At 39.1% G+C, this 56,226-nt stretch carries 56 protein-coding genes, 6 pseudogenes and 1 other annotated feature; of the genes and pseudogenes, 46 read left to right on the top strand and 16 right to left on the bottom strand.

Translation table 11 applies throughout. The annotated features are described in order from the left end of the window. Positions 1–488: 488 nt before the first annotated feature. From RNZ41_RS11400 to RNZ41_RS11485, 17 genes are all read left to right on the top strand, one after another. Positions 489–761, top strand: a complete 273-nt coding sequence (locus RNZ41_RS11400) for a hypothetical protein (RefSeq protein ID WP_065262499.1) — start codon at positions 489–491, stop codon at positions 759–761. 61 nt (positions 762–822) lie between these two features. After that, positions 823–1,413, top strand: a complete 591-nt coding sequence (locus RNZ41_RS11405) for a c-type cytochrome (RefSeq protein ID WP_314027896.1) — start codon at positions 823–825, stop codon at positions 1,411–1,413. Positions 1,414–1,578: 165 nt separating this feature from the next. Beyond that, entirely contained in the window at positions 1,579–2,217 is a 639-nt protein-coding gene (locus RNZ41_RS11410; RefSeq protein WP_314027897.1) for a DUF411 domain-containing protein, read from the top strand. A gap of 93 nt (positions 2,218–2,310) precedes the next feature. Next, positions 2,311–4,017, top strand: a complete 1,707-nt coding sequence (locus RNZ41_RS11415) for a copper resistance system multicopper oxidase (RefSeq protein WP_314027898.1) — start codon at positions 2,311–2,313, stop codon at positions 4,015–4,017. 31 nt (positions 4,018–4,048) lie between these two features. After that, on the top strand, positions 4,049–5,248 hold the full coding sequence (locus RNZ41_RS11420; RefSeq protein ID WP_314027900.1) for a copper resistance protein B: 1,200 nt from the start codon (positions 4,049–4,051) through the stop codon (positions 5,246–5,248). Between the two features lie 27 nt (positions 5,249–5,275). Beyond that, complete coding sequence (locus tag RNZ41_RS11425; protein WP_036599458.1) at positions 5,276–5,770, top strand: DUF305 domain-containing protein; 495 nt, start codon at positions 5,276–5,278, stop codon at positions 5,768–5,770. A gap of 303 nt (positions 5,771–6,073) precedes the next feature. Further along, a complete protein-coding gene (locus tag RNZ41_RS11430) occupies positions 6,074–8,464 on the top strand; it encodes a copper-transporting P-type ATPase (RefSeq protein ID WP_314027920.1) in 2,391 nt (796 codons plus the stop codon). Between the two features lie 80 nt (positions 8,465–8,544). After that, entirely contained in the window at positions 8,545–8,829 is a 285-nt protein-coding gene (gene tatA, locus RNZ41_RS11435) for a Sec-independent protein translocase subunit TatA (protein ID WP_011959992.1), read from the top strand. A 55-nt stretch (positions 8,830–8,884) separates the two neighbouring features. Further along, positions 8,885–9,271 (top strand): Sec-independent protein translocase protein TatB, encoded by a 387-nt coding sequence (gene tatB / locus RNZ41_RS11440; protein ID WP_036599454.1) that lies wholly within the window; start codon positions 8,885–8,887, stop codon positions 9,269–9,271. Further along, the gene (tatC, locus tag RNZ41_RS11445) at positions 9,268–10,137 is read left to right on the top strand and encodes a twin-arginine translocase subunit TatC (RefSeq protein WP_011959994.1); all 870 of its coding nucleotides are present in this window, start codon (positions 9,268–9,270) and stop codon (positions 10,135–10,137) included. Before tatB ends, tatC begins: the two co-directional genes overlap by 4 nt. 97 nt (positions 10,138–10,234) lie before the next feature. Continuing rightward, a complete protein-coding gene (locus RNZ41_RS11450; protein ID WP_100271371.1) occupies positions 10,235–11,524 on the top strand; it encodes an ATP-grasp domain-containing protein in 1,290 nt (429 codons plus the stop codon). A gap of 849 nt (positions 11,525–12,373) precedes the next feature. Then, positions 12,374–13,204, top strand: a complete 831-nt coding sequence (locus RNZ41_RS11460) for a cation efflux transmembrane domain-containing protein (RefSeq protein WP_314027882.1) — start codon at positions 12,374–12,376, stop codon at positions 13,202–13,204. Between the two features lie 314 nt (positions 13,205–13,518). Next, positions 13,519–13,653: a hypothetical protein gene (locus tag RNZ41_RS11465; RefSeq protein WP_257619763.1), complete on the top strand. Its 135-nt coding sequence runs from the start codon at positions 13,519–13,521 to the stop codon at positions 13,651–13,653. Positions 13,654–13,656: 3 nt separating this feature from the next. Continuing rightward, positions 13,657–13,998 (top strand): helix-turn-helix domain-containing protein, encoded by a 342-nt coding sequence (locus tag RNZ41_RS11470; protein WP_314027904.1) that lies wholly within the window; start codon positions 13,657–13,659, stop codon positions 13,996–13,998. 722 nt (positions 13,999–14,720) lie between these two features. Continuing rightward, the gene (locus tag RNZ41_RS11475; RefSeq protein WP_060994617.1) at positions 14,721–15,722 is read left to right on the top strand and encodes a TerC family protein; all 1,002 of its coding nucleotides are present in this window, start codon (positions 14,721–14,723) and stop codon (positions 15,720–15,722) included. Positions 15,723–15,803: 81 nt separating this feature from the next. Beyond that, the gene (locus RNZ41_RS11480) at positions 15,804–16,283 is read left to right on the top strand and encodes a YqhA family protein (RefSeq protein WP_095356921.1); all 480 of its coding nucleotides are present in this window, start codon (positions 15,804–15,806) and stop codon (positions 16,281–16,283) included. 362 nt (positions 16,284–16,645) lie between these two features. After that, on the top strand, positions 16,646–18,199 hold the full coding sequence (locus RNZ41_RS11485) for a TerC family protein (protein ID WP_060994619.1): 1,554 nt from the start codon (positions 16,646–16,648) through the stop codon (positions 18,197–18,199). A gap of 320 nt (positions 18,200–18,519) precedes the next feature. On the opposite strand, the gene RNZ41_RS11490 is transcribed toward RNZ41_RS11485, so the two are convergent. After that, positions 18,520–19,272, bottom strand: a complete 753-nt coding sequence (locus RNZ41_RS11490) for an IS5 family transposase (RefSeq protein WP_065253672.1) — start codon at positions 19,270–19,272, stop codon at positions 18,520–18,522. A gap of 270 nt (positions 19,273–19,542) precedes the next feature. Here RNZ41_RS11490 and RNZ41_RS11495 point away from each other — a divergent pair, with 270 nt between their 5' ends. From RNZ41_RS11495 to RNZ41_RS11550, 12 genes and pseudogenes are all read left to right on the top strand, one after another. Continuing rightward, the gene (locus RNZ41_RS11495; RefSeq protein WP_314027910.1) at positions 19,543–21,336 is read left to right on the top strand and encodes a KAP family P-loop NTPase fold protein; all 1,794 of its coding nucleotides are present in this window, start codon (positions 19,543–19,545) and stop codon (positions 21,334–21,336) included. A gap of 20 nt (positions 21,337–21,356) precedes the next feature. Then, entirely contained in the window at positions 21,357–22,109 is a 753-nt protein-coding gene (locus RNZ41_RS11500; RefSeq protein ID WP_314027912.1) for a hypothetical protein, read from the top strand. Then, positions 22,102–23,427 carry a Qat anti-phage system QueC-like protein QatC gene (qatC, locus tag RNZ41_RS11505; protein ID WP_314027914.1) on the top strand — a complete coding sequence of 442 codons (1,326 nt, stop codon included), beginning with the start codon at positions 22,102–22,104 and terminating at the stop codon, positions 23,425–23,427. Before RNZ41_RS11500 ends, qatC begins: the two co-directional genes overlap by 8 nt. Beyond that, the gene (gene qatD / locus RNZ41_RS11510; protein WP_314027915.1) at positions 23,427–24,170 is read left to right on the top strand and encodes a Qat anti-phage system TatD family nuclease QatD; all 744 of its coding nucleotides are present in this window, start codon (positions 23,427–23,429) and stop codon (positions 24,168–24,170) included. The genes qatC and qatD overlap by 1 nt, the downstream gene beginning before the upstream one ends. Positions 24,171–24,417: 247 nt before the next feature. After that, positions 24,418–24,759, top strand: a complete 342-nt coding sequence (locus RNZ41_RS11515; protein ID WP_060996132.1) for a helix-turn-helix domain-containing protein — start codon at positions 24,418–24,420, stop codon at positions 24,757–24,759. A gap of 818 nt (positions 24,760–25,577) precedes the next feature. Beyond that, positions 25,578–26,702 carry an AOC03_06830 family ribosome hibernation factor gene (locus RNZ41_RS11520; protein WP_219332326.1) on the top strand — a complete coding sequence of 375 codons (1,125 nt, stop codon included), beginning with the start codon at positions 25,578–25,580 and terminating at the stop codon, positions 26,700–26,702. A gap of 65 nt (positions 26,703–26,767) precedes the next feature. Next, the gene (locus RNZ41_RS11525) at positions 26,768–28,510 is read left to right on the top strand and encodes an alpha/beta-hydrolase family protein (protein ID WP_060994965.1); all 1,743 of its coding nucleotides are present in this window, start codon (positions 26,768–26,770) and stop codon (positions 28,508–28,510) included. A gap of 23 nt (positions 28,511–28,533) precedes the next feature. Beyond that, entirely contained in the window at positions 28,534–29,721 is a 1,188-nt protein-coding gene (nhaA, locus tag RNZ41_RS11530) for a Na+/H+ antiporter NhaA (RefSeq protein WP_036604826.1), read from the top strand. Positions 29,722–29,809: 88 nt separating this feature from the next. Then, positions 29,810–29,908: pseudogene (locus RNZ41_RS11535) on the top strand (calcium/sodium antiporter); the annotation flags it as partial. 29 nt (positions 29,909–29,937) lie between these two features. Further along, complete coding sequence (locus RNZ41_RS11540) at positions 29,938–30,450, top strand: recombinase family protein (protein ID WP_314027924.1); 513 nt, start codon at positions 29,938–29,940, stop codon at positions 30,448–30,450. A gap of 172 nt (positions 30,451–30,622) precedes the next feature. Then, positions 30,623–30,874: a type II toxin-antitoxin system RelE/ParE family toxin gene (locus RNZ41_RS11545; RefSeq protein WP_227715641.1), complete on the top strand. Its 252-nt coding sequence runs from the start codon at positions 30,623–30,625 to the stop codon at positions 30,872–30,874. Beyond that, on the top strand, positions 30,871–31,203 hold the full coding sequence (locus RNZ41_RS11550) for a type II toxin-antitoxin system MqsA family antitoxin (protein WP_096489728.1): 333 nt from the start codon (positions 30,871–30,873) through the stop codon (positions 31,201–31,203). Before RNZ41_RS11545 ends, RNZ41_RS11550 begins: the two co-directional genes overlap by 4 nt. A 294-nt stretch (positions 31,204–31,497) precedes the next feature. Here the strand turns inward: RNZ41_RS11550 and RNZ41_RS11855 are convergent. Continuing rightward, positions 31,498–31,665: pseudogene (locus RNZ41_RS11855) on the bottom strand (IS701 family transposase); the annotation flags it as partial. A gap of 240 nt (positions 31,666–31,905) precedes the next feature. On the opposite strand from RNZ41_RS11855, the gene RNZ41_RS11555 reads away from it, so the two are divergent. Beyond that, positions 31,906–32,502, top strand: coding sequence for a DUF411 domain-containing protein (locus RNZ41_RS11555; protein WP_007116040.1), 597 nt, complete (start codon positions 31,906–31,908; stop codon positions 32,500–32,502). A gap of 202 nt (positions 32,503–32,704) precedes the next feature. Here the strand turns inward: RNZ41_RS11555 and RNZ41_RS11840 are convergent. Both RNZ41_RS11840 and RNZ41_RS11860 read right to left on the bottom strand, forming a co-directional pair. Beyond that, a pseudogene (locus RNZ41_RS11840) lies at positions 32,705–32,833 on the bottom strand (IS1 family transposase); the annotation flags it as partial. Beyond that, positions 32,826–32,942, bottom strand: coding sequence for a transposase-like zinc-binding domain-containing protein (locus RNZ41_RS11860; RefSeq protein ID WP_418001145.1), 117 nt, complete (start codon positions 32,940–32,942; stop codon positions 32,826–32,828). The gene RNZ41_RS11860 and the pseudogene RNZ41_RS11840, both read right to left, overlap by 8 nt. Positions 32,943–33,017: 75 nt before the next feature. On the opposite strand from RNZ41_RS11860, the gene RNZ41_RS11565 reads away from it, so the two are divergent. Next, positions 33,018–33,848 carry a cation efflux transmembrane domain-containing protein gene (locus tag RNZ41_RS11565; protein WP_314027882.1) on the top strand — a complete coding sequence of 277 codons (831 nt, stop codon included), beginning with the start codon at positions 33,018–33,020 and terminating at the stop codon, positions 33,846–33,848. An 89-nt stretch (positions 33,849–33,937) separates the two neighbouring features. Next, positions 33,938–35,246, top strand: a pseudogene (locus RNZ41_RS11570) (IS3 family transposase). Further along, positions 34,213–34,329, top strand: a sequence feature (AL1L pseudoknot). It overlaps the preceding pseudogene by 117 nt. Before the next feature lie 292 nt (positions 35,247–35,538). Here the strand turns inward: RNZ41_RS11570 and RNZ41_RS11575 are convergent. Next, positions 35,539–35,856 (bottom strand): hypothetical protein, encoded by a 318-nt coding sequence (locus tag RNZ41_RS11575; protein WP_060994299.1) that lies wholly within the window; start codon positions 35,854–35,856, stop codon positions 35,539–35,541. A 198-nt stretch (positions 35,857–36,054) separates the two neighbouring features. Here RNZ41_RS11575 and RNZ41_RS11580 point away from each other — a divergent pair, with 198 nt between their 5' ends. After that, positions 36,055–36,279 carry a helix-turn-helix domain-containing protein gene (locus tag RNZ41_RS11580; protein WP_036596869.1) on the top strand — a complete coding sequence of 75 codons (225 nt, stop codon included), beginning with the start codon at positions 36,055–36,057 and terminating at the stop codon, positions 36,277–36,279. Between the two features lie 281 nt (positions 36,280–36,560). On the opposite strand, the gene RNZ41_RS11585 is transcribed toward RNZ41_RS11580, so the two are convergent. Then, positions 36,561–36,830: a helix-turn-helix domain-containing protein gene (locus RNZ41_RS11585; RefSeq protein ID WP_036596867.1), complete on the bottom strand. Its 270-nt coding sequence runs from the start codon at positions 36,828–36,830 to the stop codon at positions 36,561–36,563. A gap of 156 nt (positions 36,831–36,986) precedes the next feature. Between RNZ41_RS11585 and RNZ41_RS11590 the strand changes: the two genes are divergently transcribed. From RNZ41_RS11590 to RNZ41_RS11605, 4 genes are all read left to right on the top strand, one after another. Further along, positions 36,987–37,697 carry a hypothetical protein gene (locus tag RNZ41_RS11590; RefSeq protein ID WP_060996147.1) on the top strand — a complete coding sequence of 237 codons (711 nt, stop codon included), beginning with the start codon at positions 36,987–36,989 and terminating at the stop codon, positions 37,695–37,697. A gap of 45 nt (positions 37,698–37,742) precedes the next feature. Further along, positions 37,743–38,279: a hypothetical protein gene (locus RNZ41_RS11595; protein WP_060996146.1), complete on the top strand. Its 537-nt coding sequence runs from the start codon at positions 37,743–37,745 to the stop codon at positions 38,277–38,279. 108 nt (positions 38,280–38,387) lie between these two features. Then, positions 38,388–38,906, top strand: a complete 519-nt coding sequence (locus RNZ41_RS11600) for a hypothetical protein (RefSeq protein WP_060996145.1) — start codon at positions 38,388–38,390, stop codon at positions 38,904–38,906. A gap of 63 nt (positions 38,907–38,969) precedes the next feature. Next, entirely contained in the window at positions 38,970–39,365 is a 396-nt protein-coding gene (locus RNZ41_RS11605; protein ID WP_060996144.1) for a hypothetical protein, read from the top strand. 549 nt (positions 39,366–39,914) lie between these two features. Here RNZ41_RS11605 and RNZ41_RS11610 read toward each other — a convergent pair. Together RNZ41_RS11610 and RNZ41_RS11615 are read right to left on the bottom strand one after the other, a co-directional pair. Next, positions 39,915–41,996: a hypothetical protein gene (locus tag RNZ41_RS11610; protein WP_065253213.1), complete on the bottom strand. Its 2,082-nt coding sequence runs from the start codon at positions 41,994–41,996 to the stop codon at positions 39,915–39,917. Continuing rightward, positions 41,990–42,640 (bottom strand): plasmid mobilization protein, encoded by a 651-nt coding sequence (locus RNZ41_RS11615; RefSeq protein ID WP_065253214.1) that lies wholly within the window; start codon positions 42,638–42,640, stop codon positions 41,990–41,992. The genes RNZ41_RS11610 and RNZ41_RS11615 overlap by 7 nt, the downstream gene beginning before the upstream one ends. Positions 42,641–42,994: 354 nt before the next feature. Between RNZ41_RS11615 and RNZ41_RS11620 the strand changes: the two genes are divergently transcribed. After that, positions 42,995–43,582 carry a hypothetical protein gene (locus tag RNZ41_RS11620; RefSeq protein WP_060996141.1) on the top strand — a complete coding sequence of 196 codons (588 nt, stop codon included), beginning with the start codon at positions 42,995–42,997 and terminating at the stop codon, positions 43,580–43,582. 727 nt (positions 43,583–44,309) lie between these two features. On the opposite strand, the gene RNZ41_RS11625 is transcribed toward RNZ41_RS11620, so the two are convergent. Both RNZ41_RS11625 and RNZ41_RS11630 read right to left on the bottom strand, forming a co-directional pair. Beyond that, positions 44,310–44,675, bottom strand: coding sequence for a hypothetical protein (locus tag RNZ41_RS11625; RefSeq protein ID WP_060996140.1), 366 nt, complete (start codon positions 44,673–44,675; stop codon positions 44,310–44,312). Between the two features lie 10 nt (positions 44,676–44,685). Next, a complete protein-coding gene (locus tag RNZ41_RS11630) occupies positions 44,686–44,985 on the bottom strand; it encodes a hypothetical protein (RefSeq protein WP_060996139.1) in 300 nt (99 codons plus the stop codon). A 165-nt stretch (positions 44,986–45,150) separates the two neighbouring features. On the opposite strand from RNZ41_RS11630, the gene RNZ41_RS11635 reads away from it, so the two are divergent. Beyond that, on the top strand, positions 45,151–45,390 hold the full coding sequence (locus tag RNZ41_RS11635) for a helix-turn-helix domain-containing protein (RefSeq protein ID WP_060996138.1): 240 nt from the start codon (positions 45,151–45,153) through the stop codon (positions 45,388–45,390). Between the two features lie 45 nt (positions 45,391–45,435). Here the strand turns inward: RNZ41_RS11635 and RNZ41_RS11640 are convergent, their stop codons facing one another. The 3 genes and pseudogenes from RNZ41_RS11640 to RNZ41_RS11845 all read right to left on the bottom strand — a co-directional run bounded on the left by RNZ41_RS11640 (position 45,436) and on the right by RNZ41_RS11845 (position 46,936). Then, on the bottom strand, positions 45,436–46,041 hold the full coding sequence (locus RNZ41_RS11640; RefSeq protein ID WP_096489783.1) for a 3'-5' exonuclease: 606 nt from the start codon (positions 46,039–46,041) through the stop codon (positions 45,436–45,438). Positions 46,042–46,086: 45 nt separating this feature from the next. Beyond that, positions 46,087–46,762 (bottom strand): annotated as a pseudogene (locus tag RNZ41_RS11645) (SOS response-associated peptidase family protein). Between the two features lie 51 nt (positions 46,763–46,813). Next, the gene (locus RNZ41_RS11845; protein ID WP_406878244.1) at positions 46,814–46,936 is read right to left on the bottom strand and encodes a DUF4113 domain-containing protein; all 123 of its coding nucleotides are present in this window, start codon (positions 46,934–46,936) and stop codon (positions 46,814–46,816) included. 235 nt (positions 46,937–47,171) lie between these two features. Here RNZ41_RS11845 and RNZ41_RS11650 point away from each other — a divergent pair, with 235 nt between their 5' ends. The 7 genes and pseudogenes from RNZ41_RS11650 (at position 47,172) to RNZ41_RS11680 (ending at position 52,611) form a co-directional block, all read left to right on the top strand. Next, complete coding sequence (locus tag RNZ41_RS11650) at positions 47,172–48,182, top strand: replication initiation protein (RefSeq protein ID WP_060996129.1); 1,011 nt, start codon at positions 47,172–47,174, stop codon at positions 48,180–48,182. A gap of 219 nt (positions 48,183–48,401) precedes the next feature. Continuing rightward, positions 48,402–49,049, top strand: coding sequence for an AAA family ATPase (locus RNZ41_RS11655; RefSeq protein WP_060995182.1), 648 nt, complete (start codon positions 48,402–48,404; stop codon positions 49,047–49,049). Continuing rightward, positions 49,049–49,342 (top strand): hypothetical protein, encoded by a 294-nt coding sequence (locus RNZ41_RS11660; protein WP_060995181.1) that lies wholly within the window; start codon positions 49,049–49,051, stop codon positions 49,340–49,342. Before RNZ41_RS11655 ends, RNZ41_RS11660 begins: the two co-directional genes overlap by 1 nt. A gap of 135 nt (positions 49,343–49,477) precedes the next feature. Further along, positions 49,478–51,031, top strand: a complete 1,554-nt coding sequence (locus RNZ41_RS11665) for an ATP-binding protein (protein ID WP_060995180.1) — start codon at positions 49,478–49,480, stop codon at positions 51,029–51,031. 294 nt (positions 51,032–51,325) lie between these two features. Continuing rightward, the gene (locus RNZ41_RS11670) at positions 51,326–51,931 is read left to right on the top strand and encodes a recombinase family protein (protein ID WP_314027888.1); all 606 of its coding nucleotides are present in this window, start codon (positions 51,326–51,328) and stop codon (positions 51,929–51,931) included. 106 nt (positions 51,932–52,037) lie between these two features. Next, positions 52,038–52,334, top strand: a pseudogene (locus RNZ41_RS11675) (BrnT family toxin). Then, the gene (locus RNZ41_RS11680) at positions 52,306–52,611 is read left to right on the top strand and encodes a BrnA antitoxin family protein (protein WP_314027890.1); all 306 of its coding nucleotides are present in this window, start codon (positions 52,306–52,308) and stop codon (positions 52,609–52,611) included. Before RNZ41_RS11675 ends, RNZ41_RS11680 begins: the two are co-directional and overlap by 29 nt. 325 nt (positions 52,612–52,936) lie before the next feature. Here RNZ41_RS11680 and lgt read toward each other — a convergent pair whose 3' ends face one another. The 3 genes from lgt to RNZ41_RS11695 form a co-directional block, all read right to left on the bottom strand. Next, a complete protein-coding gene (lgt, locus tag RNZ41_RS11685) occupies positions 52,937–53,821 on the bottom strand; it encodes a prolipoprotein diacylglyceryl transferase (protein ID WP_099808678.1) in 885 nt (294 codons plus the stop codon). 183 nt (positions 53,822–54,004) lie between these two features. Beyond that, positions 54,005–55,477 (bottom strand): ATP-binding protein, encoded by a 1,473-nt coding sequence (locus RNZ41_RS11690; RefSeq protein ID WP_099808679.1) that lies wholly within the window; start codon positions 55,475–55,477, stop codon positions 54,005–54,007. Between the two features lies 1 nt (position 55,478). Next, positions 55,479–56,213, bottom strand: coding sequence for a heavy metal response regulator transcription factor (locus RNZ41_RS11695; protein ID WP_099808680.1), 735 nt, complete (start codon positions 56,211–56,213; stop codon positions 55,479–55,481). Positions 56,214–56,226 lie beyond the last annotated feature (13 nt).

The following is a 56,226-nucleotide window of genomic DNA, read 5'->3' on the forward strand; positions in this document are numbered from 1 at the left end:
TATATCATTATAGTTGTCAACAGCGTATCACTAACATTGTTAGCTTATCAGCCATATATTTATCAGAAACCCTTGTTATAACAGTGTTCTTTGGATAGAGACAGATGCTGGTATTTGGTTTTAATGACAAGAAGATGACAATATTATGCTGTTCCTAACGAACATGTAATATCCGTGCCATCTAGCTGTCAGCCACCATTTAGTATTCTAAATCAACACCGCATAGAGGTTTGTCTCTGATACAGACCATCTCTACGAGCAACATTTGCAGTCTGAAAAGTATTTTTTGAAAAAATATGGTAGAGATCGTGATACAAATGCTGAAGCCATATTAAATGAATATATCGCGCATTAAAATCTAAAGCGGTAAGAATGACAGCATTGTAATCTTAACGTCATCTACCAGTCAGAATGATTAATGTATCATTTAGGCTAGTTTAACAGCTATTGAACTCAATAGCCTTTAATCCAAACAATAGGAATTAATCATGTCACAATTTAAATTACTGTCTAAATCAATCGCAATGACGGCCATCGCTCTTGTCGTATCGACCTCAGCTATGGCGCATGACCCAAAATTGCATGCTGAAAAAGATCAAATGAACTGTGAAAAGATGAAAAAGCATATGGATATGATGGGAAAAATGGATCATAGCAAGATGGATATGAAAGATCCTGCTATGAAAGCGATGATGGCTAATATGGGTAAAATGAAGCAAATGTACCAAAAACACTGCGTTACTAACGACAGTAAATCTTAAAAATTTTAGCTCTGTTCAATAGCAGTCAACACTTAACGGAAATAAATTTTTAGGAAAACATATGAAATTTTTATTGGGTGCGCTCTTTACTGTATTTGTGGCAATCGTTAGCGTGTTTGCGATTGTTACCAGTGGCGTTGTCTATGTGGGAGCTGACCAAGAGCATAGCCCAATGATGTTTAGCTTTTTGGAAACCGCTCGCAATCGTTCCATAGCAAATGCCAGTAAAGATATTGTGGTACCAGATTTAGAGAAGGTCGATATCAGCTCTGGGGGCGCGGACTATAAAGATATGTGTGCAGGCTGTCACTTATCTCCGGGAGTGGACAAAACTGACTTTAGCGAAAACTTATATCCAAAGCCACCTAACTTCACTAAGGCTGAGATCGTCAAACGTTATCAAACAGCGGACGGTGCAAAGCAAAGCTTTTGGGCAATCAAACACGGAATTATGGCTTCGGGAATGCCTGCATGGGGCGCCTCTCATGATGACGCTAGAATGTGGGCAATGGTTGCTTTTATCAGATCGTTACCTAAATTAGATGAAGCTCAGTACACGATGCTAACCACTAGGATAGATGACGATATGATGGACATGTCATTTGATGGTGAGATGAATATGTCGGATGATGGATCTGGAATGCAGCATTAATACTTTCTAGATATGAAAGCCTGCTAACTCACGGTTGTCGCTATCACCAATGTAGTACTGAACAGTGCTGCATTTAATGTTTTTAGTTAAGTACATAAGAATTCAAATATAGGGTGTAAGTTTTTAGAATAGCGAGCATAACAATAGACGTTTAGGAGTAATTTAATGAAACATTACACACATGTGTTTTCTAATGGACATAACTGGTTATCCGGTCGTGTCCTTTTATTGGTGGTGACATCGTCACTCTCGTTAACGCTAGCCGCTTGCAGCCAATCTAATATCAGTGGCTCTGATTCTCAACCAGTAAAGGTTGAACAGTCTGCTGCCCAGAATGCACAAGTACAGAATGAAAGTTCTGCTCCTGCAAATGCTCCCGTTAACAGCTCGTCATCATTACTCAAAAACGTCTCAGCCACGGTTTATAAAGATGCCAACTGCGGCTGCTGCAAAGAGTGGGTAGGCTATGCAGAAGGTAATGGATTAAACGCAACCACGCACGATGTTGCAGATCTATCCTTATTTAAGGAGCGTTATGGCGTACCACAGCACATGCGTTCTTGTCATACCACCGTTACCACCGACGGTTTTGTCTTTGAAGGGCATGTCCCTGCTAAACACATGGCTGAATTCTTAGCAAATCCTCCTGCACAAGCTATTGGACTTGCTGTACCGAGTATGCCGGTTGGTAGCCCCGGTATGGAGTATGAAGGTAAATTCATGCCTTATAAGGTAATGCAGCTTAATAAAGACGGCACCACAGAAGTCTATGCTGCTATTGAGTCTCCTCAGCAGCAGCTGTAGTGTTGGCTTAGATGTGAATAGATTCTGTTAAATATCGAAATATTATAACTATAAGCTTAACCACCATCTCTCAAATTAAATAAGGTCATCATTATGAATAAACAGAACATACTGAACCGCCGACGTTTTTTAACCGGATCCTCTGCTGTCCTTGGTGCCTCCTTGATGCCGACTATTGCTAGTAGCGCACTGGGACAATCGAGTCGCTCAGGCAGTCAGGGCGCTACGATTAATAGTGATCAAAACGTTCATAAAGTACCTGTATTGACAGGGAAAGAGTTTGATTTATACGTCAGTAAACAGTCCGTTATTGTGAACGGCAAAAAGAGCATGGCGACGCTCATCAATGATTCACTACCAGCACCGACGCTAAAAATGCGTGAAGGCGATACGGTGGTGATACGTGTTCATAATCAGATGGATGAATCAACCTCTATCCATTGGCATGGACTACTAGTACCGTTTGAGATGGATGGGGTGCCGGGCATTAGCTTTGATGGCATTCCTGCGAACAGCACCTTTACTTATAAATTCAAATTAAAACAATCAGGCACTTATTGGTATCACTCACACAGTGGGTTTCAAGAACAAACCGGTATGCTGGGTGCCATTGTGATTGAACCTAAAGGGCGTGAGCGTCATCCTATCGACGAAGACCATGTGATCGTGCTTAGTGATTGGACCAGCCGCAACCCGCATAATCTCTTGAAGCTGCTCAAACAGCGCGCCGACTTTGATAACTATCATCTACCAGACTTCAAAAAACTGCTTGCTGATATTGCCGAAACGGATATGAAAACCGCGTTTGATGAGCGCAAAATGTGGAATCAGATGCGCATGATGCCCACTGATTTTACGGACTTGTCGGGTGAAAACACATTTACCTACCTTATCAATGGCAAAACGACCGCAGCTAATTGGGCGCAAATCGTCAAAGCAGGACAGCGCGTTAAATTACGCTTTATCAATGCCTCAGCACAAACTATCTTTGATGTGCGCATACCCGGTCTCAAAATGACTGTGGTGGCAACCGATGGCATTGATGTCGCCCCAGTTGCGATTGATGACTTTCGCATTGGCGTGGCTGAAACCTATGATGTCATTGTCACCCCGACCAAAGATGCGCATACCATATTTGCCCAAAACATAGACCGTTCGGGCTATGTCGCAGCAACGCTTGCCACCAAAGAAGGTGCTCGTGCGGCAACGCCTGCTATGGACAAAATTGAATGGCTCACCATGGCAGATATGATGGGTGCTATGGGTGCTAATGGTTATAAAGCTAAGCACGCTAAAACAGAATATGACTTTAAGTCTGATATGCGTGTGGACAGTCCACGTGTGAACCTTGACGATCCAGGTATCAACCTGCGCAATATTAATAGAGAGGTATTGAATTATAGTCAGCTACGCTCTGTCGATGAGGCAATATTTGCGGAGCAGCGCAAGCCTACCCGAGAGATCGAGCTACATTTAACCGGTAACATGGAGCGCTATATTTGGGCGTTTGATGGGGTTAAGTTCAGTGAGGCCACGCCGGTCAATATTAAGCCGAATGAGCGCGTGCGTATTACCTTAGTCAATGACACGATGATGAATCATCCGATGCATTTACATGGGATGTGGAGCGATTTGCGCATGCCTAACGGCGAGTTTCAGGTGCGCAAGCATACTATTATGGTGCAACCGGCACAAAAAATTAGCTTTGATGTCACAGGAGAAGCTGGTCGATGGGCATGGCATTGTCATCTGCTCTATCACATGGAAGCCGGTATGTTTAGAGAAGTGGCGGTCGTTTAAGCAAATCTTTGATGGTTAAGTGAGAGATGAGATGAAAATACATAAAGTAGGTTTACGGTTCGCCGGGGTATCATCATTGGTATTATTAGCATCATCATTTGCTAATGCTGCTGACCCGTCCACGGTTAAAAAAGACATAACTATGTCGGGCATGGACCACAGCAAAATGGACATGTCGGATATGGATCATAGCAAAATGGATATGTCAGGCATGAACCATGGCTGTATGGATATGTCAGGCATGGACCATAGCAAAATGGATATGTCAGGCATGGACCATGGCTGTATGGATATGTCAGGCATGGATCATAGCAAAATGGATATGTCAGGCATGGACCATAGCAAAATGGATATGTCAGGCATGGACCATGGCAAAATGGACATGTCAGGCATGGACCATAGCAAAATGGATATGTCAGGCATGGACCATAGCAAAATGGATATGTCAGGCATGGACCATAGCAGTATGGATATGTCAGGTATGGACCATGGCAGTATGGATATGTCAGGTATGCAAGGTGGTAAAGCTCCAGCTGATGCTCGCAGTCCTGACTATTCAAACGGCGTTCCCTATGGGCGTTATGGTAAGCCTATGATGATGGGTGATATGCCATTATGGGGTGTTTCTGTAGAACAGTTGGGCTATCAGTTTGATGACGATCAGATTAACTATGAGGTGGATGCTTGGTATGGAAAAGATGAGCGACGCCTAGCTGTACGCAGCGAAGGTAGTGTTCAGACTAAGGACGATAAAAAAATTGATAGTCTGACCTCACTGGCTTATTGGAAGCCGCTAAGTATTTTTTGGAATGGTGAAGCAGGTGTCGCTTATGATACCAAAAACGATAAGGCTGCCCTTATGGCGGGTATCGTAGGTACTGCACCATACTTTGTTGAAACAGATGCAAGAGCCTATCTCTATACTGATGGTCAAGTACGTCTTGACTTAGGTACGGCATATGAGTGGCGTTTGACTCAGCGTTGGGTTGTCAGACCAGAAGTAGGGCTGACAGCCTTTAGTAAAGACGATACTGATAACGGTATTGCTAAAGGGTTCAATGATTTTGACGCTGAAGTTAGATTAATGTACGAGACTTTAAATCGTCAACTGGCACCTTACGTCGGTGTGAGCTATGAGACGGCTCTTGGCAGTGCGCGTGGCCAGCGGCGTCAAGAAAATGAATCGGTTGATAGCAGTAGTTTGACTGCCGGTGTTACATTCTGGTTCTAACATTGTCAAAATTATAGGAGATATATTATGAATACTTCTGATCAAAACAGCATGAATCATCAAAGCCATCAACAGGGCATGAATCCTTATGTGAAGTTCACTTTGATGATTCTTACGTCTACGATTGTAATGTTTATCATGATGTATTTTAATACCTATCAGCTGGATCATGTTTATTTTAGTGAGACCCGAGCCTATATGGCATTATATATGGGCGCAGTCATGGCGATTATCATGCTCGCCTTTATGAGCAATATGTATAAAAAGACTAAGATTAATTTACTGGTTTATGGAATAAGTGTAGTAATGTTTGCTGTAGGTATTTGGGGTGTGCGTTCCCAAGCAACGGTTGATCAAGTCGATTGGATGCAAGCCATGATACCTCATCACTCGATTGCTATTTTGACGAGCTCAAGAGCAGATATTGAAGACCCTAGAGTACAACAGCTCGCTGACGATATTATTAAAGCGCAAAAGCGTGAAATCGCTGAGATGCAAGCGCTTATTGAAGAGCTCGAATAGACGGCTATATATAGAGGTATGGCAAGCTAAGAAATTGATTATGAAAAAATGGTGATACCTGGTATCGGCGCTATAGTCTTCGCTGGTACCTTTACCTTAAAAGGACAGATTGCACAGATAATTAATGTGATTTTTTACCTACCCCTTCAACTGCAGTAACTGCTCTTTGTTTTACTGTTCTTATTTCAAAACCTCTTATTCCTATATCGAAATGTTCAATATCTGTCGATTGCTATTTTTGAGTGAGAGTGCTTTAAGAGTTGTACTTATTATCAATATTTATTGTCTTCAAGGAGTGGTTTTATGAAACATATTGCCGATGAAAAATCTATCAAAGGTGGTCAGTACGATAAAGTACCGGAAAATTATAGCGGTACGGTCTATATTTGTCCTATGCATCCAGAAGTAAGAGATGTTGAAAAAAGTGACTGCCCAATATGTGGCATGTTTCTTAAACCTGAAGACGAAGTTGCTAAAGATGATAGTCACGCTAGCTGTCATGGAAAGGATACTGATAGTAGCGGAGTAAAATCTGTTAAAGGCGGTAAATACGATAAAGTACCTGCTGATTACGATGGCACGGTATATACCTGTCCTATGCATCCTGAAGTGAGAGACGTTAGAAATAGCGGTTGTCCGATATGTGGTATGGCGCTTGAGCCCGAAACGCTTACTATCGGTGAAGAGGACACCTCAGAGCTTGACGACATGACTCGTCGTTTTTGGATATGTACCGTGTTGACTGTACCGCTATTAATATATGTTATGAGCGGTATGTTTGGAGTTGACTTTAGTCAGTATGGCATACCTTCACAGGTTTTACAATGGGCTGAGTTGGTGCTTGCGACACCTGTAGTGCTTTGGGGGGCCGCCCCGTTTTTCGTTCGTGGCTGGCAGTCTATAAAAAGCCGCAATCTAAATATGTTTACCTTGATTGCGATAGGCGTAGGCGCTGCTTATATTTTTAGTATTGTCGCGACCTTTTTTCCCAATATTTTCCCAGACAGTTTTAGAGACGCTAGTGGTCAAGTCGGAGTCTACTATGAAGCAGCAGCTGTCATTGTAACCTTAGTATTGTTGGGTCAAGTATTAGAGCTCAAAGCCAGAAGCCAAACTTCAGGTGCGATTCGAGCATTGCTTGAGCTAGCACCACCAACCGCAAGACGTGTTGACGAAAATGGAGAAGAGATCGAAGTCTCGCTTGATGAGGTTGTCAGTGGCGATAAGTTACGGGTTAGACCAGGTGAGAAGTTGCCCGTAGACGGTACAGTGATCGATGGTAATAGTAATGTTGATGAATCAATGGTAACGGGTGAACCAATCCCTGTATCAAAAGTAGCAGGAGATACAGTGACTGGTGGTACGGTAAATGGCACCGGAACGCTATTAGTCGAAGCGGTCAATGTTGGAGCAGATTCAGTATTATCTAAAATTGTACAAATGGTTGCTGAAGCCCAGCGTAGCCGCGCACCTATACAGAAATTGGTAGATAAGGTAGCTGGGTGGTTCGTACCGATCGTGCTTATTTGCTCCGTCATTACCTTTATTGTCTGGGCGATATTCGGCCCTGAGCCCGCTATGGCCTATGCTTTGGTTAACGCGATTGCGGTACTGATTATTGCTTGTCCTTGTGCCCTTGGTCTAGCGACGCCGATGTCCATTATGGTTGGTACCGGCAAAGGCGCGCAAAACGGCGTCCTCATCAAAAATGCTGAAGCGTTAGAGAGTATGGAAAAAGTCGATACCATTGTCGTCGACAAGACCGGAACACTGACCGCTGGTAAGCCCGAGCTTACCGCAATTGATGCGCAGGTAGGTCAAGATGAAGACGAGTTCCTCGCATTGGTAGCCTCAGTAGAAAGCGCTAGCGAGCATCCTTTAGCAGAAGCTATCGTTAGAGCAGCTCAAGAAAGATCACTCATTATTCCTAAAGCTACTGACTTTAATTCGACTACTGGCGAAGGCGTACAAGCCGTGGTCGATGGTAAGAAAGTCGCTATTGGTAACTCTAAGCTTATGGAAAGCCTAAATAGTTTTGATAATGAGCTGTCCACTAAAGCTGATGTCCGTAGAAAAGACGGTGAAACGGTAATGTTTGTGGCTATAGACGGTAAAGCTGCTGGTATTATTTCAGTTGCTGACCCTATTAAACCAAGCACTAAAGAGGCTATTTCACTGCTTCATGACGCAGGTTTAAAAGTTGTGATGCTAACCGGTGACAACGAAAAAACCGCGCAGGCAGTCGCCAATAAACTAGGTATTGATGAAGTTCATGCGGATGTCTCACCAGAGGATAAAAACCGTATCGTCAAAGAAATGCAAGACAGCGGTAAATTGGTCGCTATGGCGGGTGATGGTATCAACGACGCACCAGCGCTAGCGCAAGCTAATGTTGGTATCGCTATGGGAACCGGTACCGATGTGGCGATGGAGAGTGCGGGCATTACCCTGCTAAAAGGTGATTTAATGGGCATTGCCAAAGCTTATAAGCTTAGCCACGCCACCATGCGCAATATCAGACAGAATCTGTTTTTTGCCTTTATCTACAATGCACTTGGTGTTCCTATTGCCGCAGGTGTGCTCTATCCCATATTTGGGATTCTGCTCAGTCCGATGATAGCAGCGGCAGCGATGAGCTTGTCGTCATTCTCGGTGATTGCTAACGCGCTGCGATTGCGCCGTTTGAAACTATAATTCTGGTACGGTAAAAAGTGTTCTAAAGCACACTGACACATACTGGTCTAAACAAGATCACAAAATATAAGGATACCGTTATGGGCAGCTTTTCTATTACACATTGGCTGATTTTATTGGTCGTAGTGGTGGTCGTATTTGGTACTGCCAAGCTTAAAAATGCAGGTAAAGATTTAGGCGGTGCGGTGAAGGGTTTTAAAGAAGCGGTCAAAGATGAAGAACCCGAGAATGCTCGCAAAAATCATGTGCTTAGCCATGAAAATAGTACGCCAGCTGCAAGTAATGATTTAAATACGCGTGTAGGTAATCAGGCTGATGATATGGAAATCAGCCCTATTTCCACTGATGACCAGCCTAAAGTATGAAGCGCGCCGCTTATAAATAGCGGCACTAAGTAGTCTATTAATATATGTGACTGTTATGTTTGATATTGGGTTTTCCGAATTACTCTTGTTTGGCGTCATTGCTTTAATCGTATTGGGCCCAGAAAAACTGCCGCAAGCCGCACGTACCGCTGGGCAATGGTATGCCAAACTGCGCCGTACAGTATCCACCCTACAATCTGAAATAGAAGCTGAGCTTGATCTAGCTGAAACACGTCAACAAATGCAAAATGAACTTGCGAAAATCCGTCAGACCGAGTCGGATATGAAGCGCGAATTAGCAGAAATGCGTGGCAGTATGCAAAAGTTTGAGCAGTCACAGAACCAAAGCCTAGACGCTTCACATCAGTCAATCACCCCTTATGATAAAGACCATCAACAGAATACTACCTCCTCGTTCATTAAACAGGAGGCGGATCAGTGAGCCTATTTAAACGGCAAAAAAGTCGACAAGAAAAAATAACAGATATAGAGTTTGAGGCGCCAACAGATACAACACAGAATAGTGAGTCTGGAGATACGTTAGGTACGCTTGGCGATATGCCTATTACCGGACATTTAATCGAGCTGCGTACGCACTTAATAAGAATATGCGTGGTCGTCTTAATTATATTCTTAGTATTGGTGGGATTTTCACGCGAGCTTTATAATCTTTTATCAGACCCATTAGTGGCGCAGTTACCCATCAATTCGACCATGATTGCCACTGATATAACGTCAAACTTTATGGCACCCATTCGCTTAACGATATTCGTCGCCGCATTTTTAGCAATGCCTTATATCCTGTATCAAATTTGGTCATTTGTAGCTTCCGGCTTATATAAAAAAGAGAAGAAAATTGCCATTCCTGTACTGCTATCTTCGATATTTCTATTTTATGCGGGTGTTGCTTTTTCCTACTTTGTCGTACTCAAAGGGGTATTGAAATTTTTTATTATGTTCGCTCCGCAGAACGTTATACCAATGACCGATATTGACAGTTATCTGAGCTTTGCCCTCAAGCTATTTATGGTGTTTGGACTGACTTTTGAGATTCCAGTGGTTACCTTATTGCTGATAATGGCCGGAATCGTTTCTACTCAAATTTTAGAAGATAAGCGTCGTTATATCATAGTCGGCTGTTTTGGGATCGCCGCGGTAGTGACACCGCCTGATGGTGTATCAATGCTGTTGTTGGCGATTCCTATGTGGCTATTATTTGAGCTGGGTTTACTCTTAGCAAAGATATTAATTAAAAATGAACGAAATAATGATTTAGTCTCAGGGAATGAAACATTAGAAAGTAGCTAGCACTACTTAAACACGCCAAGAACCTTTTTTACTTTTTACTTTTTACTTTTTACTAGAGTATGTCAGCGTGAGTACTCTACTTAGCGACGGACTCTAAATGGAACACCCAACTAATAACAACGAAAAAAATGACGGTCTTGCAAATCGACTTAACCAAGAGTGCTACTGCATTACCCTTGATCGTAAAGCGCTTAATACAAGCCTTCAAGATCAATTGGTAGAAACTAGAAACAATCCAATAGGAGCGAACGAGCTTAATAAGCTTTTTTCAGCAACACCCGTGTTCGTTCCCAAAACAGAGATAGAGGCGATGGAGCGAATCGTCAGGGCTATCGAGTCAGCTGCCGAACTGCCATTGTATCAAGAGCAAGTGCTGTCGTGGGCACCAGAAATAGCTGCTTTCGACCCAGGCCCAATAGGGGCCCTCATGGGTTATGACTTTCACTTGGGTAGCGATGGACCTCAGCTCATCGAGGTCAATACTAATGCCGGTGGCGCATTTCTGAATGTGTTGCTCGCTCGCGCACAAAAACGCTGTTGCAACCCCTCAGAGCAAAGCGCTGCAACCAATCAAATGCTAGATAGGTTCGAGGAAGCAGTGTTTGACATGTTCAAACAGGAATGGCAGCGACAGTCCGCTGTTGTTATGCCCAATCGGATAGCCATTGTGGACAATGACCCCGAGAGTCAGTTCATGTTCTTAGAGTTTGAGTTAGCCTGTCAACTGCTCCAAGCTAGAGGTATTGATACTGTGATACTTGATCCCTCTGAACTCGAGTATATCGACGGTACGTTAACAGCCCATGGCCAGAAAATCGATATGATTTACAATCGGCTTGTCGACTTTGCATTTGAGGACCCTGACCATGTATTGCTTAAGCAGGCTTATTTAGAGGGTGCTGTGGTAGTGACACCCAATCCCCGCGTACATGCTATGTTGGCCAATAAGCAAAACCTGACATTGCTATCAGACTCCCAAATATTGCGCTCTTGGGGTCTGGATGAGGCTGCAGTGGAGTGCCTCGAAAGGTCTGTACCGAGGACTAAGATTGTATCAAGAGACGATGCAGCAGAGTTGTGGCTTACTCGGCGGCAACTGTTTTTTAAGCCAGTTGCTGGTCATGGAAGCAAAGGCGTTTATCGCGGTAGCAAACTGACTCGACGCGTCTTCGAAAACATTCTGGATGAAGATTATATCGCACAGACCTTTGTCCCTGCAGGAGAGAGATCACTCAAAATTGATGACATCGTAACAACAAGAAAGGTAGATATACGTCTTTATACGTATGGCGGAAAACTGTTACTACCTGCTGCGCGTGTGTATCAAGGTCAGGTGACTAACTTCCGTACGCCAGGCGGTGGATTCGCGCCTGTCTTTCAGGTGTGATCGTCTAGGTCTTATTTAGATGGCATTAGGCTGTTATAAGTCCGGTTAACTAATTCAATATTCTTCTTACCTAACAAAAGATGGTTGTATATTTATGATTGTCTATTACTTTCGGCACGCTTTTCAAAACACTTCGAAAACAATTGGAGCTAGAGATAGCAGTAAATGGGGTCAGCACAGAATTCGGAGAAAATAGTACGCTAAGGAATTTTGTTTATTAATAAATTTATTAAAATCAAAGACTTATTTTTTACCCTTTGCCTTTTTAATAGAGATGAATAATATGCAATTTAATTAAGAGTATTTTCATAAATTTATTAAACAACAAACACATAAAATTCAATAAATGTACCTAGCGTACAATATGAACCGAATTCCGTGCTGACCCCTTTTACCGTCAGGCTGCCTGACATAATCTACCAAGTGTTTTTCTCCGTTCTTGACAGCAGAGGTCAGTTTTTCCAATGATGAGTTTTACCTATCACAGTAATTTAAATACTAAACAAATGTACTTACCACCCTATATGGTCCGTTTTCTGTGCTGACCCCAAAGAAAGCTAAATCAAAGGCTTTAAAGTGATTTTCCAGTTTTTTAGGAAAGTTACAACTTCGCCTAAATGCTCGCCTTACTCGATGTCTGATAGTGCAATTATTACCTTCAATGCCTTTTGCAGTCTTTGATTTATAGTTTCGCTTACCATAGCTTTTGAAACCATTTTTCTTTATATTGTCACTTAGACAGGCTGGGCATTTGATGTATAATGTCATTTGCATTTCACTATTTATCAATTTCTCAGCCTGTTTTTTCCAGCCTACTTTTTGAACCACCACCCGGATATAAATGTAGCTATGAATAAAACAACTTTTAAAATATCAAAGATGGACTGCCCTTCGGAGGAAAACCTAATCCGAATGAAATTAGAGGGCCACTCGAATATTGAACATCTTGAGTTCGACATTCCTAACCGTCAATTAACTGTGTTTCATCATGACAATATAGAAGGGATAGAGACTGCTATTCATGACCTAAAATTAGGAGACACCTTACTCTCGACCGAAACCATTGACCCCTCTGATCCCAACAATAATTTTAAAGTTGATGCTGACTCTAGTCACAAAAAAGATGCTGAGCAAAGAAAGCTACTATGGATAGTGCTGGTCATTAACTTTGCTTTCTTTATTATTGAAATGAGCACGGGACTGATTTCTCGTTCGATGGGGTTGGTCGCCGACAGCTTAGATATGTTAGCAGATAGCTTCGTGTATGGAATTAGCTTATTTGCGGTCGGTGGAACGGTCATTAAGAAAAAACGGATTGCTAGAATTGCCGGATATTTTCAAATTACGCTGGCGATTCTTGGTTTTTTAGAAGTACTAAGACGTTTCTTTGGCAATGAGCAGTTACCTGACTTTTCTACCATGATAGTCATATCGATTCTTGCGCTAATTGCAAACTCGATTTGCCTCTATTTACTACAAAAATCGAAAAGCAAAGAAGAAGCCCATATGCAAGCCAGTATGATTTTCACTTCAAACGATGTGATTATCAATTTAGGGGTAATTGTTGCAGGGATTTTGGTTAATTGGTTACACTCTAGTACGCCTGATTTGATTATTGGTAGCATCGTATTTGCTTTAGTTATTCAGGGCGCCTTTAGAATATTGAAGTTGAGTAAGTAGCCAAGCCTAATAACTGAAGCAAATAGCTCAAGTAAGTAGCTTAATTAAACCGCTAAGTGTAAAGTAACTGGGTTTGAAGCAAATAAACATCATAAGGATATGAGACCTCAAGCAATGATTGAACAAACTTTAAATCTAGTCACCACCAAAGACCATCAGCAAGTTGCCGTTTGGCGAATAATAGATGATGAAGTCTTTGATAAGAATCTGGTGGTGGTCAACTAATTTAGGACACTAATAAAATTCAAACCTACATGGGGTCAGCACAGAATTTGGAGAAAATAGCACGCTGAGGAAATTTGTTTGGTCTTTTTATGATTGAAAATACCGGCGTTCGTCTCATTTACTTTAATGTATTAGAAGATGGGCTGATTGTGATGTCTTACTTCTACGCAAAAAATGAACAAGAAAATATATCGCCAAGTGAGCTTCAAAAGCTAAAAAGATAACCGATGAAAACAAATTTTCCTAAAGACTTCGATATTGAAGCAGCTGTTCAAGCGATTATTGATGATGAACCTGATTTAGTTGCAGAGCGAGACAATTTGATTGAAGCATTGAACCAAACCAAAGCAGGCATCTTTGCACGTACGACAGACATATCAGATACGGCTCAAGTCCGTCATCAAGCAGGTTTGTCACAAAGTCAATTTGCCAAAATCCTAGGCATTTCGGTCAATACGTTAAAATCTTGGGAGCAAGGTCAACGCAAACCGAGTGGTTCAGCACAAGTCTTACTCAAATTATTAGGCAAAAAGCCTGAGTTAATTGATGAGATTGCTCATTTGGCGTAGTACTTGAAGCCTTTTAGTAACTACCCTTCGTTGATTTTAATTAAAATTTTCTAATAGGGCCTATCTATATATTTATTGGATGGTGATTTGTAGACAAGTTAATTGATAAAAATAGGGGCGATTTGCCCCTGTTTTTTCGCCTAAATAAAATTGTCTAAAAAACCCTCGTTTTTTGGACAAATTGAATCGTATCAACTTGGGGTCAGCACGTAATTCGGTTCATATTGTACGCTAGGTACATTTATTGAATTTTATGTGTTTGTTGTTTAATAAATTTATGAAAATACTCTTAATTAAATTGCATATTATTCATCTCTATTAAAAAGGCAAAGGGTAAAAAAATAAGTCTTTGATTTTAATAAACTTATTAATAAACAAAATTCCTTAGCGTACTATTTTCTCCGAATTCTGTGCTGACCCCTTCTATAATTATTTATATGCAACATATTGACTAATGATGTTGCTTAAAGTATGCTAGCGTTACTCAAGGGGAGTAACTTCTCACTTTATTAAGTTTGTGGCTTATCGTCATTACATAAGGCATTGTTCAATTATTAGCCCTTATCGGTAAGTCAGCTATTGTCACAATAGTTAGCCAGACCTTGACTCGTTGTTAATCATTTGTGGTTAGCATGGGTCAAGGTTTTTCTGTTTTAGGCTAACCTTCTTCCATTGCTTCCACGACACTATCAATTTTTTGATGAGACGTTTAAGGAGCGATAATGTTACTTGCGAGTTTACCTGCCAACACCGAAGCGATAGCTATCGGCAGTCCGATGTTATACGCCGTGTTTTTTGCCATTGTGGCAACATTACTGTTAGTCGATTTTTTTACTTTTAAGACCCCGCCGCCAGGCGAATCCGTATCCATGAAACAGGCAGGGATTTGGAGTGCGATTTGGGTTGGTGTCTCTGTGCTGTTTGCAGGTGGCTTATGGTGGTATCTAAACGGGTCGTTTGGCTCGGCAATCGCCAATCAAAAAGTCGGTGAATTCTTCACGGGTTATTTACTCGAAAAGTCACTCGCCATTGATAACGTGTTTGTGTGGCTCATGATTTTTGCGGCGTTTGCGGTGTCGCCTGCGATGCAGCGTAAAATTCTACTGTATGGCGTGATTGGTGCCATTGTCATGCGTACCGTGATGATTTTTGCGGGTGCGTGGCTGGTAAGTGAGTTTAGCTGGATTTTATATATATTTGGTGCCTTTTTGCTGTACACGGGTATCAAGATGTGGCAAAACCATGATGAACAAGAAGACCCAAAACAGTCAGGCTTGTATAAGTTTTTACAAAAACATTTGCGAATCAGTGATGATAGCCATGATGCATCGGGTCAAGAGCGATTTGTACTGGTTAAAAACGGCGTTAAGTATTTCACCCCATTAGCGGTGGTGCTGATTTTGGTGGAATTGTCGGATGTGATTTTTGCGGTGGATTCGATTCCCGCGATTTTTGCGGTAACCACCGACCCGTTTATTGTATTGACAGCAAATTTACTGGCGATTTTGGGTTTACGTGCGATGTTCTTCTTGTTGTCAGGCTTGGCGGATAAGTTCCATTTACTGCCGTATGCATTAAGCGTGATTTTGGTGTTTATCGGTGCCAAGATGCTACTGCTTGAGGTGTTTCACGTGCCGATGGCTATTTCACTCGGCTTTATCGCTACGGTATTAACGATAACGGCGATTTTGTCAGTGAAATTTCCGAATTTGGGTAAAGCATAGACCCGACGGTAATTACCGATTGCTAATGATCATGTTTAACTGTGATAAAATAAGCCTTTTTTACAAAGGCTTATTTTTTTTATGATGGAAAAGCTGTTTAAAAATAGCCGTTATTTGGTGTTTCTCACGATTATTGTGAGCCTACTCTCTTCAGTAACGCTGTATGTTGCTTCATTAAATATTATTTTTCATGTGCTATCCGACTTTATTACCAATCCCGCGGTTAAACCCCTTGATGGGCAGATTTTGGCGGTTAATCTGCTAAAGACGTTGGATATTTTATTGATTGCATTAAGTTTTCAGATGATTGCGATTGCCTATTACCGTTTATTTATCTCCAACAAACCTGCCCAAGAATCTCGTTTTTTAACTGTACTTGGCATTCATGATTTTCATGACTTAAAAATTAATTTGATGCAAGTATCGATGATCATTTTGGTGATTTTATTTTTGGAGCAAGCCGTTGAAAGTGGCGCTAATTTTAATACTTTTCTTTATGGAGCTGCCATTGCGATGGTGGTTGGGGCGATTGTGTTAGCGATTAAAAGTTTACGACATTAATAGTCGAATTGTTTAGTTACAAATTGCTTTAATTAATTTAAGCAATTATTTGGTTTTTAGTGTTGCTTAAAATATACTCATGATCATCAAGGGGAGTAACTTCCTGCTTTTTTAAGCTTGTGATTTATCGTCAATCCATGTGGATGTTACCATCCCATCGGTAAATCAGCTATGACCATTTAACCTTATTTAAAGGTTTCCCATAGTTAGCCAGACCTTGACTTGTCTTTTGCTAAGGTAAGAGGAGGTCAGGAAAACCGCTAACAACGCCCTATTTTATCCAACTTTCCCACCCAATCTGCCCTAGTTATTGACTCAACAATTTTAATGACTGATTAATTACTTAAAAGGGTATAGTTTTCATGATAGAACTATTGGCTGATCCATCGGTTTGGCTGGGTTTCTTCACACTTGTCATTCTAGAAATCGTTCTGGGTATCGACAATCTTGTTTTTATCGCCATTCTTGCCAACAAATTACCACCTCACCTGCGGGATAAAGCCCGTAACTTAGGCTTGACGTTAGCCTTAGTCATGCGACTCGGATTGTTGTTCGTGATGTCTTGGTTAATCACCTTGACCAATCCCATTGCGTTATTCGGTTCGCTCGATATCTCTGTTCGAGATTTAATTTTGATTGTCGGTGGTGTGTTCTTGTTGTTTAAAGCCACGGCAGAACTACATGAACGTATCGAAGGCAAACCTGAACACACCGGCGGTAAGCAAATTTACGCCAGTTTTACCGCTGTCGTCATACAGATTGTGATTTTAGATGCGGTATTCTCGTTTGATGCGGTGATTACGGCGGTCGGTATGGTAAAACAGCTTGAAGTGATGATGGCTGCCGTAATCGTTGCTATGGCGGTGATGCTATTTGCTTCAAAGCCGTTGACGAACTTTGTCGGTCGTCACCCAACTGTCGTGATTTTGTGTTTAAGCTTCCTGCTCATGATTGGCTTTAGCTTAATTGTTGAAGGTTTTGGTTTTCATTTACCCAAAGGCTATTTGTATGCGGCAATTGGTTTCTCAATCTTAATTGAAGCCTTTAACCAGTTTGCCCAACGTAACCGCACCAAATATGAAAATCGTGTACCACTACGTGAGCGTACCGCCGACAGTATTTTACGACTAATGGGTGGTAAAGCAGAGCCAAACAGTGAACTCGTTAGCGAAGATAGGCCATCTGATACGGAAGTCGCCTTTGTCCAAGAAGAACGCTATATGATTAGCGGCGTGTTAGCCCTAGGTGAGCGAGATATCGAAACAGTGATGACACCGAGCAATGACATTTCATGGGTCGATATCAATGGGTCGTTGGCTGATATCAAGACACAGGTGTTAAGTACCCCGCATAGCTTATTACCGATTTGCGATGGCTCAGTCGATAAAATCTTGGGTGTGGTGCGTTCTAAGAGTATTTTATCAACGCTTGAAACGATGACAGACGCTGATAAACAAGCCTTGTATGATTTGGCAAAACAGCACCAGCCCGTGTATGTGTCAGACACGATTGATAATTTGCATTTGATTAAGCTACTTAAAAATGCCAAAGGTAATTTAGCCATCGTGATTGATGAGTTTGGTCAAGTGTCAGGTTTGGTCACGCCGCTGGATTTGTTTGAAGCGATTGCTGGTGAGTTCCCTGACGAAGACGAATCACCAGAAATTACCCAGCATGATAATCATTGGTTGGTCGATGGTACCGCAAGCTTAGACCAGTTGCGCTTAGAACTCGATAACTCCGATTTGTTTGCGGATGCAGAGCAGTTGACGATTGGGGGTTATATGGGTGCGAATTTGCCCAATTTACCAAATATCAATGACAGTATTGTGGAAAATGGTTATCGCTTTACTGTTATCGAGATCTTCTCAAATCGGGTGATGTTGGTGAGAATTGAGCGAATGACTGATCAATAATTGTGTTGTGGTGTTAAAAAATAAGCCCCGAAATAGGGGCTTATTTTTTGATTTAATAAATATTTAGCCAAACTTTGATAATGAATTAGTCAAAAAGGACTGTGCCCAATAAAAATAATTATTTTTCACCATTTTATAAATCAAAACCCATATCTATTAGATATGCTACAGTCAATTCTCAATTAAGTAAAACACTTGTTATTGTTGAAAAGGGAACCCGTTAAGGAATTCAGCAGTTTTGTCGTATTTGGCGTTCAATAATAACCGCTATTATTTACTTTAATAAAAACATATCAATAATATTAGGTTCTGTTGAACATTCAAAGCTTCAGCCAATGATAAGCAAAGGCTAGAGCGACCAAATTCTCATAATTACGTTTAAGCTTCTCATACCTTGTCGCAATACCCCGATAATGCTTGATACGACAGAAAGCATTTTCAACCAAATGACGAGACTTGTATAAATGCCAATCCATATGTACATTTGATAGTTTAGTGTTACGCTTTCTTGGAATATTAGCTATGGTTTGACTCTCTTCAACTTTCTCACGAAAGCACTGAGAGTCATAGCCTTTATCAGCACCAAGTATCACAACATCACTTAAATCTAAAGTATCAATCAAGTCAGGTGCTGCTTTAACATCGTGGGTTACGCCATCGGTAATGATGAAACGAATGGGATTGCCGTGTGCATCAACCGCTAAATGAATCTTACTGCTGTTGCCTGCGACACTTTTATCAATGCCTTGCCCTCTCATGTCACCACTACTACTGTGCTGATGAGCTTTAATATAAGTTGCATCGATAAACAGCCATTCCATGTCTGGAAAGTTAATCATCTTTTCAAACAATTTGATGAGCTTATTACTTTGTGACCATCGGTTAAAGGCTTTAAATATCGTGTTGGTCTTTCCAAAATATCTGGGTAAGTCCCGCCACGGTATGCCTGTTCGCATTTTATATAAGATCCCTTCTACGGTCTTTCTTAAATTGGCATAGTCATAGATGCCAATTTCTTGTAGAATGGGTTTTAGCTTCTTCCAGTGTTGATTATTTAGCATAAGACGAGGCATAGCGAACAGTCTTCTTTTTGGGTCAGAGCTTAAAGTTTACTGCTTCGCTATTTTTTTATCAAAATTTCCTCATTATGTCCTTTTGTATATTAAATGTTCAACACAACCTAATATAATTTTCTTTAAATAATTTTTAAAAAACTTAATTAAAATACTTTAGCCTGATATCAAATAACATAAGTTGTCGTAATTTTTTTAAATCTGCTTTTTTATTAAATTTTATCTTAGTATACTCAAACAAAAGATAATAGGATAAACATAGGTCGAAAAATGTGGTCAGATACTGATTCTAAAAAGGATTTTTTAAATTATTCGGAAGCTTCCGAGATAGTAGTTAATGTGTTAAAAACCCCCTCGATGTTACCTATTTCAATAGGCGTGTTTGGCTCATGGGGAACAGGTAAGTCAACCATATTGAATTTAATTGAAGATACAATCCAGGCAGAAACTAATAATGATTTTATTATTATCAAATTTGATGCCTGGTTATACCAAGGTTTTGATGATGCTCGTGCTTCCTTACTTGAAGTAATAACACTAGAAATCGCAAAATTAGTTCAAGATAATGAAAGTCTTTTTAAGAAAACAAAAAAAATTAGTAAGAGAATTAATAAGTTAAGGTTATTTGGATTATTCACCGAAGGGGCTGCATTAGCCGCAGGTGTTCCTATGTTTGGTATGGCTTCCAAAGCAATTGAAGCCGTTGGCAATGGGTTCAACGGGCAAGCAAACGAAGAAGATGCTGAGGCAGTAAATAAATTTATCGAGAGTGGACAAGAAGGAACTAAAGATTTTCTTAATGAAGAAGCTCTATCTGCACCAAAGGAAATCGCTGCACTAAAAACAGAACTTGAGGAGCTTTTAACAGAGTTCAATAAAAAAATCATCGTATTTGTTGACAATTTAGATCGTTGTTTGCCGAAACAAACCATACAAACTCTAGAATCTTTACGCTTATTCTTATTTATGAAAAATACAGCATTCGTTATCGCTGCTGATGAAGACATGGTAAGACATGCTGTTAAAGAACATTTTAATGGCATTGATGAAAAACACGTTACCGATTACTTGGATAAACTGATTCAGTTCCCTGTCAAAGTCCCTAAAATTAGCACTAGGGAAGTAAGAGCTTACTTATTTCTATTGTATGCTTCAATTCACCCCACTTATGGTCAGCAACAAGAAAAACTGGAAAATCTTAGAGAGGGATTGGAGAAAAATTTATGCCTTTCTTGGAAAGAAGATCCAATCACTGTGAACGATGCACTAGAGCTTTTAGATAGTGATGCTCCAACTGTACAGAATCTTTTAACTGACTTTGGCGTAGCTGACCGTATCGCTCCTTTGTTAGCTTCTTCAAAAAATGTTGAAGGTAATCCACGTATTGTTAAACGAATGCTCAACGTCATTAGTATGCGAAATATGGTTGCTAGTGCACGTCAAATGCCCATAGATTTAAAACTCATTGCGAAAATGGCATTATTTGAGCGATGCTGTGACTCTAAAGCAGTTTCAACCTTATACAATGAGATAAATGCGACGGCCGATGGTAAACCAGAAATTTTTGAAAAACTTGAATTATCAAAAGAAGATTTTGAGCAGTTTGAGAAATTATTACCAAGTGAGTGGGAGAAATATAAATGGTTTATTTTTGACTGGATAAATTTAGAACCAACATTGTCTAATAGAGATTTACGCCCATTAGTTTATTTAAGTAAGGAAACTGTACCGCTAAGGGTTATTTCTAAAGGGCTTTCAGAACCTGCAAGTCAAGCATTTAATTTGCTATTGCGTACAAATAAGGTCTCCTCACGAGCCGCTTTACAAGCCATTAGTATCATTCCTGACGGTGAAGAGATGAAAGTAATGGGATTAATATTAGATGAGCTGCGTAAAAATTCTAATTGGGCCGATAAACCAAATGGTTATGCAGGTGCGTTTTTATTAGCTAAAGAAAGAGAAGAAACCAGACCTCAATTTAAAGCATTTTTCTCGGAAGTAATGCCTACATCAAAACCTTGGTTCAAAACATCAGTGAAAGATGAAGAATGGTTCAACAACTAATTTTAGGGAGTGACAAATTTATGGGAACATCAACTTCCAGTAAAGGAACAAATGGGCAATCACCGTTAGTTCCTTCTTGGGCTAATGAAGATAACCAACCAATACCCAATATTGATAGAAATTTAAAGAGATTTAGAGGTGAGCTAGGTAAAGCTGCGGGAAATAAATCAAGCAATCATCTCAAGAAAGCTATCGGTCATTATGCCAAACATGCAACTGGTGGCAAAACTGTAGGTCCAAAACGTTACCAGAAAATAATTAGAGCAGGCGGTGGGTTATTTGATGTATTTAAGAACATTCAAGCTGGCAATGATTATTTAGGTTTGAAATTATCTGATTTAAATGGTCAACCAATCGATATTGTCATTGATAAAATCATTGAAATAATCCTAGAAGTTGATGGTGATGCTGAAAGAATCAGAGCAAGTTTAAATCAGTCCTTATCAAAATGTTTAGATGGGGTAGAGGACTTCGACGCTAGTCAAATTTCTGATGATTTGATTATTGATTTAATGCTTAATTACACCTCAGAATACTTATTTGAAGAAATTATGCTAGATTCCAGAACATCGTTTGACAAGGCAGATACGCCAGAGAAATTTCTTGAACTAGAAAACGATTTACATGCTCTGATTGAATCTTGTGTAGATAAACATATGAGTGAACAGCTAAAAGAAAACAAAGATACACTAACCCGCAATGACATTGAAACCATCCAACAAACCGCACTTAAAGAGATTTGGACCGAGTGGGAGGACTATCTAAATGATTGAACTATATTTTGAGACTGACCTCACTAGATTACCTAATATGTCAAGCAATGTATTACCAGTCCGGATGTTTGGCAAATCTGCACTGGAAGGTATGTACAACAGTATTGGCGGAGCTGCTTTACAAGAATTCAGAAGATTACAAGAACAGCCTGACGAAACAGCTTTTGACTTAATGATGTTATCGTTAGCAGTTACTGCCGCTGATACTTTCGTTGAACGAAACACCAGAGCAGAAGATGCTTGGTGTCGTCAATTTAAGGTTCATCTACCTTTACTAGAACCAGATTTGTGGCAACAACAAAGATCATTACTTCAAGAAACTTTACATTTTCTCAGCGGTGACTTATGGGATTTTGAATTTAGTCAAAGTGATTTTCAAATACCAAGTAAGATAACGCATCGACGAGCTCGAAAAATACACATCGATAATCATGACTCGGTTTGTTTATTCTCTGGCGGTCTCGATAGTATGATTGGAGCCATAGATTTAACACAACAAGGGAAAAAACCTGTACTAGTCAGCCATGCTTATCCAAAAGATAGGGAAAAACAGGATGATGTTTATAACAAACTTCGCCTTACTAATGCTAAATTTCAAGTCGTCGCAAACCCAAGAAAAGTAAAAGAAATCCCAGTCGATGTACAAATGAGAACACGGAGTTTTAACTTTATTGCATTTGGAGCATTGATTGCTACTGCGTTATCAAAAAACCACTATAATAATCAAACCGTTAACCTTTATATCCCAGAAAATGGGCTTATTTCGATCAATCCACCATTAACAGCTCGACGAATTGGTTCATTGAGTACAAGAACAACCCATCCCTTTTTTTTAGGAAAGTTGAACGAGTTGTTTGTCAATATTGGTCTGCCTGTTAAGCTATTGAACCCTTACCAGTTTAAAACAAAGGGTGAGATGATAGTAGACTGCCAAAATCAGACTTTACTGAAAAAAGTTGCCGTTGATACAGTTTCCTGTGGTAAATGGAAACGCTCAGGTACTCAATGCGGCAGATGTGTGCCATGCTTGATTAGGCGAGCTTCTTTTAATACAGCTACTTATAATGATACTACACCATACCAATTCCCAATTTTAAACGATGTCATCAAAAACCCTAATAATAGAGACGATTTGATGTCTATGATTGTCGCTATTCAGAGTTTAGAAAATGCTTCGAATAAAAATATTTGGGTGGCAAGGTCTGGTTCATTACCATTGGAGAAAACTGAACGTCAGAGCATTATCGATACTGTTTTAAGGGGAATGGGTGAAGTGAAAAATTATTTACAAACTCAAAATTTGGATGTAACTGTCTAATGTACCCATTGATTGATCTGCATTGCCATTTGGATTTATATGAAAATTCGCATAAAGTCGCTTCTTTATGCGATGCTTCAAGTTATATCTTATCAGTCACGACAACACCTAAAGCATGGTTCGGTACAAAGGAACTTGCAGAAAACCATCAAAGAATTCAAACAGCTCTTGGTTTGCATCCACAGATAGCTCATGAACGTAGTGAAGAACTAGATTTATTTGACCTATTAGTGGACGACACAAAATATATAGGTGAAATAGGATTAGATGGCTCGCGCTCACTAAAACAATTTCAACCGATTCAACAGAAAGTTTTTGAGCATATTGTTATACAATCGAATAAGTCTACTCCTAAAATTTTAACCATTCATAGTCTTCAGGCTGTGGATAGCGTACTTGACTGTTTAAAAAATCATTTTTCAAATGGCGTACCTGTTCTACACTGGTACACAGGAAATGAAATTCAATTAAACAGAGCGATAGCTAATGGCTGTTGGTTTTCAGTAAATCAAAGGATGCTCTCAACCAACAAAGGAAAACAGCTCGTCAGCAGAATTCCCAAAAACTGCATTATCACTGAAACGGATGGCCCATTTGTTAAGAGTAAAAATCAGCCAATTTTGCCTGGCGAAGTTATGCCAGTAATCAATAGTTTATCTAAGCTTTGGAATGAACCAAGAGAGCAAGTTATTGCTAGAGTTTTCGAGAATTTTAAAAACCTTATAAGGCAAGTGACTTGGTGAACAACAATAAATCCCAAAAAATATTTTTAATTTTACCATTTATGTAGAAATACTTCAAAAATCGTTAAAAAGGGTGTCCAACTTTCGGGGTTCAGATCAAAATAAGTGGGCACTATCTCGTATTTTTTAGAATGGTGGTAGATGGGATGGTCGGATGCTTACACTGATTGTGATGTCTTACTTCTATGCAAAAAATGAACAAGAAAATATTTTGGCAAGTGAGCTTCAAAAGCTAAAAGGATAACTGATGAAAACGAATTTTCCTAAAGACTTCGATGTTGAAGCAGCGGTTCAAGCGATTATTGATGATGAACCTGATTTGATAGCAGAGCGAGACAATTTGATTGAAGCATTAAACCAAACCAAAGCAGGTATCTTTGCACGTACGACAGAAATATCAGATACGGCTCAAGTCCGCCATAAAGCGGGTTTGTCGCAAAGTCAATTTGCCAAAGCCTTAGGTATTTCTGTCAATACGTTAAAATCTTGGGAGCAAGGTCAGCGTAAACCGAGTGGCTCAGCGCAAGTCTTACTTAAATTATTAGGCAAAAAACCTGAGTTAATTGATGAGATTGCTCATTTTGCATAGTACTTGAGCCCTTCTATTAAACACCTTTTAGTGAGTGTAATCGAAAGTTTCTTATAAGCTCTGTTTAAAGATGTGTTGAACGCTGATTTATAGATAGGTTAATTTACAAAAATAGGCATAAACTTAAGAAAATAAGAAACTCTATGAAAACATCTGTTTTCCGTAGGCTAGTTCTATTATCACGCGAATCTATAATGGTATAATACTCGCCAAAATTCCTTAGCGTGCAATATGACCCGAATTCTCAGATAACCCCTGGTTAAAGTGTGGCTTGTTTTTTTACACTCTACCTTATTCGATATCAGCAAAGAATTAGGGAAATATAGTCACAGAAACATAAAAGTGATACAAGGCAGGCGAACGAAACTGTACAAATAGTACTGTGAGTGAGCCTAACGCCGTAGCACTTTCTGTCTTCGAAGACTATAGCAGTCTAGCCGCTTTCGGATAAGCCAAGGCCACGTTTGTGAGTGCATTTATATCTACCCTTTGACCCAAAATTTTGTTTCTAGACATTAAGTTAGTTATAAATGGCAGATTAGGTATGAGACCATTATCGTTTATCCCAGTCTAGAACTTTTGAAATCTACGTCTTTTATAATACTCGTTTTTATTGTTCAAACGATGCTAACTATAACATTGCCATATATAAGCGATACAACATTTTACTTTTAATTCTTATTATGATTGATATAATCAAATTTTAGCTTAAATATGAAAAATAAATTCTATATTTTGCTATATTTAGAAATATATTTTCTTATTATTTTTTGTTTTTGATATTTATTTTTTATTTAATTTTAAAATGGAAGTTACACATGAATAACATCAATTTAGAAGAAACTTTTAAAACATTGCGTGGGCAAACAGGTAATCCAGCGGTTAGCGTATTTATTCCGACCCACCGTACTTTCCCAGACAATGAGCAAGACGCAATTGCCCTAAAAAACCAACTTAAAATCGTCGAAGAACGTGTCACCAATGAATACGACAAGCGTGTTGCTGCAAGTGTGATGGAAAAAATCCATGCCCAAACCGATGAGCTTGACCATAACTATAACTTAGATACGCTGGCTGTGTTTGCCACGCCTGAATCTGCTCAAGTGGTGCGTTTGCCCTTTGATGCCGCTGAGCGAGTCATCATTGGTGAAAAGTTTGCGACCCGTGACCTCATGCGTAACTTATCAGAAGGGGTTGGCTATTATGTGTTGGTAGTTACGCCTGAAAAAGCCCGTCTGATTGAAGGCGTGAATAATCGTCTGGTTAAAGAAATTAAAGGCGGTAGCGAACGTCAACAAACAATGAGCGAGTTGACCTTCCCTATTAACAACTCAACGCTACCCAACAACAGTAAAGCAGACCGTACAGGCTCATCAGACGATGATATGTACTTAAAAGAGTTCTTTAACCGTGTTGATAAAAGCTTGCAAGAGCTTTATAACAAATCACCACTACCTGTGATTTTGGTGGGTGATAGCCACAATATTGGTTTTTATGAAAAAGTGTGCGACCGCCCTGATATGATTATTGGTAAAGTCGATAATTTAACATATCTGAACGACAGCAAGCCAGAGGACATTATTGCTGGCGTTCAAGACATCGTTGAGCAAAAGCGTCAGACTCGTTACGAAACTGCCAAAGGCGACCTTGAAAAAGCTCGTAATGAAAAGATGGTGCGTACTGATTTGCAACAAATCTATCGCTCGGCGTTTGAAGGCAATGCGGTAACGCTATTGGTTCGTCAAGGTCATAGTGTGCCTGCGAAGATTGATGAGAAAGCACAGACCCTACAAGTCCAAGATGATGCTACTGCTGAGGGTGTAACCGATGATGCGGTTAGTGAAATCATTGAATTGGTTAGCCATAAAGGTGGTGAGGTGGTATTTGTACCCACTGAGCAAATGGATGAAAAGGAGCCGATTGCGTTGATTACTCGTTACTAATCGTCGAATCGTTTACAATGAAGGGTAGGACAATGGTCTTACCCTTTTTTTATTGAGTAAAATAGATGAATAATACGCATTTGGTCGCTCAATGGCTACAGCGACAGATTAAAGATAGTTCAGCAGTTGGGTTAATGCTGGGTTTTTTTTGTCTATATGTGTCCTATGTACCAATGTTGTTGCCACGGGTCTGGTGGTTGCAGGCAATCAGTGGTGGCATTAACGCTATCGTTGGTTATGCGTTTGGAATGCTGTTGGGTCTTATAGGGTATTGGTTACAGCGTTTATTAAAAAACTCCAATCATCAATCAGCTATCAACCACCTAAATATCTTACCAATAATGACGATGGTATTAGGATTTTTAGGTGCGATTGGTTTTGCTTTTTATCATTACCAGATTACTGCCAAGATTGCCCAACAGGTCCAGATAACACCGCCGTCATTGCTTAATGTCAGCGGGGCTATGCTCTTAAGTCTATTGCTTTGGGGGTTGGTGGTGTTTATCGCTCGCTTGATAAAGCAATTGGTGTTGATGGGGGTAGAACGTGGCTTTCCACAGTTTTCTACTACCACAAAAATGAGTATGAAAGCAGGGGCTTTTTTACTACTGATTGTCGGATTGGTTACGTTAAGTCGAGATTATATCTGGCACAAAGTTGTCGAGAAAGTCGCCTATAGTGCCATGCAGCTTGATACCTCTGAACCCGATACCCTATCAGCCCCATTCTCACGGTATAAATCAGGGTTTGATAGTGGGCAAACGGGGCATAGTAATAAAGAAAAACCTGCCCAACAGTGGCAGGAGTTGGGGCATTTTGGACAACGCTTTGTCTCGCTTGGGGCGTCGCAGAAGGATATTAGCTTGCTGACAGGATTGCCTGCCAAAGAGCCGATTCGGGTATTCGTTGGTTTGAATCGTCAAGAACCTGATAAAGCGTTGTTAGAAAAAATGGTGCAGACCGCCCTTGATGAGATGGATAGAACGCAGGCGTTTACCCGCCGCTATATCGTGATACAAGGGGCTACAGGACGGGGCTGGATTGAAGAGTACAGCAGTCAGGCGGTTGAGTATTTGACCCAAGGCGATGTGGCAACGGTGGCGATTCAATACTCGTATTTACCCAGTCAATTTTCGTTTTTGTTGAATGGTGAGCTTGCCACGTTTGCCAATAGCGAGTTGATAAATGCCGTCAAACAACGTCTTGAGCAAATGCCGATTGATAAACGCCCTAAACTATTGCTTGCAGGAGAGTCGTTAGGGGCGTATGCCAGTCAATCGCTTTTTAACAATTATGATGATGTCATTAATCGTATTGATGGGGCGGTGTGGGTGGGAACGCCAAGATTTAGCCCACTATGGCAACAACTGGTGGCGAATCGGAATAAAGGTTCGACAGAAGCCTTGCCTATTATTCACAGCGGACAACATGTGCGATTTATGGATAATCCTGCCTCATTAAAACAACTGACAAATGATTGGCAGTCACCACGAATTGTATTTTTGCAGTATGCGACAGACCCTATCGTGTGGTGGTCGTCCAAGATGCTATGGCAAGCACCTGACTGGATGGCAGAACCCAAGGGTCGAGGGGTTAGTCATTTACCTAGATGGTTGCCTGTGTTAAGTTTTTGGGAATTATCTCTGGATATGCCAGCGTCTAACCAAACGCCTGCAGGATTTGGTCATATTTATGAAGATGATATCGTGTATGCGTGGGCGGCGGTACTCGATAATTCACAAGTTGACCCTAAGCAAGTGGCAGAAAGAATTGAACAGCGAATAGCATTCACAAAAGAGAATAAATAGCTATTTTTATATTAGGAGGGTCTATGAGTAATTTTCAGCAAACGCTTAAGCGGTTTTTTGCGATGGATGCAGCGGCTGGTATTGTTTTAGCCATCGCTGCACTACTGGCAATGATTGTTGCCAATTCGCCATTGCAAGAAAGCTATGAGCATTTATTGCATTTTCCGATTGCGATAAGTTTTGGTGATTTCGTGGTGAAACACCATTTGCTTCATTGGATTAATGATGGGTTAATGGCAGTGTTTTTCTTTTTAGTGGGGCTTGAGCTTAAACGTGAAATGATGGTAGGGGAATTGTCCAACCCACGCAACATCATTTTACCTGCACTCGCTGCCATGGGTGGCATGGTGTTTCCTGCCTTAATTTATTTGATGTTTAACTACCAAAACCCTGATTTTGCTAAGGGTTGGGCGATTCCTGCGGCCACGGATATCGCCTTTGCGTTGGGGGTATTAACCTTACTGGGTAGCCGAGTGCCGCTGTCGCTTAAAGTGTTTTTAACCTCAATTGCGATTTTCGATGATATTGGGGCGATTTTAATCATTGCTTTGTTTTATTCCAGTGGGTTAAACCTAGCCGCCTTAGGGGTTGCCGCTTTAACGCTTGCAGTATTGTTTATCATGAATCGTTTTAATGTCACTCGTATTTCTGCGTATGTCATTATTGGATTGGTGTTATGGGTGGCGATGCTTGAATCGGGTATTCATGCCACGATTGCTGGGGTATTGCTGGCGATGTTTATCCCAATGACTGATTCGGCAAACCCTAAAATCTCACCGTTAAAAGAACTTGAGCATGATTTGCATCATACAGTGAGCTTTTTGATTTTGCCCGTATTTGCCTTTGCCAATGCAGGGATCCATTTTGGGGGAGCGGAAGGAGGCTTTATGGCGTCACTCACCCACCCTGTGTCATTGGGCATTATCATGGGATTGCTAGTCGGTAAAATGCTGGGTGTGATGTTATTTAGTTGGCTTGGGGTTAAGCTAAAGCTCGCCAATCTGCCACAAGGCATGAACTGGGGTCAAGTAATTGGTGTCGCTGCCCTATGTGGCATTGGATTTACCATGAGTTTATTTATCGGGAGCTTGGCGTTCGCAGGATTGGAGATTAAACCGTTTGATGAGCGATTAGGAATTGTCATGGGTTCAGTTTTAGCAGGCATTATCGGTTATTTTTATCTGAATAAGACATTGCCAAAACAAGCCTAGCCTTTAACTATCCTATACCTAAAATGCGTTTTTATCATTGATAGCGGTAAAAACGCATTTTTTAATTGAATAGCAAAGTGAGTTTTTTATGTTGATTGCGATTGTGGCATTTTTAGTGGGGCTAGCTATACTGGTGTGGAGTGCCAACGTGTTTATTGATGGGGCAACGGATTTGGCCGTCAAGTTGATGCGTTAAAAGAAATCGGCTGTGAGCGAATTTTTGAAGACAAAGCATCAGGCAGTAATTCCCAACGTAAAGGATTGGATGATTGTCTCAACTATTTGCGAAAAGGCGATGTGCTTGTTGTTTTGGATTTAGATCGGTTAGGGCGGTTAGCCAGTGACTTGATAAAGTTGATTGATGAACTGGCTGAAAATGGCATTGGCTTTAAAGCGATTAATTCACCGATGGATACCACCACCCCTGCAGGTCGGGCGTTTTTACAAATTCAAGCCGCTTTTGCTGAGATGGAACGTAATATTATCCGCCAGCGGGTGAAAGAGGGGATTGCCGCTGCTCGGGCTCGAGGGCGTAAAGGTGGTAGGCCCAGAATCATGACCGCTGAGAAACTACGTTATGCCCAGCATCTGATGGCTGACCAAACCAAAAGCATTCCAGCGATTTGCAAAGAGCTTGGTGATATTCCCAGTAGTACACTCTATCATTATGTGACAGCGAAAGGGGAGTTGAAGAAAGCTGGAGTGGACTTGATAAGCAAAATCGAATAATTACAGTATTTTTGAAAGTTTCTATTTTTCAGCATTCTAAAATCGATTGTTAACTAGTAGATTTAGTATTATAATGCAATGTATCATATATTAAAGGTTTGCTATGTATACGGTTGCCTAGACAGAAAGCTTTAAGGCTGAAATTGCTCAATTGTTAGATTTGGATGATCGGTTGGCTTTCTTTACTTACCTGTCTCAAAATCCATTAAAAGGTGATGTGATTCAACATGGCAAAGGGTTAAGAAAAATTCGTTGGGCAACCAGTGTTAAAGGTAAGTCGGGTGGGGTTCGAGTTATTTACTACAATATGCTAGATGATGGACTGATAGTTTGTCTAGCTGTGTATGCCAAAAATGAAAAAGAAAATATTTCTGCCAAAGAATTAAAGTTATTAAAAAATGAAAAGCAAGGAAACCAATCATGAAACCTGTCAACTTTTCTGATTTAGATATTGCCAATATTGTTGAAGCAGTTATTAAAGATGATCCTGATGCGATTGTGATTAAGGACAGTTTAGCCAAATCACTTTCTCAATTGAGAGAAGGACGGTATGCACCCGTATCGGAAGCTAGCCAAGTCCGTCAAAAGACAGGCTTGTCGCAAAGTCAATTTGCCAAGTCATTGGGTATTTCAGTCAATACTTTAAAGTCTTGGGAGCAAGGTCAGCGTAAACCGAGCGGTTCAGCTCAAGTCTTGCTTAAGTTATTGGGCAAAAAACCTGAGTTAATTGATGAGATTGCTCATTTGGCATAGTACTTGAGCCATTCTAGTAACTACCCTTCTTTGAGTGTAATTGAAATTTTCTCATAGGGTCTATTTACATATTTATTAGATACTGATTTGTAGACAGGTTAATTTACAAAAATAGAGGCGATTTGCCTCTGTTTTTTCGCCTAAATGGAAGTGTCCAAAAAACCAACGTTTTTTAGACACCTTGACCTTTATCAATTTTAAAAATACTCGACTAAATTCCTTAACGTACTATTTTCTCCGAATTCTGGGGTAACCCCATTATAATCTCTTATCGGTTGTCTAGCTTTATTATGCCACTACATAGCCATCGTCGTCTAATACGATGTCGTCTTTGACTTTTTCCCATACGAGCTTGGGTTTTAGTTTGTCATGACGTAGGTATCGATTGATGCGGTCATGACTAATTGATTCAGGATGATGTTCTGCGTAGTTGGTAAGGGTGTAATTGGTTTGGCTTACCAGTAAATATTGACAGTAGTCTAATCTAAGCGGGTGATAGCTTTTTTCTTCATCTCTTTATGCTACTATATTTTTATCCGCTTTCGCAAAATTTTATGCTTTTTGCGTAAGTCCTAATTATAAATGCCAAGCATAAGGTTTTGGCATTTACTCATTTAGTGATTTCAAAGTTACAGATTAACCAGTGATTTTAGCGTTACCCGTCACGTTTGAGCTGAAACCAACTTATCAATAGAGATTATCATGTCAAATAAATATTCTATTAAATTTTCAATCCTCGTCAGCTTATCAGCGTTATCTTTGGTCGCTTGTGGCAATCAAGTCGCGAAAAATAGTCAAACAGATACCATCGCCTCAACGCCTCAAACAACTCAGCAGCGTCAGGCGATAACCACCATTCCTAACGTTCAAACTCAAATCTCAGATACATTGAAAAACAATACGTTAACGGTACATCGCGACCCGAACTGTGGCTGTTGTCATAGTTGGATTGAGCATGCTAAATCCTACGGTGTGATGATTGTTGACAAAGTCACCAGTAATGAGGCAGTTACAGCGATCAAAGCGCAGCATCAATTACCAACGTCAATGTACTCTTGCCATACCATCATAAGCCAAGACGGTTATGTGTTTGAGGGTCATGTGCCGGTCAAGTATATGGATAAGTTCCTACAAAACCCGCCCAAAGACGCTATTGGTCTAGCCACACCGGGTATGCCAATGGGTAGTCCAGGCATGGAAATGGGTGATCAATTCAGTCCTTATACTATTATGCTGATAAAAAAAGACGGTAGTACCGCGCCTTATGCTAGTATTAAACAAGCAAACGAACAATATTGAAGATATTAGCCAGTACAGCGCTAGGTAACACTGATTGGGTCACGTCCGGCTATAGGACGTGGCTCTCATATAATATTACAGCAGATTGAGTAAGTTATTTAGTTAATCATCATAAGCAGTTACCCCACATTCTGCTAATGTGAGAAAGGCGGGGTGGTCGGATACTTATTTTAATCCAAATTCTATGCTGATGCCTAATTTATCAGGCCACATCAAAGAAAGCTAAATCAAAGGCTTTAAAGTGATTTTCCAGCTTTTTAGGAAAGTTACAACTTCGCCTAAATGCTCGCCTTACTCGATGTCTGATAATGCAATTATTACCTTCAATGCCTTTTGCAGTCTTTGTATTTATAGTTTCGCTTACCATAGCTTTTGAAACCATTTTTCTTTATATTGTCACTTAGACAGGCTGGGCATTTGATGTATAGTGTCATTTGCATTTCACTATTTATCAATTTCTCAGCCTGTTTTTTCCAGCCTACTTTTTGAACCACCACCCGGATATAAATGTAGCTATGAATAAAACAACTTTTAAAATATCAAAGATGGACTGCCCTTCGGAGGAAAACCTAATCCGAATGAAATTAGAGGGCCACTCGAATATTGAACATCTTGAGTTCGACATTCCTAACCGTCAATTAACTGTGTTTCATCATGACAATATAGAAGGGATAGAGACTGCTATTCATGACCTAAAATTAGGAGACACCTTACTCTCGACCGAAACCATTGACCCCTCTGATCCCAACAATAATTTTAAAGTTGATGCTGACTCTAGTCACAAAAAAGATGCTGAGCAAAGAAAGCTACTATGGATAGTGCTGGTCATTAACTTTGCTTTCTTTATTATTGAAATGAGCACGGGACTGATTTCTCGTTCGATGGGGTTGGTCGCCGACAGCTTAGATATGTTAGCAGATAGCTTCGTGTATGGAATTAGCTTATTTGCGGTCGGTGGAACGGTCATTAAGAAAAAACGGATTGCTAGAATTGCCGGATATTTTCAAATTACGCTGGCGATTCTTGGTTTTTTAGAAGTACTAAGACGTTTCTTTGGCAATGAGCAGTTACCTGACTTTTCTACCATGATAGTCATATCGATTCTTGCGCTAATTGCAAACTCGATTTGCCTCTATTTACTACAAAAATCGAAAAGCAAAGAAGAAGCCCATATGCAAGCCAGTATGATTTTCACTTCAAACGATGTGATTATCAATTTAGGGGTAATTGTTGCAGGGATTTTGGTTAATTGGTTACACTCTAGTACGCCTGATTTGATTATTGGTAGCATCGTATTTGCTTTAGTTATTCAGGGCGCCTTTAGAATATTGAAGTTGAGTAAGTAGCCAAGCCTAATAACTGAAGCAAATAGCTCAAGTAAGTAGTGAACCGTCCCGGGATTGTCGGAAACCCAAAACTCTGAGACAATACCCTTATGAAAACCAAACAATACTCAACTGAAATTAAGACTCGAGCCGTCGAATTACTCATCGAATCACAAAAAGATTATCCCTCACTCTGGGCAGCCATACAAGCCATTGCTCCGAAGTTTGGCTGTACCCCTGAAACCCTTCGTTCATGGCATCAAAAGCACCTAGCAAAGCAAAATCCCATCACTGTTACCACCGAAAGCCAAGCCGCCCGCATTGCCGAGTTAGAGCGAGAAATCAAAGAATTAAAGCAGGCTAATGAAATCATTCGCAAAGCCGCTGCTTTTTTCGCCCAGGCGGAGAAGGGCCGCAAACCGAAGTAATGGTCAAATTCATCGATGATGAAAAGAAAAAGTATGGGGTCGAGTCGATTTGCAGAATCCTGCCAATCGCCCCATCCACCTACTATCGTATCAAAGACGAGCAAGAGAACCCAGAAAAACAAAGCCGTCGCAAGCAAAGCGACAAACACCTTATGGAGCAAATCAAACAGATTTGGCGAGACAGTGGCTGTCGCTATGGCATTCGTAAAGTCTGGCACAAACTCAAACAAGACGGTCTACCAAAGCTTGCTCGCTGTACTGTTGAAAGGCTCATGAAACAGCTTGGCATCCAAGGCGTATGGCGGGGCAAAGGCAAAATCACCACCAAACAGCGTGATGACCAAGACAAGCCGAATGACCTTGTTAAACGCAACTTTACTGCAGATAGCCCAAACAAGAAAAGACTCTTGCGGAGCAGTGCTCCTCAGGTCGCTGACTTTACCTATATCAAGACTAAAACAGGCTAGGTTTACACCGCCTTTGTCATTGATGTGTTTAAACGGGTCATCGTCGGTTGGAAAGTATCCAATCGCATGGATACCCAACTGGTACTTGATGCGTTAAATCAAGCACTGGATGCTAGGCATAGACCAAAAAATGTGATTCACCATAGCGATAAGGGTAGCCAGTATCTATCCATCAAATACAGTGAACGGCTCAAACAGCCAGGGCTTGCCGCATCTGTTGGTACGACTGGTGATTTCACTTCGGGCATAGCCCTACGTCTTGCACTCGGGCAAAGCAGTGCTTCGCTATTCCTCGCTCAGACAATGCTTTAGCCGAAAGCGTGAATGGGCTATATAAAACGGAGGTGATTGACTATTTTAAACCTGAATGGAATGGTGTGAATGATGTTGCATTGGCGACCCTTGATTGGGTACACTGGTACAACCATGAACGATTGCATTCTACCAATGGATATGTATCGCCTGAACGAGGATTAGCGAAGCACTGCTTTGCCCGAGTGCAAGACGGAGAGCTATGCTCGTAGTGGACGCGGAAAATATCTACTATTGTTCATTAATTCCGTCAGGCTATGCTGCCTGACTCAAGCAAACCTGTCTCCGATAAAACCAGGACGGTTCAATTTGTCTGAATAACAATGATTGAATATATTAAACTTTAGAAATTTTGCTAAATGTTTTTTACCCATATTTCACCTATCTGAAATTATGTTAAACAATACGCCCGTGATTTGTAGTAGCTTTTAAAACCAAAAAGAGTAATATGCCTATCAAAGCGGTATTACTCTTGATTTGCTAATAGTGTTAAGACTGCCACAGCTAAGCATGTTGCAACATATTCTCAGGAAATTTACGGACAAAGGTATTACGCACCTCATCGTAAAGAATATCATGCAATTGAGATAAATCAGATTGACTGGAAAACCCATCTAAACGAACCAACTCACGCTCTACCCAGACGCGTAGCGCCATAAAATTATCCAACCCCTGAGGCACCGTTAAAAAATAAGCAAGCCTTGTTCCCTCATTCACCTCAAACTCTAAGATAAGCTTATTGGCAATTAAATTTGCCTGCTCACGAATTAGCGCATTTCTTTTTTGCTTAAACAATAGCTGCTGTAACACCATTTTTTTCATTACTGTCTCCATACCTCATTGGCATATTAACTATCTATTGAAATAATTGAATATGGCAACTACAATTTTTATGAGATAATACCTACTCCCTTTAGAATAAATATTCGCCAACAAATACTTTGTAGTTACCAGTAAGTACATGCTATCGTAAAAAGTAGTTGCTGGCAAATACTTTTTACTTACCAGTAAGGAAATTTTGTGATCTTATGTAATTTACCTGTGCTGTTAGCTGAACGACGTATGAAAGTTGCTGATCTGATAAGAGCAACTGATATCAGTAAATCAACCTTACATCGCCTCTATAATGGCGATACCACCCGTATTGAATTTGATACGTTGAGTAAGTTATGTGAGGCGCTGGGAGTTGAAGCTGGCGATATCCTTAAATATGCGCCTGATGATGACAATGCCAACAAAGCTTAAGGAGTAATATTTAAATTAGTATTGCGTGAACTGTAAGTGTAATTGACTAGTTAGTTGGCTGATATACGGAAAAATTTCGTGTTCACTGAATTTTCGAATAATTCGATGCACTATCTTTCACAAGTATTTGATTTTTAGTTATTTTATTTTAAAGCAATTATACGATTTTCTTAGCATAACGGAAAAATTCCGTGCTAGGGTATTTAGTCGATTTTGCTTAATACAATGGGCGGTGTTAAATACCATTTACCCTTAAAAAGCTCTATTCAAAGTATACGTTATTATTGGTTAGAGTTAATGCTAGTCTGACTATTCATCAATTTCACCAAATCATCATCTGCAAAAAAATAAGCTGGTGATACCTGTAGCACTTGGGCAATTCGTTCAAGTGTTAATAAATCCGGTAAGTGCACCCCTTTTTCATAACGATTGATACGCGTGCTGGCTACAAATTCGTCCAAACCAATTAAAATGCCTAATTTTTCTTGTGTCAGTTGTTTTGCTTTTCTAGCTTCTTTAAATCGCTTTGAAAATAATTGTTGTAAACCCATAACTTTATCCCACCACTAAAGCTACGAATTTCGTATATTTGCGTTGATTTTTTACTACGAATAACGTAGTATTTTTTAAAATACTCGTTTATCCGGCATCCGTTGACAAAATGCGATTGTCAATCATCAAAGATTGCGCCAATTTTTAGGATTATCATGACCATCCAATTAATTCCTGCCTTCGATAATAATCCGCCTAAGTTTCATCGACTACCTAAACCTGGTAAAGGTTTTAAACGCTACGTTAAAGTTATGGGCATTATTAGTTTAATTTTAGCTTTTATTAATGGGTTAAGTGTCCCAAGTCATTTTTTCACTGCCTTTATGAAAGGGTTGGGTATTATGCTACTGCTCCAGCTTCCTGTCATATGGGTGGTTGCCACCATTTTTAAGGCCAGAGTGGCAGCTACCAATGGCTTAGTGGTCACAACCAATCTACCAATCCATGAGTATTATAAACAAGCTTTTATTCAGCAAGGCTATCAAGTCGATTTTGAAAGTGAAGGCGTTGTGATCGACGCTGCGCGTCGCAAAATAGGTTTTACCCAATCCACCACGGGCATTGATCCAAAAACCCGACTGGTAAACAATATGCTTGTCTGTGATTTTCATGATGTACAGCGTTGGTACGTCTCAAATATCCAGCATAAAACCAAGTTCTCTGGCGGTGTTTCTGCTGCTCATAATAGTGCCACTGGGATTACCACGGTTTATCAATCACCTGGGTATGAGCGCGTCGATTTATCTTCGTTTCGTATTGTGGTTGAAATCAATTACCCACCCTTTCCAATACAGGACTTTCGCGCTAAAAATCAATTTGATGCGGATCAATGGGTTGCAAGATTATCGAGTTTGATTAATAATTAATAAGATTAAACAATTTTTTACTATTAAACACCATTTGAGGTCGCTATGAAGGCTTTTTTACCCACTGCCCTATTTATCAACCTATCTGTAGCTACTTTGATGCTAGTGGGCTTAACTAGCGCTGCCAACGCCGCTCAGAAGGTGCAAGGCTTTAGTGTAGAGAATTGTCGACCGCTGAATGATAAAGCCATTATGATAGATTTCTGCAGTCCACAAGCCATCGGGCTGTATAAACAGCAGTTGTCTAAGCCGATTAACTTTAATCGTAATTATGTATTATTTCCCATTGATGTACCTAAGTCAGTTAAAGGCTGGGGGAAAGTCACAAATTATGCCGCATTAAATCCTAAAACCAAGCAAGTGATTCCTATGAGTTTTGCTTTCTTCGCTGATCAAGGGTATGCCAGACTAAATTTTTCTAAAAATGCTAATAAGGTGTGTACGATGGATCATAACACCGCATTAATGGGCGATGGCGAGAATGCAGGCACCTATACCCCTGCGTCAGATGGCAATGTTAATTATTGTGTGGCGATGATTGATAATCAGTTTTTCTCCACCACGGTTGATTTTATGCCTTAAGCTATTTGTAACTATAAACAATATTAAGGTGATGATTTCTTAATTTATTTATGCTTGGTGTTTTAAGCCTGGTTTTAATAAACGGATTTTGTAGAAGGAAATTCTACTATGAATATAAAAATTGCAGTTTGCGTAGCTAGTTTATTTTTATCATCACTGAGCATAGCAAAGACATATGATTGGACGCCTTATCTAAAAGGGATACAAGATAACTGCGAAACCCCTGATTTAGATAAGTCAATTCCCACGAATCTAAAACCCTCTGTGATTAAAATGGAAAACCATCGTAAACTTGATGATGGGACATATGTGGGTAAAAAGGTATTTACGTTAAAAAATGCGATTTTATTTGGTTATCCTTTGACCAAAATATTAATGGATTCTAATGGGTATCAAGGTGAAACGCTGTTTTACTTCGCTGATACTAAATTTATGGCTCTTCGTAATCAATTCTATGCTGATACCAATAAAGGCAAATTATACGCCTCTGAAAAACGTAAAATCCTAGATCCTGATAGTATTGCTGGTGAACACTCCGCCAATGGCATTGGCTATAGCAGTGGAAGCGTAGGGCTTAATTTTAATGAAAAAACTAAGAGCATATCTTGTGGTTGGTCGGCAGGCTAAATTTTTTATAAAAAAATCATAAAGCTTTAATTCAAACACCTTTCTCAATTGGAAGATAAAACCATGAAAAAATTACGTACAATGACAGGGTTGATTTTAAGTTGTTTATCAATACCAAGTTTTGCGGACTGTGTTTCAAGCATTGATAACGATTATTTGGACAGAAAAATGCAATTTGCGACTGGTTATGAAGCAGCAATCATCCTAAATTGTAAGAAACCAACTCGGGCTTATGATAAAGCTGTGTGTAGCAATTCAAAATTAAAATCACTAGATGCGGTATCTGTTCAGAGTATAGTTGCAGATTTAGCGAATCAACAAAAATGGGACTTAGACGATGACCAAATTAAGTCTTACGCACAAAAGGAGTATCAATATCGCTATAAAAAAGCAGGCAAAACCCCAGAAAGTATTTGTAAGTTCTTATTAAAAGAACTTAAAGAAACGCAAGGTGGTTAGATTATTAACTTTGGTCACTTTAATTCAATAAATGCGAGGTTTTTCCTGAAAGTGCGTAACTGCTTATAATCCTCCTGACAGTAAAATAGGCAATGACAGATAAACCAACTAGTCACCCAAATCAAAAGCATGGACGAGTTCAAAGCCAACTTAAAATATTTAAACAAATAAAGCTATTTAAGCAATATTTCCTAATAATGAAGTTCAAGTATATGTGATTTATCAAACCTGCAGTAGCATTCACTATGTCGGAAGTCGTGACCAGAAAGTCTTTATACGGTGCTTAAAGCCTGTCTATAATGCAGTGAATAAGGACTAGGCTGAACTGGCTTTAGATAAAATTGATAGAATATGGGGCATTAAATACACTGCTGTGATTGCTTCTTAGCGAGACAAATGGCATTTGCTAAGTGCCTATTTTAAATACCCTGCGGTAGTCAGAAAAACCACTTATACCATCAATACTATTGCATCATTAAATGCTAGTTTAGGAAAAGTTAGAGATCGCCAAATTGAAACGATCTCTATAAATCATACAACTTAGGATAATTATCTCGGTTTTGGTCGAGATGGTATGACTACTTTTTCAGGCTCTTTTTTAGCTAGACCTTGATTTTTATCAGAGAGTGGAATTTCAGGTTTCGGTTGAAGTTTAGGCTGTTTCAATGCTAATTTATCAACCTCTAGGTCAGGCACTAATTCATTTTCTAATCGGTGATTTAAAACTGAATTTGGTTCCACATTAAGCGTTTTATTACTATCTAGCTGATTTTTTGCTTGCTCTTTTAACGCTTTTTGCTGTTTTTCTAATTCAATGGCTTTTTTCTTTAGTTCATATTTTTCAATAATTGATTCAAGCGTTCGATTAATTTCTCCTGCTTGGTCACTGTAGCAACTAAGCTTGCTATTTGTTGCTGTTGTTCGTCGTTTGCTGTCTTGAATTCTTGATTCGACGAGATTAGCGTTTGAGTAAGCTTCGTCAGTTCTTCGTTTTGCTTGGTCAGTAGCTGATTCTGCTCGTCTAACTTTGAAATAATTGCGTTTTCTCCCTCCGATAATCCCTCCAATTCTTTGGTAAAAAGCGTAGAGAGGTTGGTAAATTTGGTGTGTAATTCGCTGTACAGTTTCTCTGAGCGTTTCAGAAATAATTTGTAGAGCTGAGCGTCGTTTTGGTTGTTCATTTATTTGCCTTTTTGTAGTTGCTTGAATGTTATTATTAAATTGATCACGATGATCACCATCAAGATTAGTAAACAAATTGACTTGATTGCGTTGTTTTGAAAGCCTACTGTCACCCCCAGGATAAGTGTGATTATCAAAGTAGTATTGGAAAGTGAAAGTACTAAAACCAACTGATTTAATGACGATTTTTGGCGCAAAGTTGACGAATTTTGCTGTGCTAGAGTCTTGATTAAATCGGTATATTGTTGATTGCTTTGGTGGGTTAAATGGTTCTCTAATTGGCTTATTTTTGTCTGAGTATTCATCTCGAGCTGTTGATAAGATTGGATCATTGTCTGCTCGAGCTGTGCTTGTTGCGTCAGTAGCCTTTGTATTTCGATTATTATTTCGCTCTGCTCGTTTAAGGAAGGGTTTTTGTTTAGGTTTATCATTTCCAGATGATTCAGTTTCTGAAATAATAGCTCGAATTGGCTCACCAATTTGTTGCAGTTGTTGATCATCAATTGAGCTTGTTGCATATGATTCTCTGAAGCGTTTGCGAAGTCGTTCAGCACGTTTTGTAAGTTCTGTTTCATATGTTCTTCTCGCTCGCTTAGCTCGTTCTCTTTTTGCGTAATATTCATTTCGCGGATCTGCATCTCGTTGTGCTTGATGCTCTGAAATAAATCGTTCGCGTTCAAACTCTTTTTCATAAATAAATCCTTTTAAAGGAATACTATTGGCAGCCGTCTCGTCATACGGATTTTTGATATTAATCTGATTACGGTCACGCTTTAGCGGCACAATCTCTAAGCCTAAATTTTTAATTGCTTGTTTAATTTGCTCATGATTTAAAATGCTACCATCGGTAATTTTTTGCTGTAAATGCTCAGAAATCTGTTGCTGCAATACGCGATTAGTAAGCGGTTGTTTTCGATCAATCACGAAGGCTTGTCGTCGTTTTGGGTCATTTGGATCACTCAATCCATATCTAAAATTTGTCCAGTCCTTCCAAGCGTCAATACGTTTATTATCAATATTTGTGTAATACACCGTCAGTGCATTACCTGAGATTAAATCAACGTTAGCATAGACAAAGTTGAGTTCTAAGCGCACCTTTTTTGTAGTTGGATCAACTTTATCGGTGTGTCGCACCCAGTAGCCAGAAAAGTGATTTTTAGACATTTCTGGAAATAATGCATTTTCAAATGATTGCATGATTTCATGCTGTTCTTCTTCTGTCATCTTCGCAGATTCTTCACTGTCAAATGATAAACAGCCTGCTGTATAAATTTGTCCTTGTGATTCATAACTATTTATCACTTCCGTTGTAATGTCAGCATTACCCCGCAGTAAAACGGCAGTACCATTCGCTACTCTTTCTGGGCTTAATAAGTAATTTTTAGCCCCATCTCCACCCAGTGAATGATGCTTTTTAACATGACCTCGATCGAAGAATTTAACTAACATAGCTGGTTATTATTTTGATTAGTAGTGGGATTTTTTGATGCGATTAATTGATGGCTAATTTGCTGTGCTTCACCATAAATTTTATAAAGTAGTTCGTTCATTTCTTGCACATCAACAATCAATTGTAAGTAGTCCACAGTGACAAAACGTTGCTGATCGATATGTAGCAAATGCACCAACTGATTTAAGTTATTACAAGCCCCCGCAAATAATCGAATAAACTGTTTATCCAATCTTGCCGGAGTACGTTTGAGGACGGGATCTTCGAGCGATAAAGCATACTCTCGCATATAAGCGGCAACTGTCATCCCACGTTTTTTTGCTTTATTTTTTAAGTGATAAAGCTCACTATCACTTAAACGGATTTTGATCGACTGGGGTCTAATACGGCTAATTTTGTTAAATGTTAAGGTTTTATAATTAAGCTGTTTACCTGTGTCATCAGTAGGCAAATGATAAGGTTTTGGGACGTTTAATAATTTAATTAAACGGTTTTTTATCACAAACGTTTTGGCTTTTTTGAGTCGATATTTTCTTGCCGGAATAAAGACTAAGCTACTAAGCTGCGTCCCTCGATAGCTCGGATAAAAACTTGGTACTTTGAAAGCAAGCGGGATAGATTGGCGTCGGCGTTTTGTCATCATCGTAAAACTTTTAATGGTTTTTCTGCCTTTTTCCGCGAGGCTTTTATCGCGCAAAAAGGTACGGCCGAGTCAATTTGCGTAGCAAATTGACTCGGAAGGGGGTTGAGGGGGTTTACCCATCACAAGAAATGACGAATACGAAACGAAGTGGGGGTATTTGTCTTTGCTTGCTTTTTTATCATTTTTAGCCCTTTTTTCTACTATACCTATTTTTATCCTGTTACACAACCCGCTAAATTTATAAACTAATGTAAGTAAAATTTGCTGTATACCTACTTTTCTATAGCAAATTTAATGATTTTTATTAACGCTATGCTATGCTAGAGTTTTCTCAGCAATTTTCCAGAAGGCGTTATGAGTTATTTAAAACAGACAGAAATTTTAAAAATAGTCAGAGCCTGTGGTAGTTTAAAATCGCAAGCAGCTGCCAATGTTTTTAAAGCCATCGATGATGGGAACTTTGTATCTAAAAATATGATTAATTGTTCAATAAATCATTTTTTAGATCTACCCAATCATGCAAATTCTATACTTTATCCTAATGTTGATTTAAACAATGAATCTTTATTAAAACTTCAGGGAAATTTAAATAGTTACCGCGCACAAAAGCTTTATAAATTATTTTTTAATCGAGAAATTGATAAAAAGAAATTACTGGTTTTAAGCAAACCTAAAAACTATCACTATGAGCTCACAGTTAAAGAAGTCGTTGAGTATTTCACTCAAAATCTTGTGACTTTTAAAAAGTTGCTGGTATTGGAATATCACAATTTAAAAGTTGCCAGCAATTTAGGTTTAAAAGGGTTATATTTTGATATCCGCTATTTTAGGGGAATACTGCTTAACCTTAACGAAATCGATGAAGATACGGATATTTTCGAGACACATCCAGAGAAATTTGGTAGTAGGATACTTCAGGTTGGTTTTATGGATATCAACTGAATGGGCTATGTTAAAAAAGATGTTAGGGACTTAATTGACTTTCTTATTTTAAGAAATGATGAGAATTAGCCACAAGTTTTAAATACCTTATTGCTGCTATTTTAGTGAATTTTTAGTTGTAATATAGCTATAAGGGCTATCTTGGCTATAAGATGCCAATGTTGAGCATGTAAATCTTTATGATTAGACGGCTGATTAAATGTTGATGTTCGAATAAAAAATTAATTTTTAACCTTTTTCATTCTTTATATTGGGCAAGACGCTATCACCAAAAATAAATCTTTTAAGCTGTTAAAAGATTCACTTTATCTAAATAACGGCTATGTATAATTGTCACTATTTATACAAATTATATTTTTGATTAAAGGGTTATTTTCAACCATATTTTCTTTATGCTTTAAATATTTTAAAACCTATTTTTTTCATTGTTAGACAATAAGCCCGCGACCCTCCTGTCTATTGCAGCCTCATATGAAATGAGATAATTTCGATTTTAAGTAGGTACTATCTTGCATTTTTAAGTTGGTGCTACATGGAATGGGGTAAATAATATTGCTCTAGCAACCCTTGATTAGATACACTGGTATAATCATGAACAATTGCATTTTACTAATGGATATGTGTCGCCTGTTAAGGCTTAACACATCTACTGTTATTCATTAATTCGGTCAGACTATGCTGCCTGACTCAAATAATCCTACCTTCGACAATCTTAGGACGGGTAATTTTAAAAGGGACAGTCGTCATCTTTTAAATCTTGACTACAATTTTGCATATTTCGTTGATTAGCTGAGTAAATAAATTTATGACAGTCATCACAAATAAAGTTAAAAACTTGATGCTGATAAATATAGCTTTGCTCATAAATCTGTTTTGCGATTTTACAATAGCTACAACAGATATTGGCGTCAAATGCTCTCACTTTTTGCACAATCTCAGTAAGTTTATCAATATCTATTTGATAATAATTGCAAAGATATTTTATATGCGCCAATCGATCAATAAACTGATCAAGTGATGTCTCGAAATAATCTTTGCAAACCGTGAATTCAAACTCAGTAATGTTGTTTTGTTTCAAATAAAAAATAGTCATTTAATGGCCCTTAGTTGTACATTTCCTGTTGATATTTTTTAGTAATTAGCGCTAAAAAATTCTTCTTTAGCATTTGATAACTATCATCAAAATCACCGCAATTGAAAGCGCAGCAATTGTCTTTGACCCAATCTCTAACTGCTGTATAGTTGTCGCATTTTCGATATAACCCTAAATGAAAATATAGGTTATCGCCATATTGGATATTCAACTCATGAATCAGTTGTCGAGCTAATGCATCAGTTTGTCTTTTGATTTCTTGTTTGACAGTTAGGTGGCTTATCACTTGTGTCATGGTCGGTTGAATCATGCTCTTCTCCTAAATTGACTGATTTGAAATTTAATATAGAACTATGTGATAATATTTTTAGGAATTTTTTATTAAAATATTGAATAAAGTTCCTAATTTAGGAACTATGTTAATATTGTTTTATTCCTAAATCAAGTATTTATTTTCATTTTTAGGGAATTTTTTGTGATCAAAATCAATTTGCCTGTTTTACTGGCCGAACGTGGTATTAAAGTTGCTGATGTGGATCGACAGATTGATATTAGTCGCTCTACTCTATATCGAATGTACAATAATGATGTGATTAAAGTGGATTTAGATGCCTTAGATAAGCTATGTAAATTGCTTAATTGCACGCCTGGCGACCTCATTCTTTATGAAGATGATGACCAAACCGATGCCGTAAAAAAAGAGCCAACTAATTAGTTGGCTCTTTGCTGTATAGCTAAAAAAGGTTATAAAATATTTTTTCTAATAATCCCAATGATGACTTTTCACCATTCCCTTCCACACCGTCACACAAGCTAAAGCATCGGGTTTAGCACGGTGCGCATTGATATGTTCTATCCCAAAATGCAAACAAGCCTTGCTTAGGCTAAAATAACGATTGGCTTTAAAATACGGTGAGTATTGCCCGATAAAATCAGCAAACTGCTTACATAAACATTTGACATCCACTTGCTGCAAGCAAAGTTTATGCCCCGATTGACGCATCATACGCACATCGAAACTCGCGTTATAGGCATATAAGGTGCGTCCTTTGAGTAATTGCACAATCGCCGGTTGAATATCAATAAAGGTAGGTTTACCTATCAGCTTATGTGGATAAATACCATGCACCTTCAATGCGCCTAGGCTAGACGGTCTATCGGTATAAATCAGCGTATCGATAATCACATGTCGATCACTATCACAAAACGCAATTTCGATGATTTGATCATTCCTGCCGCCACCGGTGGTTTCAGTATCAAAGAATAAGGGTTTGCTGGTATCGTACTGTTGGTTGTACTGGACAACTTGGTTAAAGATGGCATCGATTTGAGATTGCGTATCTGCTGTCATTGGGGTTGAAGTCATTAAATTAATCAATCATGGGTGTAAGTCAGTCATATAAACGCTACCCTAGCCATTAAACAAATCCATTTGCGCCGTTTTAAGCGTTTTTTTCGGCTTTGGCCGATGTTCTGCTACATACCCATCACCCATCGGTTTAAGTAGCTCAAACGCGTCCTCATGATGCATATTGAGCCAATCCTGGCGATGCTCAGGTTCAATCACCACAATCGAGCGTTTTTCATCTTCAGGCTTGTAAAATTGTGACATGAAAGGATGATTATCGGCATTGATGGTCAGCATGGTCATGAAGCGAATGATTTGCTCCCCTATCTTAACAATTTCATATAAAGCGGCTACGGTAAACGGCTCATTATCTTCACGGTGAATGCCATAGCGATGTGCTTTACCGTTAATGTATTTAGGCTAATAGATAGTTTGTACCGGAATTAACGCAAACTGATTGTTGTACCAAGCATGTTTAAAACTCGGTTTATCCATCACCGTTTCTAAGGGCATCATAAGTGTGCTTGGCAATATCGGTATCTTAGGCCCATTTAGGCACCATTCCAAACATGGCTGAGTGCCACTCGGCAAGATCACCTCTCGTATTTGATAAGAGGTTAGCAAATAGCAAGGGGGGTTCATAGCCTGAGTAAATATCCTGTTTGACGGCAAAGCTGAGCTGTTGATTGGTAAATAACGGCGCTTGCGTAGCGCTAATGGGTTGAAAGTTGGCACACATCAGGGTTTCTCTTTTAACATGGATTTATTAACAGCCGTTAGCAAACTCGCACTAATGCACTTTGAGTAGATCTGATAGCTTGGTGGTATAGCTGGGGCTTAAAAACTCTCGATTCATCTGCCAATCTTGCTGCTTGGCTATTCTACTTACAGGAATTTCAACGTTTAAATATATAAAATTTTAAAAACGAAAAATTTCTTTTTTAGGTTTTTATAGTTTTTAAAGGTTTATAGACCATCTGTATGCCTGATGTAGCCCGGTTTTGGAGGACATAAATAGGACGGATTGACTACTTTAATGGGACGGATTGACTACTTTAATGGGACGGATTGACTACTTTAATGGGACGGATTGACTACTTTAATGGGACTATGATATTTTGTGTCCTATTAATTATTGGAATTTTGCCATGAGTAATGATCTAATTGTGAAATCTAATGTAGTTATTACTGCCAGTTATCACTTAACTGCAAATGAACAACGCTTGATTCTTTCTGCAATTTCTCAAATACCTAAAGGTGTGGAAGTTCAAGATGAAGAGGTTTATACCGTCGAAGTCAGCGATTTTATTGAAATGGGTGTGCATCCTAAAACTGCATATAGAGAAATGCGTGAAGCGGCTGAACGTTTGTATGAACGTTCTATTGTATTAAAAGTAGGTGACGATGTACTAAAAACTCGCTGGGTACAGGATATGGGAGTTGGAACTGGCGAAGGTATGATTAAACTTGCTCAAAGTTTAGGATTACAACCAACTAAAATGCCTAATAATCAGCATTTTGTGGTTCTCAGATTTAGTAAATCAATTTTGCCCTATTTGAGCAATTTATCAGCTAATTTTACCCAATATTTAAAACAAGATATTGCAGGGCTTAGTAGCTCGTATAGTATTAGATTCTTTGAATTACTCATGCAATTTAAAGATACAGGGTTTCGAAAAATCACAATTGAAGATTTAAGAGAGTTTCTTGATCTTGGTGACAAATACCCTGCAACCAAAGATTTGAAAGTACGAGTTATTGAAACTGCAGTCAATGAAATTAATGAAAAAACTAAAATTAATGTTGAATATAAACTTGTAAAAACGGGAAAAAAATTCACTCATCTTGAGCTAAAATTCAAATTAAAAGCTCAAGCTAAAAAAACTGCGCAACCTGTTGGTAAGACAATTGATATGTTTGAGTCAGAGAAAAAAAATCCTCTAGCACTATCATGGCAAATAAAAGGACTATCAGATGGTCAAATTAATAAATTGGCCAAATTTAAAAAGGAGTTTCTAGATGCTAATAGTAGTTTACTCGCAAGCAATGATAGTAGAAGTTATGATGAAGTTTTTAATAGTTGGCGTGTCTTACTAAAAGACCCTACTAGTGTTAAAAAATTTAAAAATATTCAAGAAATATTAGAAAGAAGTTGGTAGAAATACGTCCTATTTAATCATATAATTTATTACATAAGTTAATGCTAATGAGTAACTTGCGTAAGTAATTTCATTAAATAATATTACATCTATGTGAAAAATTAATTTAAATCAATAAATTATATATGATAAAATTTTGAATAAATTAATTAACTTACGTAACTTAAATCTGTTAAAATTGTTATGTAACTTTAATAACTTAGATAAAAGGTGTAACTTATGATAATCTTAATTGGCGGTGAAAAAGGTGGTTCAGGCAAGAGCTGCTTAGCTCAAAATATTGCAGTTTATTTGCAGAATAGAAATCGAGACATCTTATTGTTAGATGCTGACCCGCAGGGTACAACGACTGACTGGGTAAAAGAGCGGGAGCAAAACCAAATTTCTAAAACACTCCCATCAGTGCAATGCTCAGGTAATATTAGACAGACACTAATTGATTTGTCAAAGCGTTATCAAGATATTGTCATTGATGCAGGTGGTCAAGATTCTGAAGCCTTACGTTCTGCTATGACTGTTGCAACCCATATGTTGTTGCCTTTTAGACCTAAACGTCGGGATTTAAAAACACTGGCACACATGGAAAATCTGGTGAAAATGGCAAAAGCCATCAATCCTAATTTAAAAGCAAAAGCCGTCATGACACAATGTCCAACTTTGCCCAGTCAATTCCAGCGTATCACCGATGCTAAAGATGCTTGTGAATCCTTTAATATTCCAGCTCTTCAAAATTTCACCAGTAATCGTAATATTTATGATGACGCTGATGAAAATGGATTTACAGTATTTGAAGCCAAAGGTGATACAGATGGCAAGGCTAGCGCAGAAATTGTAGCGATTGCCGAAGAGTTTTTAGGAGAAGTATAATGGGTTTAAGTGATTTAAAGAAAAAAGGTTATAATGCTGATATCTCTGTCGATAGTTTTATTGGTGGGGCGAATACCCATTCGCTACAAAAAGAATCGAAGGCTAAATATATTCGCCAAACTTTTTCACTTACCCAAGAAGTGAGTGATCAAATCGATGAATTACTTGTAAAAAGTAGGGTCGCTCGTGCTAATCGTTCGATAATTGTCAAAACAGCGATTCAGCAGCTAAGCTTTCTTTCAGAAGAACAATTAAATTTAGCAGTTCTCGCAACAAAAAATGAAGAAAGTTAAATAACTTAAGTAAGTTATATCTTTTAGTAAATGTTATAACTTACTTTTTGTGCATAACTTACATAAGTTACTCTTGGGAAATAAGTTTATTAAGTTATTGAAATTATCTTGTGATTCTTAGTGGGGATCTAATAAATGGTAAAAAAACAATTTCCTATCGGCATCCAAAATTTAGCCGAACTAAGACAAGGTAACTATTATTACGTCGATAAAACGGCCAAAATCATTGAACTAATTAATACTAGTAAATATATTTTTTTATCAAGACCTAGACGGTTTGGCAAAAGCCTGACCCTTGATACTATTGCTGAAATATTTGCAGGTAACAAGGCGCTATTCACTGGATTATATGCTGAACATCACTGGCAATGGGAGCAATCCTATCCTGTTATTCGCATTAGCTTTGATGGCGGTATAGAAGGTTACGATGACTTATCTCTTGCTTTATCGGACATTTTAACGGCTTTAGAAGAAAGATGGCGTATTACTAATAGCTTAAAAACGATTAGTGGTAGGTTTCAAGCACTCATTCAGCATTGCCATGAAACAACAGGGCAAAAAGTTGTCATATTGATAGATGAATACGATAAGCCGATTTTAGACAGTTTGCAGAATTCAGAAAAATCTATTATTGTCCGTAATCAATTAAGGGATTTTTATTCCGTTATTAAAGGTCAAGATGCCCATATACAATTTGCCATGCTCACAGGCGTTTCTAAATTTAGTAAAATCAATCTATTTTCAGGTTTAAATAATCTATACGATGTTACCTTAGATGAAAGATTCTCAGCGCTTTGTGGTTACACCCAATCTGAGCTTGAAAACGTATTCGCTGTAGAATTAGATAAAGTGGATCTTGAAGAGTTAAAAAAATGGTATAACGGCTATAATTGGACAGGTGAAGCAGTCTATAACCCCTTTGACGTCTTACTGTTTTTAAGTAACCCACAAAAGCTCTATAAAAACTACTGGGTAGAAACAGGTAATGCAACCTTCTTAATGGATAAGCTATTAAATGAAAACATCCATATCCATCAACTAATTGGTAGACTTATTGATAGTCAAAACCTATCACAATTTGAAATAAGCGATATCAGTATCATCGCCTTACTATTTCAAACGGGTTATCTCACCATTGATAAAATGCTGTTAAAACCCAGTGTACGTTATACCCTAAAATTTCCCAACATTGAAGTACAACAAAGCTTATCGGAATCACTGCTATTAAAATACATCGCCCATGCCAAAGATGATATGTTACTCAAACAAAGTGAACTTTACGAAGCGATTGTTCAGCATAATCTTGATGGCATTGAAAGCATCATCCAAGCATTTTTTAGTAGCATTCCCCATAACTGGCACAGAAATAATCCGATTGCCAATTACGAAGGCTATTGGGCCAGCGTCTTCTACGCACTGTTTGCCAGTTTAGGCTTTCAAACCATCACAGAAGACGCAACAAGTCTTGGTAACATCGACATGACACTCATCATTGGAGACCACGTTTACATTTTTGAATTTAAAGTCGTGAATGGTAAAAACGCTCAACCACAAGGAACCGCCTTAGCTCAAATACAACAGAAGCGTTATGCTGACAAATACACAACACCCAGTCGTATCATTCATCAGATAGGTATAGAATTTCATAGAGAAACGCATACGGTAATATTTGATAGAAGAGAAGGGTAAACTAAATGTACTTAGCCTAAGCCAAAAATTTTACATCATCTAGACTATGTTAATTGTAGCGATTCTCATTGAAAATCCATTACCGTCTATCAAATCATGGAATTAATGCATAAATTCTGTTAGTTATTACACCATTATAAATTTACTTGATAATCACGAAAACCTATTGTTTTTCGTGAGTTTGTAAATCAGCGCCAATTCGGCGCCTTTTTATTCCATTTATTTCACGATAAAGCCAAATAAATCTAAATATGATAAGATGGGGTAATTATCTTTTATCGTGAGAATTTCATCATGAGTTTAATCGGTTATGCTCGAGTATCCACATCGGAAGGGAAACAACTCCTTAACCGTCAAGTTGATGCGTTAAAAGAAATCGGCTGTGAGCGAATTTTTGAAGACAAAGCATCAGGCAGTAATTCTCAACGTAAGGGTCTGGATGATTGTCTCAACTATTTGAGAAAAGGCGATGTGTTGGTTGTTTTGGATTTGGATAGGTTAGGGCGGTTAGCTAGTGATCTTATAAAGTTGATTGATGAACTGGCTGAGAAAGACATTGGCTTTAAAGCCATTAACTCACCAATGGATACAACCACCCCTGCAGGTCGAGCGTTTTTACAAATTCAAGCGGCGTTTGCAGAGATGGAGCGTAATATTATCCGCCAGCGGGTGAAAGAGGGGATTGCGGCTGCTCGGGCTCGTGGTCGTAAAGGTGGTCGACCTAGAATCATGACGGCTGAGAAACTTAAATATGCCCAACATCTGATGGCTGATCAAACCAAAAGCATTCCAGCGATTTGTAAAGAATTGGGCGATATTCCCAGTAGTACGCTGTATCACTATGTGACGGCGAAAGGGGAGTTGAAGAAAGCTGGAGTGGATTTGTTAGCACATGAATAATTATCAGTAAGCATGAGCAATTTATCTTGACGACTGGGCATCTTATTGTTATTTTTTACAAAAATGTATTTACAATACTAAATAGATTGATTTAAATTAGGCTTAAATGAATTTTTCTTGGGATTAGAATAAGGCTGCCAGTAACTTTGAAAAACATAGTATTAGCTTTGAAGAAGCCATGCTCGTATTTGCTGACCCGTTTCTTTTGATGAATCAAGATAGAATCGAAAATGGTGAAATGCGATGGCAGAGTATAGGAGAAATTGAAGGCATTGCTGTTATTCTGGTTGCCCATACTTGGCATGATAAGGACGGTGAGGAGTATATCCGTATTATCTCAGCCCGTCCTGCAGATAAAAGGGAAAAGAAACATTATGAGCAAAATCGTTACTCGAAGTATTGATTTAAGCAATCCACCTAAATTAACTGACGAAGCAAAAGCTCGTCTTGCTAAACTAAATGAGGCAGAGATTGACTATTCTGATATCCCACCATTAAAGGATGATTTTTGGGCGAACGCTGTTAGCAATCCGCTGTATAAGCCAACCAAACAAATCGCCACGGTACGCATAGACAGTGACGTATTGCTATGGCTCAAGTCTCAAGGCAAGGGTTATCAAACTCGGATGAATGCTATTTTAAGACAGGCGATGTTGACTGAGTTGGCAGAAACGCATTAGTCGCCTATGATATCAGCTAACCCAAGTTTTTACTTTAAAGCTAGATTTGTGGGTTTGTTAGACGCTGTTTGATATACGGGTTAATATACGAAAACAGGGGCGATTTGCCCCTGTTTTTTTGCCCAAAATGGAGTGTCTAAAAAACCAGAGTTTTTTAGACACCTTGACCTTTATCAATTTTAAAAATACTCGACTAAATTCCTTAACGTACTATTTTCTCCGAATTCTGGGGTAACCCCTAACATAGGTATTAATTCTGCAAATGGAATGTATCTTGTTAGAACTGCATTTATATTTATTTGTTCATGCACCTCGATACTTATTTCTAATATGCAGGCTGCTTACCCCAATCATAAATACCGCGTTTGTAAGCATAAATCAGCATGATTAAGCCGGCGATAATCATCGGCGCGCTTAAGATTTGCCCTTTGGTCATCCAACCTAATAATATGAATCCTTGGTCAGCATCTGGCTGGCGGAAGAATTCAATGATAAAGCGGCTGATGCCATAGCCTAGTAAGAATACAGCGGAGGCGGCCATACGTGGACGTGGTTTTGATGAATACCACCATAAGAATATAAATAGCAGCAGACCTTCGGCAAAGGCTTCATATAGCTGTGATGGATGACGAGGCAATATGTATTGACCATTGACTTCAATCATCAATTCTTGCAATTGTGGATTGCTCTGTAATTGCTCCATATCAAACGCCGCGGCTTGCGGAAAGTAGGTCAGCCAGTTATAGCCACCGTCTGAGACGCGACCCCATAATTCGCCATTGATATAGTTGCCGATACGCCCAAACAGTAAGCCGGTTGGTACACAAGGAACGATAAAATCGAATACTTGAAAGGTAGTCTTTTTATATTTACGGGCAAAGAACCACATACCTAGCATGACGCCGATAAAGCCGCCGTGGAAAGACATACCGCCTTCCCAGACTTTTAATATATAGGCAGGGTTTTGGAGTAATTCACCGAACTGATAAAACAGCACATAGCCAATACGACCGCCTAAGATGACACCAAGCGCGCCATAAAAGACTAAGTCAGAGACCATGTCGGTGGTCCAATTGTCGCGTTTGGTACTGCGATACCAAGCCAAACCGTAAGCGGCAGCAAAGGCTAGCAAATACATTAGCCCATACCAGTGCACTTCCAATGGACCGAAGGAAAGCGCTACGGGATCATACTGAGGATGAATCATCATAAAGGCATCATAATTATTGGTAATAGAATGTATGAAATAGGCTTATATAAGAAATTTTTTGTCCAACAATTGAAAAGTACAACTATCGCAAGTCAGAATCTCATCTTATGGATAGAGAGACCTTCCAAGTAAACTCGCCTTCGATCTAATCTGAGCGGTTCATAGGCAGTATGAAGGTATTTACTACCTGGCAATCAACAACTTTACAGCAACCTCAAAAAGACACTCATCTTTGATAGTAATACTAACTTTGCCATTATGAGCATTGGCGATAGCTTGCACAATAGATAAGCCTAAGCCTGTTCCTGAATGCATCGTATTCGTTTTATCATGACGATAGAATCGCTCAAACAGTTTATCGGCTTCAATCTGATTTAATGGTTTGTCTAGACGGTTGGTCATAGTTATTCTTAACCAGAGCTGCTCTGGGGATTGAATATCGTCTTTTGGCGCATTAAGCGAGGTGCTTGAAGTGAGGACAGTAGCGGATATCATAATAGTGCTATTACTAGCCGCATAATAAATCGCATTTGACATCAGGTTGGCAAACAGCCGTTGCAATAAGCCTTTATCACCTAGTACTGTTTTAAAATCACCCGATTTTTCAAAGATTATCTCACGATCCTCAGCAATCATCTCATAATAATCTATAAGCTTTGTGATCAAGCTCTCTATATCGACATGACTGATTTGCGAATCACTCAGCTCTTTTTGAGTTTTTGCCAGTAATAACATATCGTTAATCATGGCGGATAACTGCTTTAACGTATCATGCTGATGATGCAATTGCTCAATGTATTCGTCGTTTTCTCTTGGCTTAGTTAACATGACTTGCGTTTGCGTACTCAGCGTCGCTATTGGCGTACGTAGCTCATGGGCGATATTGTCTGAAAACCGTGATAATGATTCAAAGTTACTTTCAAGCTTGACCATCATAGAATTATAAGACTCCGTTAGTGGACGTAATTCTAACGGCATATCGCCAACCACAATTCTTTCATCTAACCTTTGAAGATTAATGCCTTTCATCTTTTGTACGATAGTAGCTAGGGGAGCAAAACCCCAGTGTACACTTAGTGCTGCTACTGAAACCAATAATAAGGTAATGGCGATAAGTATCAAGCTCAGCTGGCGATTAAACTGGACAAGATATTGATGATGCACATCGATAGGTAGAGCAATAAATGCCAAAACCTCTTGATGTGTAACGATAATGGCTCGGTAATGCCTATTATTTATCTTGATCATAAACTGCTGATCGCGATAGTCCTGCAATAGTTGTAACAAGCTAAAATCTGCCGGTAGATCATTGATGAAATTACTGGGATTGCTGGACAATAAATTGCCGTTTTTGTCTGATATTAACGTTTTTAAATCATAGTCTAACCAAGAAGAATGTAGATGATTGGCATCAATTAGCGCTTGCGACTTTGACACTGTAAAAGGTTCTATGTGATCGTTAAAATTCACCATGCGTTTACGCAGGTTAAAAGCTGCATGGGTAATAATCTCTGAGTCCATTTGCTCAAAGTGCTCGTTAACAGAGCGCTGAACCCATATATAAATAACAACTTGAGAGATAACAACAAATATTGTCAGTAAAAAAACAGTACGCCATAACAAAGGCCAGCGTCGATTCTTAAATTTATCTCTCATTTTATTTTAGATCATCTTTGTTGGTGTCATCGTCGCCCATGCTACTGTCTGCTCCGACATTCAGTGGCTCTAATCGATAGCCCATACCGCGTACTGTGTGAATAAGCTTGGTGTCAAAACCATCATCGATTTTTATCCGTAGCCGTCTTATAGCCACGTCAATGACATTCGTATCACTCTCAAAGTTTATATCCCATACTTGCGAGGCGATCACAGTGCGCGGCAGTACCTCACCTTGACGTTCTAAGAAAAATTGTAATAAAGCAAATTCTTTAGCAGTCAATTTTATGTTGGTATCGCCTCTATATACAGTGCGTTTAGCAATATCCATTTTTAGGTCAGCCATATGTATGACAGAGCTTTTATAGTCTGATTGATTGGCACGCCGCAATAGGCTTTTTATTCGGACAATTAGCTCGGCAAAAGCAAAAGGTTTGGTCAGATAATCATCGCCACCAATTTCAATGCCCTTAATCCGATCGCTTAAATCATCTTTAGCGGTTAAAAATAAAACAGGCGTATGCTTTCCAGCAGCACGGTAGCGCTGTATCAGCTCAAAGCCGCTGACGTCAGGCAGCATCACATCCATCACCACCACACTAAAATCTTCAGTCATCAACGCATGATAGCCATCTAAACCTGTCATGTGATGATCCACGATGAAACCGGCCTCAGTTAAGCCTTTCTTAATATATTCTCCAAGGTTTTTCTCATCTTCTACTAACAGTACTTTCATCGTTGCTTACCTT

Source organism: Moraxella sp. DOX410, from assembly GCF_032248735.1.
Lineage (GTDB): Bacteria > Pseudomonadota > Gammaproteobacteria > Pseudomonadales > Moraxellaceae > Faucicola > Faucicola tetraodonis.

Excerpts from the sequence above, each read along its gene's own strand:
- RNZ41_RS11400 (WP_065262499.1), top strand. The coding sequence starts at position 489 with ATGTCACAATTTAAATTACTGTCTAAATCAATCGCAATGACGGCCATC.
- RNZ41_RS11405 (WP_314027896.1), top strand. The coding sequence starts at position 823 with ATGAAATTTTTATTGGGTGCGCTCTTTACTGTATTTGTGGCAATCGTT.
- RNZ41_RS11410 (WP_314027897.1), top strand. The coding sequence starts at position 1,579 with ATGAAACATTACACACATGTGTTTTCTAATGGACATAACTGGTTATCC.
- RNZ41_RS11415 (WP_314027898.1), top strand. The coding sequence starts at position 2,311 with ATGAATAAACAGAACATACTGAACCGCCGACGTTTTTTAACCGGATCC.
- RNZ41_RS11420 (WP_314027900.1), top strand. The coding sequence starts at position 4,049 with ATGAAAATACATAAAGTAGGTTTACGGTTCGCCGGGGTATCATCATTG.
- RNZ41_RS11425 (WP_036599458.1), top strand. The coding sequence starts at position 5,276 with ATGAATACTTCTGATCAAAACAGCATGAATCATCAAAGCCATCAACAG.
- RNZ41_RS11430 (WP_314027920.1), top strand. The coding sequence starts at position 6,074 with ATGAAACATATTGCCGATGAAAAATCTATCAAAGGTGGTCAGTACGAT.
- tatA (WP_011959992.1), top strand. The coding sequence starts at position 8,545 with ATGGGCAGCTTTTCTATTACACATTGGCTGATTTTATTGGTCGTAGTG.
- tatB (WP_036599454.1), top strand. The coding sequence starts at position 8,885 with ATGTTTGATATTGGGTTTTCCGAATTACTCTTGTTTGGCGTCATTGCT.
- RNZ41_RS11450 (WP_100271371.1), top strand. The coding sequence starts at position 10,235 with ATGGAACACCCAACTAATAACAACGAAAAAAATGACGGTCTTGCAAAT.
- RNZ41_RS11460 (WP_314027882.1), top strand. The coding sequence starts at position 12,374 with ATGAATAAAACAACTTTTAAAATATCAAAGATGGACTGCCCTTCGGAG.
- RNZ41_RS11465 (WP_257619763.1), top strand. The coding sequence starts at position 13,519 with ATGATTGAAAATACCGGCGTTCGTCTCATTTACTTTAATGTATTAGAA.
- RNZ41_RS11470 (WP_314027904.1), top strand. The coding sequence starts at position 13,657 with ATGAAAACAAATTTTCCTAAAGACTTCGATATTGAAGCAGCTGTTCAA.
- RNZ41_RS11475 (WP_060994617.1), top strand. The coding sequence starts at position 14,721 with ATGTTACTTGCGAGTTTACCTGCCAACACCGAAGCGATAGCTATCGGC.
- RNZ41_RS11480 (WP_095356921.1), top strand. The coding sequence starts at position 15,804 with ATGATGGAAAAGCTGTTTAAAAATAGCCGTTATTTGGTGTTTCTCACG.
- RNZ41_RS11485 (WP_060994619.1), top strand. The coding sequence starts at position 16,646 with ATGATAGAACTATTGGCTGATCCATCGGTTTGGCTGGGTTTCTTCACA.
- RNZ41_RS11490 (WP_065253672.1), bottom strand. The coding sequence starts at position 19,272 with ATGCCTCGTCTTATGCTAAATAATCAACACTGGAAGAAGCTAAAACCC.
- RNZ41_RS11495 (WP_314027910.1), top strand. The coding sequence starts at position 19,543 with ATGTGGTCAGATACTGATTCTAAAAAGGATTTTTTAAATTATTCGGAA.
- RNZ41_RS11500 (WP_314027912.1), top strand. The coding sequence starts at position 21,357 with ATGGGAACATCAACTTCCAGTAAAGGAACAAATGGGCAATCACCGTTA.
- qatC (WP_314027914.1), top strand. The coding sequence starts at position 22,102 with ATGATTGAACTATATTTTGAGACTGACCTCACTAGATTACCTAATATG.
- qatD (WP_314027915.1), top strand. The coding sequence starts at position 23,427 with ATGTACCCATTGATTGATCTGCATTGCCATTTGGATTTATATGAAAAT.
- RNZ41_RS11515 (WP_060996132.1), top strand. The coding sequence starts at position 24,418 with ATGAAAACGAATTTTCCTAAAGACTTCGATGTTGAAGCAGCGGTTCAA.
- RNZ41_RS11520 (WP_219332326.1), top strand. The coding sequence starts at position 25,578 with ATGAATAACATCAATTTAGAAGAAACTTTTAAAACATTGCGTGGGCAA.
- RNZ41_RS11525 (WP_060994965.1), top strand. The coding sequence starts at position 26,768 with ATGAATAATACGCATTTGGTCGCTCAATGGCTACAGCGACAGATTAAA.
- nhaA (WP_036604826.1), top strand. The coding sequence starts at position 28,534 with ATGAGTAATTTTCAGCAAACGCTTAAGCGGTTTTTTGCGATGGATGCA.
- RNZ41_RS11550 (WP_096489728.1), top strand. The coding sequence starts at position 30,871 with ATGAAACCTGTCAACTTTTCTGATTTAGATATTGCCAATATTGTTGAA.
- RNZ41_RS11555 (WP_007116040.1), top strand. The coding sequence starts at position 31,906 with ATGTCAAATAAATATTCTATTAAATTTTCAATCCTCGTCAGCTTATCA.
- RNZ41_RS11860 (WP_418001145.1), bottom strand. The coding sequence starts at position 32,942 with ATGCAAATGACACTATACATCAAATGCCCAGCCTGTCTAAGTGACAAT.
- RNZ41_RS11565 (WP_314027882.1), top strand. The coding sequence starts at position 33,018 with ATGAATAAAACAACTTTTAAAATATCAAAGATGGACTGCCCTTCGGAG.
- RNZ41_RS11575 (WP_060994299.1), bottom strand. The coding sequence starts at position 35,856 with ATGAAAAAAATGGTGTTACAGCAGCTATTGTTTAAGCAAAAAAGAAAT.
- RNZ41_RS11585 (WP_036596867.1), bottom strand. The coding sequence starts at position 36,830 with ATGGGTTTACAACAATTATTTTCAAAGCGATTTAAAGAAGCTAGAAAA.
- RNZ41_RS11590 (WP_060996147.1), top strand. The coding sequence starts at position 36,987 with ATGACCATCCAATTAATTCCTGCCTTCGATAATAATCCGCCTAAGTTT.
- RNZ41_RS11595 (WP_060996146.1), top strand. The coding sequence starts at position 37,743 with ATGAAGGCTTTTTTACCCACTGCCCTATTTATCAACCTATCTGTAGCT.
- RNZ41_RS11600 (WP_060996145.1), top strand. The coding sequence starts at position 38,388 with ATGAATATAAAAATTGCAGTTTGCGTAGCTAGTTTATTTTTATCATCA.
- RNZ41_RS11605 (WP_060996144.1), top strand. The coding sequence starts at position 38,970 with ATGAAAAAATTACGTACAATGACAGGGTTGATTTTAAGTTGTTTATCA.
- RNZ41_RS11610 (WP_065253213.1), bottom strand. The coding sequence starts at position 41,996 with ATGTTAGTTAAATTCTTCGATCGAGGTCATGTTAAAAAGCATCATTCA.
- RNZ41_RS11615 (WP_065253214.1), bottom strand. The coding sequence starts at position 42,640 with ATGATGACAAAACGCCGACGCCAATCTATCCCGCTTGCTTTCAAAGTA.
- RNZ41_RS11620 (WP_060996141.1), top strand. The coding sequence starts at position 42,995 with ATGAGTTATTTAAAACAGACAGAAATTTTAAAAATAGTCAGAGCCTGT.
- RNZ41_RS11625 (WP_060996140.1), bottom strand. The coding sequence starts at position 44,675 with ATGACTATTTTTTATTTGAAACAAAACAACATTACTGAGTTTGAATTC.
- RNZ41_RS11630 (WP_060996139.1), bottom strand. The coding sequence starts at position 44,985 with ATGATTCAACCGACCATGACACAAGTGATAAGCCACCTAACTGTCAAA.
- RNZ41_RS11640 (WP_096489783.1), bottom strand. The coding sequence starts at position 46,041 with ATGACTTCAACCCCAATGACAGCAGATACGCAATCTCAAATCGATGCC.
- RNZ41_RS11650 (WP_060996129.1), top strand. The coding sequence starts at position 47,172 with ATGAGTAATGATCTAATTGTGAAATCTAATGTAGTTATTACTGCCAGT.
- RNZ41_RS11655 (WP_060995182.1), top strand. The coding sequence starts at position 48,402 with ATGATAATCTTAATTGGCGGTGAAAAAGGTGGTTCAGGCAAGAGCTGC.
- RNZ41_RS11660 (WP_060995181.1), top strand. The coding sequence starts at position 49,049 with ATGGGTTTAAGTGATTTAAAGAAAAAAGGTTATAATGCTGATATCTCT.
- RNZ41_RS11665 (WP_060995180.1), top strand. The coding sequence starts at position 49,478 with ATGGTAAAAAAACAATTTCCTATCGGCATCCAAAATTTAGCCGAACTA.
- RNZ41_RS11670 (WP_314027888.1), top strand. The coding sequence starts at position 51,326 with ATGAGTTTAATCGGTTATGCTCGAGTATCCACATCGGAAGGGAAACAA.
- RNZ41_RS11680 (WP_314027890.1), top strand. The coding sequence starts at position 52,306 with ATGAGCAAAATCGTTACTCGAAGTATTGATTTAAGCAATCCACCTAAA.
- lgt (WP_099808678.1), bottom strand. The coding sequence starts at position 53,821 with ATGATGATTCATCCTCAGTATGATCCCGTAGCGCTTTCCTTCGGTCCA.
- RNZ41_RS11690 (WP_099808679.1), bottom strand. The coding sequence starts at position 55,477 with ATGAGAGATAAATTTAAGAATCGACGCTGGCCTTTGTTATGGCGTACT.
- RNZ41_RS11695 (WP_099808680.1), bottom strand. The coding sequence starts at position 56,213 with ATGAAAGTACTGTTAGTAGAAGATGAGAAAAACCTTGGAGAATATATT.